This window comes from Ensifer sp. GW101-20A05 (assembly GCF_059424735.1).
In genome coordinates this window covers 54,498-98,751 of record NZ_JBWKZT010000022.1, presented here as the reverse complement: position 1 = coordinate 98,751, position 44,254 = coordinate 54,498, and the positions used below count along the sequence as shown (strand labels likewise).

41 protein-coding genes and 4 pseudogenes (1 of these 45 running past the window's edge) are annotated in these 44,254 nt (G+C 61.0%); 19 read left to right on the top strand and 26 right to left on the bottom strand.

The genetic code is table 11. The features are described from left to right. The 6 genes and pseudogenes from AC070A_RS31890 to AC070A_RS31865 all read right to left on the bottom strand — a co-directional run. A pseudogene (locus AC070A_RS31890) lies at positions 1-267 on the bottom strand (GGDEF domain-containing protein); the annotation flags it as partial. Between the two features lie 102 nt (positions 268-369). Continuing rightward, the gene (locus AC070A_RS31885; RefSeq protein WP_057251586.1) at positions 370-1,239 is read right to left on the bottom strand and encodes a glycerophosphodiester phosphodiesterase; all 870 of its coding nucleotides are present in this window, start codon (positions 1,237-1,239) and stop codon (positions 370-372) included. Positions 1,240-1,295: 56 nt separating this feature from the next. Then, the gene (locus AC070A_RS31880) at positions 1,296-2,360 is read right to left on the bottom strand and encodes an ABC transporter ATP-binding protein (protein WP_057251587.1); all 1,065 of its coding nucleotides are present in this window, start codon (positions 2,358-2,360) and stop codon (positions 1,296-1,298) included. Positions 2,361-2,364: 4 nt separating this feature from the next. Next, on the bottom strand, positions 2,365-3,465 hold the full coding sequence (locus AC070A_RS31875) for a carbohydrate ABC transporter permease (protein WP_057251588.1): 1,101 nt from the start codon (positions 3,463-3,465) through the stop codon (positions 2,365-2,367). 1 nt (position 3,466) lies between these two features. Beyond that, entirely contained in the window at positions 3,467-4,420 is a 954-nt protein-coding gene (locus AC070A_RS31870) for a carbohydrate ABC transporter permease (protein ID WP_113736858.1), read from the bottom strand. Between the two features lie 74 nt (positions 4,421-4,494). Continuing rightward, positions 4,495-5,868: an ABC transporter substrate-binding protein gene (locus tag AC070A_RS31865; RefSeq protein ID WP_057251590.1), complete on the bottom strand. Its 1,374-nt coding sequence runs from the start codon at positions 5,866-5,868 to the stop codon at positions 4,495-4,497. Between the two features lie 114 nt (positions 5,869-5,982). Here AC070A_RS31865 and AC070A_RS31860 point away from each other — a divergent pair, with 114 nt between their 5' ends. The 4 genes from AC070A_RS31860 (at position 5,983) to AC070A_RS31845 (ending at position 10,765) form a co-directional block, all read left to right on the top strand. Next, the gene (locus AC070A_RS31860; protein WP_057251591.1) at positions 5,983-7,005 is read left to right on the top strand and encodes a LacI family DNA-binding transcriptional regulator; all 1,023 of its coding nucleotides are present in this window, start codon (positions 5,983-5,985) and stop codon (positions 7,003-7,005) included. Between the two features lie 35 nt (positions 7,006-7,040). Continuing rightward, the gene (locus tag AC070A_RS31855) at positions 7,041-7,865 is read left to right on the top strand and encodes a glycerophosphodiester phosphodiesterase (RefSeq protein ID WP_057251592.1); all 825 of its coding nucleotides are present in this window, start codon (positions 7,041-7,043) and stop codon (positions 7,863-7,865) included. Between the two features lie 253 nt (positions 7,866-8,118). Then, a complete protein-coding gene (locus AC070A_RS31850) occupies positions 8,119-9,636 on the top strand; it encodes a sulfatase family protein (RefSeq protein WP_112997348.1) in 1,518 nt (505 codons plus the stop codon). 331 nt (positions 9,637-9,967) lie between these two features. After that, positions 9,968-10,765 (top strand): inositol monophosphatase family protein, encoded by a 798-nt coding sequence (locus AC070A_RS31845; RefSeq protein ID WP_057251594.1) that lies wholly within the window; start codon positions 9,968-9,970, stop codon positions 10,763-10,765. A gap of 325 nt (positions 10,766-11,090) precedes the next feature. On the opposite strand, the gene AC070A_RS31840 is transcribed toward AC070A_RS31845, so the two are convergent. Continuing rightward, positions 11,091-11,513 (bottom strand): TIM barrel protein, encoded by a 423-nt coding sequence (locus tag AC070A_RS31840; protein ID WP_244495644.1) that lies wholly within the window; start codon positions 11,511-11,513, stop codon positions 11,091-11,093. 627 nt (positions 11,514-12,140) lie between these two features. Between AC070A_RS31840 and AC070A_RS31835 the strand changes: the two genes are divergently transcribed. From AC070A_RS31835 to AC070A_RS31825, 3 genes are all read left to right on the top strand, one after another. Further along, the gene (locus AC070A_RS31835; protein WP_057251595.1) at positions 12,141-13,289 is read left to right on the top strand and encodes a mandelate racemase family protein; all 1,149 of its coding nucleotides are present in this window, start codon (positions 12,141-12,143) and stop codon (positions 13,287-13,289) included. An 18-nt stretch (positions 13,290-13,307) separates the two neighbouring features. Then, on the top strand, positions 13,308-13,937 hold the full coding sequence (locus AC070A_RS31830) for an SGNH/GDSL hydrolase family protein (RefSeq protein ID WP_057251596.1): 630 nt from the start codon (positions 13,308-13,310) through the stop codon (positions 13,935-13,937). 86 nt (positions 13,938-14,023) lie between these two features. Beyond that, on the top strand, positions 14,024-15,622 hold the full coding sequence (locus AC070A_RS31825) for an ABC transporter substrate-binding protein (RefSeq protein WP_057251597.1): 1,599 nt from the start codon (positions 14,024-14,026) through the stop codon (positions 15,620-15,622). 541 nt (positions 15,623-16,163) lie between these two features. Here the strand turns inward: AC070A_RS31825 and AC070A_RS31820 are convergent. The 9 genes from AC070A_RS31820 to AC070A_RS31780 all read right to left on the bottom strand — a co-directional run bounded on the left by AC070A_RS31820 (position 16,164) and on the right by AC070A_RS31780 (position 24,132). Continuing rightward, positions 16,164-16,925 carry an ABC transporter ATP-binding protein gene (locus AC070A_RS31820; protein ID WP_057251598.1) on the bottom strand — a complete coding sequence of 254 codons (762 nt, stop codon included), beginning with the start codon at positions 16,923-16,925 and terminating at the stop codon, positions 16,164-16,166. Continuing rightward, positions 16,925-17,761, bottom strand: coding sequence for an ABC transporter ATP-binding protein (locus AC070A_RS31815; protein WP_057251599.1), 837 nt, complete (start codon positions 17,759-17,761; stop codon positions 16,925-16,927). Before AC070A_RS31815 ends, AC070A_RS31820 begins: the two co-directional genes overlap by 1 nt. A gap of 4 nt (positions 17,762-17,765) precedes the next feature. Beyond that, on the bottom strand, positions 17,766-18,653 hold the full coding sequence (locus AC070A_RS31810) for an ABC transporter permease (RefSeq protein ID WP_057251600.1): 888 nt from the start codon (positions 18,651-18,653) through the stop codon (positions 17,766-17,768). After that, complete coding sequence (locus tag AC070A_RS31805; protein WP_057251601.1) at positions 18,653-19,675, bottom strand: ABC transporter permease; 1,023 nt, start codon at positions 19,673-19,675, stop codon at positions 18,653-18,655. The genes AC070A_RS31810 and AC070A_RS31805 overlap by 1 nt, the downstream gene beginning before the upstream one ends. 109 nt (positions 19,676-19,784) lie before the next feature. Then, entirely contained in the window at positions 19,785-20,099 is a 315-nt protein-coding gene (locus tag AC070A_RS31800; RefSeq protein WP_057251609.1) for a cupin domain-containing protein, read from the bottom strand. A gap of 81 nt (positions 20,100-20,180) precedes the next feature. Next, positions 20,181-20,921, bottom strand: a complete 741-nt coding sequence (locus tag AC070A_RS31795) for a FadR/GntR family transcriptional regulator (RefSeq protein ID WP_057251602.1) — start codon at positions 20,919-20,921, stop codon at positions 20,181-20,183. Between the two features lie 81 nt (positions 20,922-21,002). Further along, positions 21,003-21,740 (bottom strand): FadR/GntR family transcriptional regulator, encoded by a 738-nt coding sequence (locus tag AC070A_RS31790; RefSeq protein WP_113736857.1) that lies wholly within the window; start codon positions 21,738-21,740, stop codon positions 21,003-21,005. Between the two features lie 76 nt (positions 21,741-21,816). Next, positions 21,817-23,334 (bottom strand): aldehyde dehydrogenase (NADP(+)), encoded by a 1,518-nt coding sequence (locus AC070A_RS31785; protein ID WP_113736856.1) that lies wholly within the window; start codon positions 23,332-23,334, stop codon positions 21,817-21,819. 3 nt (positions 23,335-23,337) lie between these two features. Beyond that, a complete protein-coding gene (locus AC070A_RS31780; RefSeq protein ID WP_112997352.1) occupies positions 23,338-24,132 on the bottom strand; it encodes an NAD-dependent epimerase/dehydratase family protein in 795 nt (264 codons plus the stop codon). Positions 24,133-24,265: 133 nt separating this feature from the next. Between AC070A_RS31780 and kduI the strand changes: the two genes are divergently transcribed. The 4 genes from kduI (at position 24,266) to AC070A_RS31760 (ending at position 28,007) form a co-directional block, all read left to right on the top strand. Continuing rightward, a complete protein-coding gene (gene kduI, locus AC070A_RS31775) occupies positions 24,266-25,090 on the top strand; it encodes a 5-dehydro-4-deoxy-D-glucuronate isomerase (protein WP_057251606.1) in 825 nt (274 codons plus the stop codon). Then, a complete protein-coding gene (gene kduD, locus AC070A_RS31770) occupies positions 25,087-25,830 on the top strand; it encodes a 2-dehydro-3-deoxy-D-gluconate 5-dehydrogenase KduD (protein ID WP_058329609.1) in 744 nt (247 codons plus the stop codon). Before kduI ends, kduD begins: the two co-directional genes overlap by 4 nt. 110 nt (positions 25,831-25,940) lie before the next feature. Continuing rightward, entirely contained in the window at positions 25,941-26,852 is a 912-nt protein-coding gene (gene kdgD, locus AC070A_RS31765; RefSeq protein ID WP_492383627.1) for a 5-dehydro-4-deoxyglucarate dehydratase, read from the top strand. 18 nt (positions 26,853-26,870) lie between these two features. Beyond that, on the top strand, positions 26,871-28,007 hold the full coding sequence (locus AC070A_RS31760; RefSeq protein ID WP_492383626.1) for a mandelate racemase/muconate lactonizing enzyme family protein: 1,137 nt from the start codon (positions 26,871-26,873) through the stop codon (positions 28,005-28,007). An 86-nt stretch (positions 28,008-28,093) separates the two neighbouring features. Here AC070A_RS31760 and AC070A_RS31755 read toward each other — a convergent pair whose 3' ends face one another. Further along, positions 28,094-29,017: a helix-turn-helix domain-containing protein gene (locus AC070A_RS31755; RefSeq protein WP_057248454.1), complete on the bottom strand. Its 924-nt coding sequence runs from the start codon at positions 29,015-29,017 to the stop codon at positions 28,094-28,096. Between the two features lie 212 nt (positions 29,018-29,229). Between AC070A_RS31755 and AC070A_RS31750 the strand changes: the two genes are divergently transcribed. The 7 genes and pseudogenes from AC070A_RS31750 to AC070A_RS31720 form a co-directional block, all read left to right on the top strand. After that, on the top strand, positions 29,230-30,111 hold the full coding sequence (locus tag AC070A_RS31750; RefSeq protein WP_057248453.1) for a carbohydrate ABC transporter permease: 882 nt from the start codon (positions 29,230-29,232) through the stop codon (positions 30,109-30,111). A 3-nt stretch (positions 30,112-30,114) separates the two neighbouring features. Then, entirely contained in the window at positions 30,115-30,999 is an 885-nt protein-coding gene (locus AC070A_RS31745; protein ID WP_057248452.1) for a carbohydrate ABC transporter permease, read from the top strand. Between the two features lie 2 nt (positions 31,000-31,001). Continuing rightward, a complete protein-coding gene (locus AC070A_RS31740; protein WP_057248451.1) occupies positions 31,002-32,096 on the top strand; it encodes an ABC transporter ATP-binding protein in 1,095 nt (364 codons plus the stop codon). 40 nt (positions 32,097-32,136) lie between these two features. Further along, positions 32,137-33,402: an ABC transporter substrate-binding protein gene (locus tag AC070A_RS31735; RefSeq protein ID WP_113737999.1), complete on the top strand. Its 1,266-nt coding sequence runs from the start codon at positions 32,137-32,139 to the stop codon at positions 33,400-33,402. A 68-nt stretch (positions 33,403-33,470) separates the two neighbouring features. Then, complete coding sequence (gene pglA, locus AC070A_RS31730) at positions 33,471-35,024, top strand: polygalacturonase PglA (RefSeq protein ID WP_112997105.1); 1,554 nt, start codon at positions 33,471-33,473, stop codon at positions 35,022-35,024. 8 nt (positions 35,025-35,032) lie between these two features. Next, complete coding sequence (locus AC070A_RS31725) at positions 35,033-36,121, top strand: glycoside hydrolase family 88/105 protein (protein WP_057248448.1); 1,089 nt, start codon at positions 35,033-35,035, stop codon at positions 36,119-36,121. Between the two features lie 204 nt (positions 36,122-36,325). Beyond that, positions 36,326-36,676 (top strand): annotated as a pseudogene (locus AC070A_RS31720) (IS110 family transposase); the annotation flags it as partial. A 251-nt stretch (positions 36,677-36,927) separates the two neighbouring features. Here the strand turns inward: AC070A_RS31720 and AC070A_RS31715 are convergent. The 5 genes and pseudogenes from AC070A_RS31715 to AC070A_RS31695 form a co-directional block, all read right to left on the bottom strand. Further along, positions 36,928-37,932: an NADP-dependent oxidoreductase gene (locus AC070A_RS31715; RefSeq protein ID WP_113737997.1), complete on the bottom strand. Its 1,005-nt coding sequence runs from the start codon at positions 37,930-37,932 to the stop codon at positions 36,928-36,930. A 31-nt stretch (positions 37,933-37,963) separates the two neighbouring features. Continuing rightward, a pseudogene (locus tag AC070A_RS31710) lies at positions 37,964-38,826 on the bottom strand (alpha/beta fold hydrolase). 64 nt (positions 38,827-38,890) lie between these two features. Further along, positions 38,891-39,178 (bottom strand): SDR family NAD(P)-dependent oxidoreductase, encoded by a 288-nt coding sequence (locus AC070A_RS31705; RefSeq protein ID WP_057248446.1) that lies wholly within the window; start codon positions 39,176-39,178, stop codon positions 38,891-38,893. Between the two features lie 189 nt (positions 39,179-39,367). Next, positions 39,368-40,462 carry an alkene reductase gene (locus tag AC070A_RS31700; RefSeq protein WP_057248445.1) on the bottom strand — a complete coding sequence of 365 codons (1,095 nt, stop codon included), beginning with the start codon at positions 40,460-40,462 and terminating at the stop codon, positions 39,368-39,370. 55 nt (positions 40,463-40,517) lie between these two features. Then, complete coding sequence (locus AC070A_RS31695) at positions 40,518-41,306, bottom strand: SDR family NAD(P)-dependent oxidoreductase (RefSeq protein WP_112997115.1); 789 nt, start codon at positions 41,304-41,306, stop codon at positions 40,518-40,520. A gap of 111 nt (positions 41,307-41,417) precedes the next feature. On the opposite strand from AC070A_RS31695, the gene AC070A_RS31690 reads away from it, so the two are divergent. Then, the gene (locus tag AC070A_RS31690; RefSeq protein WP_057248443.1) at positions 41,418-41,966 is read left to right on the top strand and encodes a TetR/AcrR family transcriptional regulator; all 549 of its coding nucleotides are present in this window, start codon (positions 41,418-41,420) and stop codon (positions 41,964-41,966) included. Between the two features lie 350 nt (positions 41,967-42,316). On the opposite strand, the pseudogene AC070A_RS31685 reads toward AC070A_RS31690, so the two are convergent. From AC070A_RS31685 to AC070A_RS31670, 4 genes and pseudogenes are all read right to left on the bottom strand, one after another. Next, positions 42,317-42,427 (bottom strand): annotated as a pseudogene (locus AC070A_RS31685) (IS30 family transposase); the annotation flags it as partial. Between the two features lie 58 nt (positions 42,428-42,485). Next, positions 42,486-43,079 (bottom strand): OmpA family protein, encoded by a 594-nt coding sequence (locus AC070A_RS31680; protein WP_492383625.1) that lies wholly within the window; start codon positions 43,077-43,079, stop codon positions 42,486-42,488. Further along, positions 43,076-43,579: a hypothetical protein gene (locus AC070A_RS31675; RefSeq protein ID WP_244495529.1), complete on the bottom strand. Its 504-nt coding sequence runs from the start codon at positions 43,577-43,579 to the stop codon at positions 43,076-43,078. Before AC070A_RS31675 ends, AC070A_RS31680 begins: the two co-directional genes overlap by 4 nt. A 41-nt stretch (positions 43,580-43,620) precedes the next feature. Next, positions 43,621-44,254 carry the 3' portion of a TetR/AcrR family transcriptional regulator gene (locus AC070A_RS31670; protein WP_494773626.1) on the bottom strand. Its footprint extends 29 nt past the window's final position, so 634 of the gene's 663 nt are visible here — the last part of the coding sequence; its start codon lies beyond the right edge, outside the window; the stop codon is at positions 43,621-43,623.

Genomic DNA, 44,254 nt, shown 5'->3' with positions numbered 1-44,254 from the left:
GCCCGATGCTTTGGTCACGCTGCCGGGTGCAGCGAGACCTTTGTTCCAGAACGATACGGAGCGTTCGATTGACGGGGCGGCGTTGACTGCTAGCGTCAGGACGTCGAGGACCACCACCCACACCATCCAGGCACGGAGAATCTTCGACGCCTGTGGCCACGACCGCGCGTGGAAGAGCCGGGCAAGTTCCGCATTAAGGCGAATATCGCGTGTGCGTCCCGCAAGAAGACGATCGACTTCGCTGACGACCGTAAGACATCTGATCATTGGCACGCGGTGACTGAGCCGGCTCTTTTCAGGTTGCTAGAACCTATGGAGCACCCAACCCCGCTCCGGTGGTTCGCACGGAACGCCCGGGATGAGCCGTGCTCAAAGCGAACGGATCAGGCGGAAGATCTCACTCGGAACATCGGTCGTGATCTGGCGCACTTTCGCCCCCACGAGCGTACGCAGGATGGAGTCATTGATGTCCCGGCCGGGATTGACCGTCCAGGCGTCCGTTTCAATGCCGAGGTCGAGCAGGCGCGCAACGAGGGGAAAGCCCTGGTTTTCTGCGGCAACAATGGCGTCGAACCGGAGGTAGGCAAGACTCACGCCGGTGCTGCGCCGCTCGATGTGGCGCAGCAACCGCTCTGGATCGCGCAGGTCTCGCTGGCGGGAAACCGCCAGCATCGGATCGTAGCCGAGCCGGGCTCCGGGAATGGCCGCGGCGAGACGGCGTGCCTCATCCAGATGATGCGAACCGACGACGATGGCGTCCGCTAGCCCGGTGACGGCCGCTGCGGCATCGGCCACCGCCGAATCCGGAAGCGTGTGTCCTTCGAGCAGCTTGAGATCGAGCTGAAGGTTGGCCGATGGCGCTCTCGGTAGTCTTTGAAGCGGGGCCACGAGTTTGGCGAGCGACAGGACCGGCGCATCGGGATCGGGGGCGCCTGCTGCGTCCCGGTGAAAAAGCCCCGCCATCGATGCGATCGGCGTGCGCGGAACGCGGCCGCGGCCGGTCGTCGATGGACCGAGCGTCGCATCGTGGAGAACGGCGAAGCGGCCATCGGCAGTGCCGAGTATGTCTACCTCGAGGCTCGCGCCGAGCTGCCAGCCGAGGGCGAGGTTCGACCGCTTGAAGGGCGCCTCGGCGAGGCGCGTGCGCAGTTTGTGCCACTTGAGCCGGACAGGGCCATATGGGCCCTCGACGGCCACCGGCGCGTTCGACGTCTGGTTGCTCGTCTCAAACGCTGCCACTGGCGCGCCCTTCTCCTCTCCCCACCGAGAAATGGGGCGGCTGTCGCTCGATCGTGTCACGCCGGTGCACGAACATGCGCGCCCCCAATGAGCTTCTGTCGCGCCGTCTCGAACACAAGCGAGTTCTCGGGCAGGAAACCGATCTTTACCTGCTCGCCAGTCGAGTGCACGGCGGACGAGCCCTGTTCAAGCACGCGCACGGCGCCCATGCCGGTTTCGACGACATAGAGGATCTCCCGGCCCATCGGCTCGATCTGCACGATACGGCCGGCGAAGCCGGTATCGCCGATTCTGAGGTGCTCCGCCCTCAGCCCGACTGTCAGCGCCCCGGACGCGCCCTCGACCGGAAATCTGGCGCCATTCACGGTGATCGTTCCGGCCTCGGCTTCGCCGGCAATGAGGTTGATGGGCGGCGAGCCGATGAAGCCGGCAACGAACAGGCTCGATGGCTTGAGATAGAGGTCGTCCGGCGTCCCGACCTGCTCGATCCGGCCGGCGCGCATGCAGATGATACGGTCGGCCATTGTCGTCGCCTCGATCTGATCATGCGTGACGAGGACGGTCGTCACGCCGAGTTGCGCGTGCAGCGACTTGATCTCGGTGCGCATCGAAAGGCGAAGCGAAGCGTCTAGATTGGAGAGCGGCTCGTCGAGGAGCAGCAACTGCGGCTCCTTCACGAGGGCGCGTGCAAGGGCGACGCGCTGCTGCTGGCCACCGGAAAGCTCGCTGGGACGACGGTCCAGCAGTTCCGCAACACGAACAAGGTCCGCGGCGGTCTTCACCTTCGCGAGAGCTTCGTCGCGTGGCGTTTTCTTGAAGCGCAATGGAAACAGGATGTTGTCGCGCACGCTCATGTGCGGGTAGAGCGCGTAGGATTGAAAGACGATGCCGACATTCCGGTCGCGTGCCTCTACTTCGTTGACGATATGGCCGTCAAAGAGGAGCTCGCCGCCGCTCGGAAGATAGATACCGGCGAGCATGAACAGGCTCGTCGACTTGCCGCAGCCGGAGGGGCCGAGAAGTGCGACGAACTCGCCGTCCTCAATGACGAGGTTCATATCGGGGATCACCTCGACGGCGCCGAAGCGCTTCACCACGTTACGGAACTCGATCTTCGCCATCTTCTCAGCCTTTCACGCCGCCGATCGACATCTGCATGAGATACCGCTGCGCGGCCATGTAGAGGATGAGACTCGGGACAAGGTAGAAAACTCCGACCGCAGAGACGACGCCGTAGTCCACTCCCATGACATCATCGCGCACCCAGTACATGTAGAGGCTCATTGTCCAATTGCTGTTCCTGATCAGGAACGTGAACACGAAGATGTATTCTTCCCAGCCGCGGATGAAGGTGAACACTGCGATGGCGAGGATGCCGTTCCTGACCTGAGGCAGCACCACGCTCACGAATGCCTGCCGTCGCGACGCGCCGTCGGTCAGCGCGCTCATCTCGATGTCCCATGGGACTGCGTCGAAGAAGCCCTTCATGATGAAAATCGCAAACGGCAGTTCGAAGGCGACAAGCACAAGTATCACGCCGGAAAGCGTGTCGAGCAGCCCGATCCAGTAGAGCATCAGGAACATGGGCACGATTAGCGTCAGCACCGGGAAAGCATGGAGCACCAGAAGCGAGCGCAGCATCGAGGAGCGGCCGGGGAACTGGAAGCGCGACAGGTAATAGGCTGCCAATGAGGCGACGGTGACGACGATGGCAGTCTGTGTGCCGGCGATCAGGATCGAGTTGCCGAAGGCATGCCAGACGTTGGGAAACTGGACCGCGCCTTTGACTTCGCCGATCCGCGACCTCACCACCGAGGCGAAGTCCGGCTCCCACAGGAAGATGAAATTGCCGAGGTGCAGGTCGGGGCCGACCAGCACGGCAAAGGCGAAGATAGCGATCGCGGCGACTGCGGTGAGGCCGATCCATAACTGGCGCCGGCTTTGCGCGAGCGCGGCAGTGAGCCAGAAAGCGACGACGGCCGGAACGACCACGGCCATCGAGCGCCACAGAACCGCCGTCTCGGCAACGCCGGTCCTGGCCGAGAAGGCGATCGTGACGAGCCAGAAATAGGGGAGGATGATCGGCAGCGACACGGCGATCAGGAACGCGTAGAGGACGACCGCCTTGGCGCGCCGAACGCCACGCGCCCGCGCTGCCACTGCATCCCAATCGACTGGCGGTTCGGATGCCGCCGTGGACAGCTCGGGGATCGCTTGCGCGGCCATCTCAATGCACCTCGATGCGCGGGCGCTGCAGCAGGCGCTCCATATCAAAGAAGCGCCAGCCGATGAGCGCGACGACTACGCCGATGACGATGAGAAAAAGTGCCAGCGCGGCTCCGTAGCCATATTGGCCGCTTTCGAAGGCGCGGCGGTAGACGTAAAGTGCATAGACAGTCGTGTCGTAGAACGGACCGCCCTTGGTGAGGAGCAGGATGTATTCGAAGCTGACCAGCAGCGAAAGTGTCTGGTAGATCGTCACAAAGCTGATCGGCCAGCGCAGCGCCGGCAGGGTGATGAAGCGGATCTTTGCGAAGGTCCCGGCGCCGTCCACTGCCGCGGCGTGGAACAGGTGCTCCGGGATCCCGCGGATCGCGGCGGTGAAGATGATCATGCCCATCGAAGCGCCGATGAACCCGTTCGAGATGATGATGAGCGCGACCGGCGCCGAGGTCAAAAGGTCAAGCGGCGCGTCGAGCCCGAACGCCTGCATCAGGACCTGGTTTACGAGGCCAGCTTCGGTGGGGCTCACCGCCCAGAGCCAGAGCAGGATGTAGAGGACTGACGGGCTCATCCGCGGTAGCAGCCACACGCCCCGGAAGAAGCTGCCGGATACATTCCTAATCGCCGTGGTGGTGATGGCGAGGATCAGGCCAAAGGTCACGTTGAAGATCGCGAGCGTGCCGAAGACGTAGATGAAGGTCAGCCCAATGACCTGCGACAACCGGCGATCAGTTCGAAGGACCTTCTCGTACTGCTCAGTAGTGAACTCGCTGATGCGGAGCGAGCGGCTGAGGTCGGTAAACGACACAGCTATATCGATGATCACGGGGACGACGAAGAAGAGGATCGTCAGGACGATCGCCGGGCCGAGAAAGATCACGAAGTTCGTGCGCCTGCGCGCCGCCGACCCCGCATGGCCGCGCCGCTCGATCGTGAGTTCATCTGCTATCGTCGTCATCGATTAGCTCTTACGGCGGACCTCGCAGCCGCCGACCCGGGCGCGCCGGGTCGACGACTCGAGACCGATCGGACTTATTTGACGATCACGTCCTCGAGGGTGGACGAAGCCTCCTCGATGACGAAATCGGCTGCTTTCTCAGCTGACAACCGCCCCGATTCTATGCCCTGAATTCCGGCATAGATGATGCCGTTGAGTTCGCCGAACTGCGAGTTGTTCGGCAGGAACTTGGTGATCTTGAGCAGGTCGGTTGCCCTGGCGAGCGGCCAGGCCTTGGCATAACGCGGGTCTTCGAGTTGTTCGGGTTTGATGCCGAGATGCGTCGTTGTGACCGCGTGATCGGTGTTGAGGTCGGCCGCCGAAGCGTGGCCAAGCAGGCGGGCGGCGAGTTCAGGCTCCTTCGTGTCGGCAGCGATCGCATAGACGATCGGATGCGTCAGACTGACCGGTGAACCGCCCTTCTGCGGTGCAGGCCCAGCGATCCAGCCCCAATCCGCGAAGAAGGCTTTTTCGTCCTGAGGCAGCCCGTAGGTCGGGAACCCGACGCTGCCGAGATCCCAGATGCCGTACATCCAGAATGCGGCGTTGCCGGTGTAGAATTCCTTGCGCAACGCATCGAATTCCATCGCCGTGTTATTGGCCGGGATGACCCCTTCCTTCACCCCGCGTTCGAACCAGCCGAAGGCGGCAGCGAGCTTGTCGCGCTCCAGGAGCAGTTTGCCGGTTTCGGGATCGACGAAGCCGCTGCCGTAGGCCTGGAAGACCATGATGTAGTCCGGACCCTTGTTCGGCCGGTGAAGCACACCGTATTGCGCTTTTGTCTTGTCGACGACCTGCTTGGCGATCTCCAGTACCTCGTCCATCGTCAGGTCGCCCGACAACGCACGCTCCGGCATGGCGTCGACAAAGGCAGAGTCGTAGCCGGCCTCGCGCAGGAGCTTCTTGTTGTAGAAGAACATTCTCGCCTCGGCGTCCTGCGGAATTGCGTAGGTGCCGTCGGGACACTTCGCTGATGACCAGAGCGACGGAAAGATCGTGCCGAAGTGTTGAGGGTATTTGGAGATATAGTCGTCGAGCTTGAGAACGAAGCCATCTTCCTGGAAAGCGCAGATCCATTCGTGTGCGGCGATGAATATATCGGGGCCTTCACCGATGCCGAATACCTTGAGAAGCTGCAGTGCGTCGTCGTCGAAGCCCTTGGCGGGGCTCTCGCGCACAGCAACCTCAACGCGCTTGGGGGAGCCTTCGGCCGCGAGTTCCTTGTTCAGCCGCTCGGCAGCCTTGACCACATTGCCAGGGCGCAGCGGCCCCGAAGGATCCTGACGCGACCAGAGCTCGAGCTTCACGGTTTCTTGCGCTAAGAGTGGCGTCGCTGAAAGGAACGCCGCACTGCCCCCCGCTAATGCCGCGCAGAGAAGCGCAGCCGTTCCGATTTTCCAGTGAATCATCCTGGTTTCCTCCCGTTCCGCGGCACGCTTTTCATCGTGTCGTCATTGTTGTTGCAATGCTGTGCAACACGATTATGAATGCGCTTCGGAGAATGTCCAGCGGGGTCAAAGCAAGTGTCGGATACCAGACACAGCAACCAGGGCCGCTTCGTGAGCGCCCAGGCAGTCGCCGAGCTTGCGGGTGTGTCCCGATCGGCGGTCTCGCGGGCATTCACCCCTGGCGCAAGCATCGCACCTGCAACGCGGGCGCGGGTGCGAGAGGCAGCTGCGGCGCTCGGATACCAGGTCAACGATCTCGCCCGCGGGCTTCTCGCCAATCGGAGCCGGCTGGTGGGACTCGTGACCTCCGACGCCGATACTCCGTTCCGGGCCCAGATGATTTCGGCCCTCTCGTACGCCTTGATCGAGCGCTCCAACGTGCCGGCGATCATCAACATCGGGCCAACAGCGGAGGATGTTGCGAATGCCAGCCGCCAGTTGCTGCGCTATCGGGCGGAGGCGACCATCTTCCTCTCTGGCTCGCCGCCGGCAAGCCTTGTCGAGCTCACGCGACGAAACGGACAGCCGCTGATATTGGTGAACAGGGCCGAGACTGGCCTCGACAGCGTCCATTGCGATGACAGGGAAGGCGCGCAGCAGGCCTTTGAGGCCCTGCGCATGGCTGGAGCCTCCCGTTTCGCCGTGATCAACAGGGCGAATCCGAGCCCGAGCCTCTCCGCCCGCGAGCACGCCTTTGTTGAATTTGCCGCCGCTTCCAGATTCGAGACGAAGATCGTTCGCGTCGGCCGCGCCGACTATGGTGGCGGAAAAGAGGCGGCGCGACAGCTGCTGGCGAGCGGACCGGCGCCCGACGCGATTTTCTGCGTTAATGATCTCATGGCGTTCGGAACACTCGATCACATTCGCGGCGCGGGCCTGCGTGTACCCGACGACGTTTCCGTTATCGGCTTCGACGATGTGCCGGTCGCCGCGTGGTCCTCCTACCGTCTGACCACCCTGCGGCAAGATCCCCGGCGGATTGCCCGGGAGGTCGTATCAATTCTCGACCGGCGCCGAGCCGATCCCGATTTGCCGCCGATTTCCGTCTACTTCCCGGTCGAACTCGTCGTTCGCGAAACAGTCAGAGCGCGCTTGTAGAGAAGTCGCGCTCTTACGATGGAGGAGCATATCGAATGGCCTTCAGCTTCCTTGCCCGCGACGCGGGACGTACTCATGTCTGCGGCCACCGCGGCTACAGCCTTCATTATCCGGAGAACACACTGCCAGCATTCGAAGCAGCAAAGGCTGCAGGGGCGACCACGGTCGAGATCGACGTCGTGCTGACCGCAGACGGTGAGCCGATCATTCTGCACGACCTGACCGTCGACAGGACGACAGATGGACACGGCTTTGCGGCAGACCTCCGCCTCGAGCAGATCCGCAAATTGGATGCGGGGGTTCGGTTTCATCCCGCTTTCGCCGGAACGAAGATACCGACCTTGGCGGAGGCGCTCGATTGGGCGAAGGCGGACGACATGGGGCTTGTGCTCGAGATCAAGGAGGCAGAGCGGCCGGACATCGCTGTTGATTGCGTGGCAGCCTTGCTGAGATCGACGGGAACTGTCGACCGGGTCATTGTCATCAGCTTCGACCATGTGGTGCTGAAGCGCGGGGTCGAGCGCCATCCGGGCCTGCGGACCGAAGCCATTACGCATGCTCGCCACGCCGACCTAGTCGGGGTGTTGAAGGCGTGCAGCGCGAGTTCGGTCTCGATCGAGCTCGACATGTTCCGCCCCGACGGTGCGAAGGCGCTGCATGCAGAAGGCTTCAGCAACCGCGTACACGTGCCTCGCCCAGATGTTCTCGCCGAGTATTGGCGCGGCGGACGCGATCGGTTGCCGGAGCTCGTGCAATGGATCGCCGACGGGCTCATAGACACGATCTCGGGTGATGACGTGCCCTTCATCGCCATGCTCGTCAGCCGCGCCGGTCGCGCCGGCTCAGCCTCCCCGAGGTGAGACGACACAGCAGCTCTCGGCGATGGTCGAAGGCGTGCATGGGATATAGTGAGCGAGGCAGACCACAGATTAGAAGTCTCGTGGGGGCGGGCAGGCTGGTGTTCGGAACTGGGTACAATCCAGTTGCGGCCGCGCTCTTTTCGGCGAAAATAGGCGCCGGTGCCCTTCTGAACGGCCAGCCGATGAATGCGGGGACCATTCGAAACGCACACAAGAAGCTGCGTGGGTAGCTCTGAATGAGGGCCGAGAGTCGATGAAGGCCGTCTTCGTTCTGTTTGACTCGCTCAACCGACACGTGCTCGCCCCGTACGGCGGAAAGCGGGTCCCGACGCCCAATTTCACCCGCTTGGCCGAGCGCACCGCGATGTTCGACCGCCATTATGTCGGCAGCCTGCCCTGCATGCCGGCGCGCCGCGACCTGCAGACCGGACGGCTCGGCTTTCTCCACAGGAGTTGGGGGCCGCTCGAGCCGTTCGACAATTCCTTTCCCGAACTGCTGCACCGGGCCGGCTCCTACAGCCACCTCGTCACCGACCACTTCCATTATTTCGAGGACGGCGGTGCCACCTATCACACCCGATATGACAGCTACGACTTCATCCGCGGTCAGGAGGGCGACCCGTGGAAGGCAATGGTGCAGCCACCATGGGAGCGCTTGCGCCAGATGTATCATGAGCGCCAATTCAGCCCGTCGGCCCGCGACAAGTTTCGGCGCAACATCGTGAACCGCGAGTTCATCAAGGACGAGAACGAGTTCCCATCGGTGCGCTGCTTCGCCGCCGGGTTGGAGTTCCTCGAGCAGAACCGAACCGCCGACCACTGGCTCCTGCAGATCGAGACGTTCGACCCGCATGAACCCTTTACCGCGCCCGAGCGGTTTCGCGAGGCATTCAGGACGGGCTGGAACGGTCCGGTTCGCGACTGGCCGCGCTACGGCCGGGTCGACGAGCTGCCGGAGGAATGCGAAGAACTCCGCGCCAACTACTACGCTGTCATCGCGCTTTGCGATTTCCTCATCGGACAGCTTCTCGACTATTTCGATGCGCACGATCTTTGGCGCGAAACCGCGCTCGTTGTCACCACCGATCACGGCTTTCTTCTAGGCGAGCACGATTTCTGGGCGAAGAACCGGATGAATATGTATGAGGAGATCGTGCACATCCCGCTCTTCCTGCACGATCCGCGCCGGCCGGGAAGAGCCGGCACCCGCCGGTCCGCTCTGACTCAGACCATCGATCTCGCTCCGACATTCCTCGATCTGTTCGGCGTGGAGACCGTTGCCGAGATGCAGGGGCACTCCCTCCTGCCGCTGCTCGGCGCCGATCGTTCGCTGCGGCGCGGCGCACTGTTCGGCTATTTCGGCGGTGCGATCAACGTGACGGATGGACGCTATACCTATCATCGCTTCCCGCCCGATCCTCGCTCTCAGGAGCTTTATCAATACACGCTGATGCCGACTCACATCTGGGAGCCGTTCACGCCGGAGGAACTCGCGGGAGCCTCGCTGGCACGGCCGATGTCCTTCACGAAGGGAGCGCCGGTCCTCAAGATCCCGGTGATCGAGAGATCGCCCATGTTCGACAACTACGGTCCCGGCGCGCTCCTTGAGAATGAAACCCGACTCTACGACCTCGCTGATGATCCAGGGCAGAATACGCCTCTTTGTTCCCCGGAGATCGAAGAAGCAATGACGCGTCTCATGCGGGATCTCATGCGCACCAGTGATGCTCCGCGCGAAGCTTTCGCACGTATTGGGATCGAAGCTCAGTAACGTAAGACGCTTGTCAGAGCTGCCGTTCGCCCACCGACTTGGTCATCCGATTCAACTTGGAACGCGTTTTGCTACTCATGGTCACGGTCTGTTTCGGCCAACTGCCCGGATCAGGGCCAGCACCCCGCGCATAAAGCAGGTCGAGCGCGCGCCTCGTCGGAAGGGCCGATCTCGGCGACCATGTCGAATATGGGGTGGAGACCGAAGTCGGTACGCTTTCATTATCGACCGACGTTTTTTGGCCAACGCTGATGTCATACCGGGCTTGAAGAATCGTGGGCAGTGCATTGATCACGAAGTACACTTCTCTCATTACGAAAAGGAAAGAACTATGAGCATGCATGAAGCAGGTCTCGACCGGCGATTTGCACTAGCGAAATCAATTGCCGAGGAGGCGGGGGCGCTCGCGCTCGACTACTTTAACAAGCGCGATACCCTGGTGATCGAGACCAAGCGCGACCCGCAGGATGTCGTCTCGATTGCCGACCGAAACGTCGAGATGCTGATCCGAGCGCGCGTCGCCGCGGAGCTTCCGGAGGATGGGTTCCTCGGCGAGGAATTCGGCCACATGGAGGGTGCTTCAGGCTATATCTGGGTCGTGGACCCGATTGACGGTACCGCGCCATTCGTCAACGGTATGTCGACGTGGTGTGTCTCGATCGCGGTTCTGCATGGCGGCGTGCCGGTGATCGGCATGATCCATGCGCCGTGCGACGGCGAACTCTATGCTTCGGCCGCTGGCAAAGGCGCGAGTCTCAACGGAAAGAAATTGAACCTCGATCCGTCTCGTACCATCCAGAACGCCATCACCGGCATTGGCTGCAATACCTATGTAGAACCGGAGCGGGTTGGCCAGATCATCGCCGCGCTGCTCCGCATGGGCGGCAACTTCATCCGCAACGGCTCCGGCGCACTGATGCTCGCCTATGTCGCGGCGGGTCGTCTGGTCGGTTATTACGAGCCACATATGCACGCCTGGGACTGCATGGCAGGTTACTGCCTGGTGAAGGAAGCCGGCGGCGACTACCTGTCCTTCCCGGGCGAGGGCGAAGCCTTGTTGAAGGGCCACCCAGTACTGGCCAGCAATCCGACGGCCTATGCCGATCTGTTGGCAATCCATGGCCGTTGAGCCTGTCGCAATTATTTGCCTGACACTCAAGTTGTTGGTGAAGAGGGGCTTCGGTCAGTTTGAGGAGCATTAGCCCGTAAAGTCTTTTCAGTTCGCTTTGCGCTCAAAAGGAGCGTGCCGCGAAGGGGGCAAGCGCTCGCCATTACACGACCGCGTCGTCTAAATTTAGGCTATTCGCAGCAGCCGCAATAAACGAAATAAACGAAAGAGACCGAAGTTCCCTGGGGCTCAACACTGGCCCTATTGATATTCCTGGTCTGCGGTTCGAACCCCTTCAAGGCGACAGAATTTATGGCGCTGTCTTGGCTGAAATCAGCCTCATGGGTTAGTCGGCAAATACTTTGCCGATGTGATCGAACGCGCGGGCGACGGTTGCACGTGGTGGTGCGTGTGCAGGATCCTGTTCGGCTTCGACGACCAGCCATCCTCGATAGACACTGTTCCGAACGAAGCGAGCGATCGGAGTGAAGTCGACGATACCGTCGCCTGGCACCGTGAACATTCCGCTGCGCACGCCGGCATTCAAGCTCAGGTCGCCGGTCCGAACCTCCCGCATCACCGATTTGCGGACGTCCTTTAGGTGGACGTGCACGATGCGATCGGAGAAACGCTCGATGAGCTCGAAACCAGCTGCGACCGCGTGGCCCGTGTCGAGCAGCAAGCCAACTTCCGTGCCGGTCTTGTCGAAGATGTTGGAAATTTCATCGAAAGTCTCTGCGACCATCATCAGGGTGGTGGTGATAGGCAAGCGCAAGCCCGTACTCGCCCGCAAGACGGCTGGAGAACTCCGTCAATCGCGCTGCATAAGCTGCGACGTCCGCCGTAGGCATGATCAACCTCTGCGACATCGGTGCGTCCAGTGGGGATCCTGGCGTCATCATTGCAACCTCGCCATAGACCATGACTTTGCAGCCCACCGCCCGCAGGAGTTCAGCATGATCGGCATATTATGAGTGACATCTAAAAGCAAGATAGATGACAATCAAAATCTATCAAAATTATGCTGCCGCCGCGTCAGCCTGCCTGCCACCGCCTGTCGGGCCGCTGAAAGGTGCTCTGGCTGCGATCCCGACGGCCACCCAACCTCCGTCTTTCCAATTATTCAGCGGGCGGCTCCGCGCCGAATACTGTGGGCGGGATATCCGTGGCCGGCATTCCACCATGCCGTAGGTGCTGGCAATCGTGGCGCTTCGATCGAGCGACGAACGGGACATGCCGACATCAAACTGCCTCGGGCAATCCCGGCAATGCGAGTGTTTGTCAGTCATATAAACAAACCTGTAATACAAGTTTGACATATGTTCGATAATCTGTCTAAGTATGTGTTATACAGGATGGCTCAGTAAGCCGGCCCAATTCGCATACCGGAGGAACAATGATCATCACCGACGTCGAGGTGCGGGTTTTCCGCACGACCACACGCCGCCACTCGGACAGTGCTGGTCACGCGCATCCCGGCCCGCCGCATCAGGTCGAGCAGGCAATGCTGACAATTCGCACGGAAGACGGTCACGAGGGGCATTCCTTTACGGCGCCGGAGATCGTCCGGCCGCATGTCATCGACAAGTTCGTCAAGAAGGTGTTGATCGGGGAAGATCATCGCGACCGCGAACGGCTGTGGCAGGATCTCGCCCATTGGCAACGCGGTTCTGCAGCACAGCTCACGGACCGCACCCTGGCGGTAGTGGATTGCGCGCTGTGGGATCTGGCAGGGCGTACCTTGAAGCAACCTGTATACAAGTTGATCGGGGGTTATCGCGACAAGGTGCTCGCCTATGGTTCGATCATGTGTGGTGATGAGCTTGAGGGCGGCCTTTCAACCCCCGAGGACTATGGGCGCTTCGCCGAGACCCTCGTCAAGCGCGGCTACAAAGGCATCAAGCTGCACACCTGGATGCCGCCGGTCAGCTGGGCTCCGGACGTGAAGATGGACATCAAGGCCTGCGCCGCTGTGCGCGAAGCCGTGGGGCCGGATATTCGCCTGATGATCGATGCCTTCCACTGGTATTCCCGCACCGATGCGCTTGAACTCGGGCGGGGGCTCGAAAAGCTGGACTTCGACTGGATCGAGGAGCCAATGGATGAGCAGTCGCTTTCTTCCTACAAGTGGCTCGCCGACAATCTCGACATTCCCGTCGTTGGCCCGGAAAGTGCTGCCGGCAAGCATTGGCACCGTGCGGAGTGGATCAAGGCGGGTGCGTGCGACATCCTTCGCACAGGCGTCAACGACGTCGGCGGCATTACGCCGGCGCTGAAGACGATGCACCTTGCCGAAGCATTCGGCATGGAGTGCGAGGTGCACGGCAACACCGCGATGAACCTGCATGTCGTGGCCGCCACCAAGAACTGCCGCTGGTACGAGCGCGGCCTGCTGCATCCGTTCCTCGAATATGACGACGGGCATGACTACCTGAAGTCGCTGTCCGATCCAATGGATCGCGATGGCTATGTGCACGTGCCGGATCGTCCGGGGCTCGGCGAGGAAATCGACTTCAGCTTCATTGAAAACAACCGCGTGCGGTGACGAGCGGGGGACCTTGCGATGAAAACCGTTCTCGCTTTCGGAGACAGCCTGACCTGGGGCGCCGACCCGGCAACGGGCCTGCGACATCCGCCGGAAGGGCGATGGCCTGAGGTTCTGGGCGAAACACTCGGTGGCCTGGCAAGGATCATCCCTGAAGGCCTCGGCGGCCGCACCACCTGCTACGACGACCATGCGGGCCCCGCATGCCGCAACGGCGCCAAGGCGCTGGAAGTGACGCTCGCCAGCCACATGCCGCTCGACCTCGTCATTGTCATGCTCGGGACCAATGACATCAAGCCTGTCCATGGGGGGCGGGCAGAGGGGGCCGTTTCCGGCATGCGCCGGCTCGCGCAGATCGTCGAAACCTTTCCCTACAAACCGAAGGGGGCGAAACCGAAGCTTTTGATCGTTGCGCCGCCTCCCTGCTCACCCGGGCCTGGCGGACATCCGGCGGCGGGCCGCAGCGTGGCCGAATCCGAGCGGCTGTCTCCGCTCTACCGCAAGCTCGCAGAAGAGCTCGGCCACCCGTTCTTTGATGCTGGCTCGGTCACGCGGGCGTCGGAGATCGATGGGGTGCATCTCGAGGCCGCGAACACGGCAGCAATCGGACGGGCGCTCGCCGTGCCTGTCGGCGAAATTCTTGGCTGATCCGGTCTTTGCCTGTGGAGGAACAGGCCGGCGGATCTTGTAATCGGAAGGCCGCTTCCCGAGTGGACGGCCGCAAAGGAGGAAGCATGAAACACTTTCTAGCAACGGTCGCATTCAGTGCGCTTCTCGCCACGACGATGCCCCATGTCGTCCTGGCCGAAACACCGGAAGATCAACTCGTCGTCGCCACGACCATGAGCAATATTTTGACCCTCGACCCGGCCGCCATCACCGGTCGCGAGACGGTCCAGGTGCTGAACAACATCTATGACACGCTGGTCGTGCTCTCGCCGCAGGACCGCAGCGTTCAGCCGCGGCTGGCAGAACGCTGGGAAGTGGCCGACGACCGCATGTCGATCCGGTTCCACCTGCGCAGCGACGCCAAGTTTGCTTCCGGCAATCCCGTCACCGCCGAGGACGTCGCCTGGAGCCTGAAGCGTCTGCTTGCGCGCAATCTGGCGCAATCGTCCTTCCTCAAGACCCGCGGCTTTACGCTGGAAGCGGCCGACAAGCTGTTCGTCGTCGAAGACGATCGCACCTTCGTCTTGCATCTGGCGAAGGCTGACGACCCGAACCTGATCCTGATGATCCTCGCGCAAAACGGACCCGGCTCGATCATCGACAGCAAGGCGGCGCTCGAAAACGAGAAGGACGGCGATCTTGGGGCCGCATGGCTGACCTTGAATTCGGCCGGCTCCGGTCCGTTCACGCTGACGCAGTGGAAGTCGAACGAATTCATCATTCTCACCCGCAATGGCGAGTACTGGGGCGAGGCGCCGGGAATGAAGCGTGTATTGCTGCGCCACCTGCCGGAATCGCAGTCGCAACGCCTGCTACTGGAAAAGGGTGATATTGACGTTGCCTATTCGCTTCAGGCGCCGGATCTGAAGTCGCTGGAAGCGGACGAGGCGATCACGATCGAATCGACCCCGGGCTCGGGCTTTTACTACCTCAGCGTTTCGATGAAGGACGAACGGTTCGCCAACAGGAAGGTCCGTGAGGCGCTTCGTTATCTCATCGACTACGAAGGTCTCGACAAAGCGGTGATGCCCTACTACGGCAAGCTGCACCAGCGGCCGCTGTCGACGGGGGTCCTCGGCGCTTTGCCGGATGAAGGCTACAAGCTGGATGTCGCGAAGGCCAAGGCCCTGCTTGCCGAGGCGGGCTATCCGGACGGCTTCAAGACCACCTTGCGCGTCCTTTCCGAAGACCCCTTCATGAAGGCGGCGACCGCCATCCAGAACACCCTTGGCCAGGCGGGTATTCAGGCCGAACTCATTAGCGGCTCGGGAGACCAGATCTACGGCGCGATGCGTGAGCGCAATTTCGAACTGCTGCTTGGCCGTGGTGGCGGCGGCCAGCAGCCGCACCCGGACAACAACCTCAGGTCCGTTGCCTATAACCCGAACAATTCTGATGACGCGAAGCTCACCAACTACCAGAGCTGGCGTACCAGCTTCTTTGACGAAAAGCTGAACAAGATGATCGAGGAGGCGCTGGTCGAGCGCGACACCGCCAAGCAGATCAAACTTTATGAAGGCGTACAGACCTACATGGACGAGATCGTCATGTCGATCCAGCCGTTCTCGGAAGTCGTCGACACAGCAGCCTTCCGAAGCGACGTGAAGGGCATGATCGTCAGCCCCTGGCTTTCGCGTTTCGAAGGGGTGAAGAAGGAACGGTAATCCCGGCCCTTGGCCTGTATCGAATCTAAAAAGGCGCGTCGCGAGACGCGCCTTTTTCCGTTTTTTGCGAGCGCAAATGAAACCGCCTGTCGCTTTAAGGAACGCCGCCCCTTACTCTCTTGAAATGATCGGGAACGGCGCCGGATCGACCGCCGTAAGTCCGGCCACGGCTTGACGCGGCGACCGGCGCGAGGTCGGACATGTGCTTCACCTGACCCCCATCTCGATCGATGCGGTGTTGTCCGCAGTGAATCCCGCTGCGCCTCATGTCGGTGAACGAGCGCCGTGCGCGGGAGCACGAAAATGCTCGAGGGCGCGCGGCGGTTCTTGGGGCAGCTGCAGGCCGCAACCGCGTTTGGGCCGACATTGCCGACGTCGGGCATGGTGAATTGCCGATAAACTCCAGTGCTCGTCCCCCGCAGCAAGAAAGGCCCGGCAAAGAAAAAGCCCGGCACTGGGCCGGGCAAGTCGGGGGAGAATTTTGTTCACGCATCGCAGGCCGAGGAGGGTAGCCTTGCAATGGAGTTGGCTTGCGGGAGCTTCAGTGCGCGCCCTCATATTCCAGCGAGGCGCCGATCAGTTCGCGGGCATAGGGATGGGTCGCGCGATTTCCGGGGATCGCCTCGCGCGGCAGAACTTCGGTGATTTCGCCATGGAGCATGACGGCAAAGCGGTCGCACATATGGTCGACCACGGCGAGATCGTGCGTCACCATGATGTAGGTGAAGCCACGTTCTTCGCGCAGGCGCTGAAGCAGGTTGAGGATCTCCGCCTGCACCGAAACATCGAGCGCCGACGTCGGCTCGTCGAGCAGCAACAGCGATGGCTCGAGGATCAACGCGCGAGCGATCGCCACCCGCTGCCTTTGGCCGCCGGAGAGTTGGTGAGGGAACCGGTCGAGGAACGAGATCGGGAGGCCGACATCGGTGATGGCCTTGCGCATGCGCTCTTCGCGGTCACCAAGTTTGTGGATGACGAGCGGCTCGTTGAGGACGGTGCGCACCGACTGGCGCGGATGCAGCGAGCCGTAAGGGTCCTGGAACACCATCTGCAGCATGCGGCAACGCTTGATGAGCGGCATGTCGCGCACCGGCTTTCCGCCGATGAGAATGTCACCGGTCCAAATGTCTGTCAGCATCGAAACGCAGCGCAGGACTGTGGATTTGCCCGAGCCGCTTTCGCCAACGAGCCCGAAGCACTCGCCGGGTTGCACCGAGAAGGTGACGCCTGGAAGAACCTTGGCGGCCGTTGGACCCGTGCCGAAGGTGATAGCGAGATCGCGGCATTCGACTGAAACGGACATCAGGCAATTTCCTCCAGCCATTCAGGACGGCGATCAAGCACGGCAAGCGGTGCGCGCCCGCCGCCGATCCGCGGCTGCGCCGCGAGCAAGCCGCGCGTATAGGGATGCTTGGCCTTGTCGAGGTCCGCAGCCGCCAAGGTTTCAACGATTCGACCGGCATACATGATCAGGACGCGGTCGCAGAAGTTACGCACCAGGTTCAAGTCATGGCTGATCATGATGAGGCCGATGCCGCGATCCCGGACAAGACCATCAAGGATGTTCAGCACCTGCAGCCGCACCGTCACATCGAGCGCCGAAGTCGGCTCGTCAGCGATGACGAGGTCCGGGTCGGCAAGCAGCATCATGGCGATCATGACACGCTGGCCCATGCCACCGGATATCTCGTGCGGATATTGGTCGTAGACGCGCTTCGAGTCGCGGATCTTCACCGCTTCAAGCATGGCAAGGGCCTTGTCGCGCGCTTCGGCCTTCGAGCACCTGAAGTGCCGCAGATAGGTTTCCGCCACCTGGTCGCCGACGCGGCGAATGGGGTTCAGCGAAAACTTCGGATCCTGCAGGATCATCGACATGCGCCGGCCGCGGACCTTGAGCATTTCCTTTTCGGAGAGCGACGGCAGATCGAGCTCGGCAAAGCGAAGCCGGTCGGCGGTGATGGTTGCGCCGGGCAGAAGGCGCAAAAGCGCGCGTCCGACCGTCGATTTGCCGGAGCCGCTTTCACCGACGATACCGAGACGCTCGCGTCCCAGAGTGAAGGAGACGCCGCGCACTGCGTCCGTCGGAGCGCCGCCATAGCGGATGCGCAGGTTCTCGACTTCGAGAATGGTCTTTTCCATGGGGCTATCTCCGGTTCATCTGCTTCGGATCGAGCGCGTCACGCAAACCGTCGCCAAGCAGGTTGAATGCGAGACTGACGGAAAGGATGGAGATGCCCGGGAAGGTGACGAGCCACCAGCTGTCCAGCATGTACTTGCGGCCGGTCGCAATCATCGCGCCCCATTCCGGAAGCGGAGGTTGCGCACCGAGCCCGAGGAAGCCGAGGCCGGCGGCGGTCAGGATGACTGTCGCCATGTTCAACGTCAGTCGGATGAGGACCGAAGGCAGGCACATCGGCATGATCGACTTGAAGATGATGCGCGTCGAGGAGGCCCCTTGCAGTCGCGCAGCCGAAATGTAATCCGCCTTGCGGAAGGTCATCGCCTCGGCGCGCGCCAGCCGTGCGATGGGCGGCCAGGAGGTGAGCGCGATCGCGATGATGGCGTTGTTCAGGCTTGGACCGAGCGCTGCGACGAAGGCGAGCGAGAGAATGAGGCTCGGGAAGGACAGGAAAATGTCGGTGATCCGCATCATCACCGTATCGACCTTGCCACCGAGGTAACCGGCCGTCGTGCCGATGATGAGACCGATCGGACCGACGACGATCGAGACGAGGAAGATGATCGTGAGCGTGATGCGCGCGCCAAAGACCAGCCGGCTGAAGATGTCTCGGCCAAGCTCGTCGGTGCCGAACAGGTGACCGTTGCCGGGCGCCTGCAAGGTGTTGGCGAGATCCTGCGCATAGGGGTCATGGGTGGCGATCAGCGGCGCGAAGGCGGCGACAAGGACAAGCAACGCCAGCACGAAAAGACCGAAGGTCGAAGTCGGGCTCTTCAGCAGGAAAAGAACGATGTTCTTCAGCGCTTGAACGGGTGCCGGCAGACGGAAGGTGGGTTGAACGCGTGCGTCCATCAGCGTGTCCTCGGGTCGAAGATGCGGTAGAGAACATCGGACAGGAGGTTGAGCCCGATGAAGATGATGCCGACGATCAGCACGCAGGTCATGACAGCATTCATGTCGCCGGTAATGAGATTGCTGGTGAGATATTGGCCAAAGCCCGGCCAGGCAAAAACCGTCTCGATCAGCACGGCCCCTTCGAGCAGCGAGCCGTAGGCAAGCGCAATGATGGTGACCAGCTGGACGCGGATGTTGATAAAGGCGTGTTGCCAGATCGTCTGGCTGCGCGAAAGACCCTTCACCCGCGCTGTCGTCACATATTCCTGGCCGAGCTGGTCGAGCATGAAGCTGCGCGTCATGCGCGTGATATAGGCGGATGAGGAATAGCCAAGGAGAGCAGCCGGCAGGATGATGTGGTTGACGGCGGACCAGAAGACATCCATCTCGCCAGCCACCAGGCTGTCGATCAAGAGGAAGCCGGTTCGTTCCTCGACAAGGCCGATATAGAACTGGTCCATCCGCCCGCTGCCACCAACGAGGCCGAGATGGGCGTAGAAAACGATCAGCGCGATCATGCCAGTCCAGAAGATCGGCATAGAATGACCGAAGAGGCTGAAGACGCGCACGACATGATCCGGCCAGCGATCCTTGTTGACGGCGGCTAGGACGCCGAGCGGAACGCCAAGCCCCGCGCCGATGAGGATCGCGAAGGTGGCAAGCTCGATCGTCGCCGGCATCACATGCAGGATATCCTGGATGACAGGCTGGCCGGTGCGAATGGAGGTACCGAAATTGCCGGTGAAGACGTCTCCCAGGTAATAGAAGAACTGTTCCCAGAGCGGTCGGTCGAGACCCAGCGAGCGGTAGACCTGCTCGTACGTCTCCCGGGTCGCATCTTCTCCGACGATGGCGCGAACGGGGTCGGCGGGCATCAGCCGGCCGATGAAAAAGGTCAGGAGAAGCAGGCCGAGCAGCGTGACCGCGATGGTCCCGATCTGTCCGGCCGCGCCATAGAAGCGGATGCGGCGTAGTGACATAGTTCCTCCGTGTGTCAGTCGCCTGAAGGTAAGGCGGTACAGGCTCCTATCCTGTATGACAACTTTGGCAAACCTGTCACAGGTTTGTCATGCTGTCAAGCCAAACCGGTCACAGGAAATCGTCGCGCCGGGGCGTGAAGCAGTCGATAAGCTCGCCCGCCTCAAGGCATTGGCACCCGTGCTCGGTGTCTCCGGGGATAACGAGACTATCGCCTGCCTGCAATTCATAGGCCTCGCCGTTGCGGAAGAACCGGAAACGGCCGCGCGCCACATAGGTGGATTGCACGTGCGAATGTCTGTGCAACTTGCCTTTGGCGCCGGATTCGAAGCGAAACGACACGACCATGAGTTCGGGGGAATCGGAAAGAACCTGACGGGTGACGCCAGCGTCCGGCGACACTGCGGGGAAAGTGGGAAGAGTCATGTGAACCTCGGTGATGTTGTATAACATCATCACCGTACATGTTCTCATACTTGTATGACAACTATGTTGTCGGCTTCCCGATCAATTTTCTTCGATTGCCATGGTGCGCGAACGCAGAAGCACCTTGTAGCGCTCCAGGCTTCCACGAAGGTGGGCGCGCATCCGTTCACGCGCGGCTTCCGCATTTCCCTCGATGATGGCATCGACGATCTGGCCGTGCTCCTCCTGCAGGTGGAGGTTATAGTCCTTCGGGCGCGATCCGGGCGCCGACCCCTGCAATTCGCCGCGCGGGATGATGCCGGAGCGGATCAACTGAAGAAACTCCGGGAAGCGTCGGTTCTGAGTGGCCTCCGCAATCGCCAGGTGAAGCTCGAAATCAGCGTCACGCGTGGGCGCGCCCGATTGCAGGCATTCGCCGACACGGTGATGGGCCTCGAGGATTGCCTCTATCTGTGCCGCCGAGCGACGAGATGCAGCAAGCCCTGCTGATTCCACCTCGAAAACCGTCCTCAATTCAAGGAGTTCGATCACCGAGGAAATCCGTTGCGTTGCAAGGTCCTTGAAGGGCTGGTTCTTGTCCTGCTGGGTTTCAAGGGCAAAGATGCCGGCGCCCTTGCGTGCCTCGACAAGACCGTCTGCGCGCAGGATCGCGATCGCCTCCCGAACGACAGTCCGGCTGACGGAATATTCCTTTGTGAGGGCGCTTTCGCTCGGAAGCCTGTCGCCGGGGCGAAATACACCCTCCGTCAGTTCGCGGCGCAGTGCAGCGCTGATCTTCGCCGCCAGCGAGGTGCCGCGAACGTGATTGTTTTCGGCTTCCATTTTCACTCCGCCTGTGTCGAACCTGTCTGGCATGTTAGCCGTTATCTGTTCGAATGCAAGGGCGGCCGCAGACGCGCATACTCAGCGTGCGGCGCGCAACATGGAGCGGTAGCGGATCTGGCTGTTCTTGAGGTGGTTGCGCATCGCCGCGCGTGCTGCATCCTCGTCGCCGTTCTGTATCGCTAAGAGAATTGCTTCGTGTTCGTCCACAAGGCGGCTGAGCTCGTCAGCGGAAAGAACAGCCTCCTCGCCGCTGTCCACGATGGCGCGGCGGGGGATGAGGGCCGGTCCGAGCGCCTTAAGAAACTCGCTAAAGCGCGGATTGTTGGTTGCCTCGGCGATCGCGACGTGAAAGGCGAAATCAGCCTCGGCGGTCGGTTTGCCCGCAACCGCACAGGCCCTGAAGGCATCAAAGGCTTCGATGAGCTTGCCTTCCTGACCGGGCGAGCGGCGAAGGGCTGCAAGTGCGGACGCGTCGCCCTCGACTGCGGTTCGAAGCTCCAGCATCTCGATCAGCGACGACACCCGCGTGAGGTCGACTTGTTGAAACGGCGGCCGCGCGGACGCGGCCTGCTCCAGCAGGAACACGCCCGCTCCCTGCCGAGGTTCGACCAGGCCATCGGAGCGCAAGGCCGCAATCGCCTCGCGCACGACGGTGCGGCTAACGCCGAATTCCTGGGTGAGCCGCGCTTCGGACGGCAGGCGGTCGCCGGGATGGTAGCGCCCCTTGGCTATCTGGGAACGAAGAGCATCCGTAACCTGCGCCACAAGCGTCTTGCCCTGGAAGGCGGAGGGATCGGATGTCGTCGCTGTCATCATGTAAGGGGCCGCTCCCCAAGATCTTCGTCGGTCCGTTTGTGGATACGCCATCGATGGGTGATGGCGCAATCCGTCGCTACACCGACTTCAGATCCTGAGGCATCAGGCGCTCAGGAATGTTCTGATAGGAGATGGGCCTTAGGAACCGGCGGATGGCCATGGTACCGACCGAGCTTGCGCCGAAATTGGTGGACGCGGGATAGGGACCGCCGTGAACCATCGCATCGCAGACCTCGACTCCGGTCGGATAACCGTTGGTCAGGATACGGCCCGCCTTGCGCTCAAGGATCACCATGAGCTTGCGCGCGAAATCGACATCGCCGTCGTCGAGATGCAGGGTTGCCGTCAACTGTCCCTTGAAACGCTTTGCCACCACGATCATCTCTTCGAAGCTCTCGACCGTGACGATCAGTCCAAGTGGACCGAAGACTTCCTCTGCAAGGACATGATTGCCGAGCCATTCACGCGCCGGGACGAGAAAGAGATTGGGCGTGACATCCCGCTGACCACAGCTTGTGCTGAGAATCTCGCGAACGCCGCCCCCCTTCGATACGCGGTCGCGTCCTTCGCGATAGGCCCTGGCGATGCCTTCGGTGAGCATGACCTGCGGCTCGACGCCTGAAAGTGCTGCGCGGGCAGCTTTCGCGAAGGCGGGCGCCTGCTCGGCAAGGATCACCGCGATGCCCGGATTGGTGCAGAATTGCCCGGCCCCCATGGTGAGTGAACCTGCCCATCCCTTGGCGATCTCCGCGCCGCGCGCCTTGATCGCCTCCGGCAGGAGAAACATGGGGTTCACCGAGCCGAGTTCGCCGAAGAAGGGAATGGGCTCCGGCCGCCCTGCGCAAAGATCGAAGAGCGCCCGCCCGCCGGCAAGTGAACCGGTGAAGCCGACCGCCTTGATCAGCGGGTGCGTCACGAGGCCCGTACCGACGTCGCGGCGGCCACCCTGGATCAGTGAAAACACACCTGGATGCAATCCGTGCGCCCTGATGGCAGCCAGGGCAGCCTCGGCGACGATCTCGCCGGTCCCCGGGTGGGCCGAATGACCCTTGACGACAACAGGGCAGCCTGCCGCGAGCGCCGAGGCCGTATCGCCGCCCATGGTCGAGAAGGCCAGCGGAAAATTGGAAGCGCCGAAGACGGCAACAGGACCGATCGGTCGTTGGATCAGACGGATGTCGGGACGGGGCAGGGGCTTGCGGTCCGGTAGGGCCTCATCATGTCGCCTGTCGAGGTACTCGCCCTTGCGAATATGGGAGGCAAACAGCCGAAGCTGGCCGGTCGTGCGTGCGCGCTCGCCTTCAAGGCGGGCGCCCGGCAATCCGGTTTCCGCGCTTCCGATCTCGGTGATCGCCGCCCCGCGCGCCTCTATCTCGTCGGCGATGGCGTCGAGGAATGCTGAGCGCTCGTCGCGGGTCGAGTAGCCGAAGGACCAGAAGGCTTCCTCCGCGGCCTCGGCCGCTTTGTTCGCCAGTTCGGTCGTTCCGACGGAGAAATCAAAGGCCGGGCCAGACGCCGGCTCGCTCTTGAATGTCTGCCCGGTTGCGATCCATTCGCCTGCGACCAGATGTTTTCCATGCGGCTTGAAGATCATTCATCACTCCCTAATGATCGGATTGTCGACATAGGCACCGCCCTGAAAGCGAGCCGTGGATTCGTCGGGGCCGGGCTGCGGCGGGGCCTCCGCGAGGCGCGTCCGGAAGGTTTCGGCATTGTCCCTGGGTTTCCAGCCCAGCCAGCCGAGGTGTGCGTTGTCCCACCAACCGGCGTCGTTTGCCGATGCACCCCAGATCACGGGACAGCCCAAAACCGGGACGCGGAAGATCGCCTCGATCAGCGACGCGAAGTCTCCATGAGAAAGCCAGGTCGACAACGTCCGGTAATTCGTTGGCTCTGGCGTACAGGAGCCGATCCGCACCAGCGCCGTCTCCTGCCCGAACTTCTCGAAATACAGGCGCGCAAGCGCCTCGCCGAAGCATTTGGAGACCCCGTAGAGTCCATCCGGGCGAAATGGGGCAAGGGGATCGAGCCGTTCGGCTTGCGGATAGTAGCCGATCGTATGATTGGAGCTCGCAAAGACGATGCGCGGCCGGCCATTTGCGCGGGCAGCCTCAAAGAGATTGTAGAGACCGGCGATGTTTCCGCGCAGGATCCCCTCAAACGGGCCTTCGACCGAAGCTCCGCCAAGATGGACGATACCGTCGCAGCCGGCGACCATGTTGTTCACGGCTTGAGCGTCGGCCAGATCGCATTGAATGAGCTCCTCGCGGTCAGCTGGCGCTCCAAGACCTGTGCGATCAGCAAGGCGGATCGTGTCGGCCAGGCCAGAGAGCCGTGTGCGCATCACGCGGCCAAGCTGACCCGCCGCGCCAGTGATGAGAAGGCGTTTCAATCCAGGTCTTCCCCTTGAGGAGTTGCAATCGAAAATCGAGGTTGGCATTTGCCTCTTGACGTTGTCAGACATATCATACAACTATGCCTAACACATATTACATGTTGGTCGCAATCACTGAAGGAGGACATTCATGCTGACCGTCGAAACGCGGCAGGCCGTCAATCCGGACTACGCAAGGACACTCGACACCGAGGGCCTCCGCAGGCATTTTCTCGCTGAGGACATGTTTCGATCGGGCGAGATCCGGTTGATCTACACCCACTACGATCGCTTCGTGATGGGCGGGGCCGTGCCTGCAGGCAAGCCGCTGACGCTCGACAAAGTGGAGGAAACCAAGACGCCGTCGTTTCTCGACCGGCGCGAGATGGGCATCGTCAATGTGGGCAAAACCGGCACGGTCACGACCGAACAGGGGACCTACAGCCTCAACCGCGGCGACGTTCTCTATCTTGGAATGGGTACGGGGCCTGTAACCTTCTCCGGGGAAGGGCGCTTTTACATCACCTCCTGCCCTGCCCATCGCAGCCTGCCTGCGAAGCTCGTGACCATTGCGGGCAGCAAGGAGGTTAAACTCGGCACGACCGAAACCTCCAACAAGCGCACGATCAACCAGTTCATCCACCCGCTGGTCATGGAGAGCTGCCAGCTTGTCCTCGGCTACACGACGCTTGAAGATGGCTCTGTCTGGAACACGATGCCGGCGCATGTCCATGATCGCCGCATGGAGGCCTATCTCTACTTCGGCATGGACGAAAAATCGCGAGTGCTGCACCTGATGGGCGAGCCGCAGGAAACCCGCCATCTCTTCATTTCCAACGAGGAAGGCGCGATTTCTCCCCCCTGGTCCATTCATTCGGGCGCTGGCATCGGCTCCTACACGTTCATCTGGGCCATGGCTGGCGACAATGTCGACTATACCGACATGGAGTTCATCCAGCCGGGGGAACTGAAGTGACAAATCCCTTTTCCCTTCAAGGTCATAAGGCCCTTGTCACCGGCGCGAACACCGGGCTTGGACAGGCCATCGCCGTAGGCCTTGCTGCGGCTGGCGCCGAGGTGACTTGCGCGGCGCGGCGCGCGCCTGAGGAAACGCTTGAAATCATCGCAAGAGCCGGCGGGGAAGCCGCTTCGCTTGCTCTGGATTTCGCCGATCCCATGGCCGCACGCGACGTTTTTGCCGGAAAGGGCTACGATATCCTCGTCAACAATGCCGGCATCATTCGCCGCGCCGATGCGGTGGAATTCAGCGAGGCCGACTGGGACGACGTCATGGACGTCAACGTCAAAGCGCTGTTCTTCACCTGCCAGGCATTCGCCAAGGAACTGCTGGCAAAGGGCCGGCCCGGAAAGATCGTCAACATCGCATCGCTGCTTTCCTTCCAGGGGGGCATCCGCGTGCCCTCCTATACGGCGTCCAAGCACGGCGTCTCGGGGCTCACCAAGCTGCTTGCCAACGAGTGGGGCGCGAAGAGCATCAATGTGAACGCGATCGCGCCCGGCTACATCGAAACCAACAACACCGAAGCGCTGCGCGACGACCCGGATCGCAACAAAGCGATCCTTGATCGCATCCCAGCCAATCGCTGGGGCAGGCCCAAAGACATCGCCGGCGCTGCCGTCTTCCTGTCGTCGGCTGCGGCCGATTACATTCACGGCGCCATTCTCAATGTGGACGGTGGTTGGCTGGCCCGCTGATGGTGATGCCGACCACGAACTCATCATACATGTTATATGATGAGTTCGTGCCAAACCGGCTCATCTCATTCGAAATTTCCATTCTGAAAACACGCAGAGGACTAAAAGAAATGACCCCAAAACAGATCAAGGCCGCGCTTGGATCGGGCCTCCTTTCCTTCCCGGTGACGCACTTCGACAAGGACGGTCGCTTTGCGCCGGAAAGCTACAAGGCGCATGTCGAGTGGCTGGCGGGCTACAAGGCGCCGGTGCTGTTTGCTGCCGGCGGAACCGGCGAGTTCTTCTCGCTGAAACCCGATGAAATCCCCGGCATCGTTGCCGCCGCCAAGGAGGTTGCTGGCGAAACGGCGATCGTTTCCGGCTGCGGCTATGGCACGGAGATGGCGGTCAATATCGCCCGCTCGGTCGAGCGGGTCGGTGCCGATGGCATCCTGCTCCTGCCGCACTACCTGATCGATGCGCCGCAGGAAGGGCTTTACGCCCATGTGAAGCAGATCTGCCAGTCGGTCGGCATCGGTGTCATGGTCTATAACCGTGACAACTCCGTGCTGCAGCCCGACACGCTGGCGCGGCTCTGTGACGAATGCCCGAACCTGATCGGCTTCAAGGATGGCACCGGTGATATCGGCCTCGTGCGCCAGGTCACCGCCAAGATGGGCGACCGGCTGATGTATCTCGGCGGCATGCCGACGGCGGAACTGTTCGCCGAAGCCTATCTCGGTGCTGGCTTCACCACCTATTCGTCCGCCGTCTTCAACTTCGTTCCGGGTCTTGCCAACGAGTTCTATGCGGCGCTGCGCAGCGGCGACCGCGCCACCTGCGAGCGCATCCTCAACGATTTCTTCTATCCGTTCATGGCCATCCGCAACCGCGCCAAGGGCTATGCCGTTTCGGCGGTCAAGGCGGGCGTGCGCCTGCAGGGGTTCGATGCGGGTCCGGTGCGCAGCCCGCTCAAGGACCTGACGGGGGCCGAAGTCGAGATGCTCGACGCCCTCATCGGCAGTCACAAGCGCAAAGCGTGACGGGCAGGGAGGAGTGGCATGAAGATCACCGCCGTCCGCACGCATCTCCTCGAGCATCGGCTGGCGGTGCCGTTCGAAAGTGCGTCGATGCGCTTTGATCGGCGCGCGCATGTGCTAGTCGAGATCGAATGCGATGACGGGACCGTCGGCTGGGGCGAATGCCTTGGGCCGGCGAGACCCAATGCGGCCGTGGTCGCGGCCTATTCCCCCTGGCTGATCGGCCAGGACCCGCGCCAGACCGAAAAACTCTGGGCGATTCTCTACAATGCGCTGCGTGATCAGGGGCAGCGCGGTCTGGCGATCACGGCGCTGTCCGGCATCGACATCGCGCTCTGGGATATCAAGGGCAAACATTACGGTGCCTCGGTCTCGATGCTGCTTGGTGGCCGCTGGCGCGAGAGCGTGCGCGCCTATGCGACCGGCAGCTTCAAGCGCGACGGCGTCGATCGCGTCTCCGACAATGCCATGGAGATGGCGGAACGCCGGGCGCAGGGGTTTCACGCCTGCAAGATCAAGATCGGCTTTAGCATCGACGAAGACCTGCGCGTCATCCGTGCCGTGCGCGAAGCGATCGGCGATGAAATGCGGCTGATGATCGATGCCAATCACGGCTACACCGTCACCGAGGCGATCCGCCTCGGCAAGGCGGCGGCGGACTACGATATCGACTGGTTCGAGGAGCCAGTGGTGCCGGAACAGCTTTCGGCCTATCGCGAGGTGAGAGCCGGGCAGCCCATCCCGGTTGCCGGCGGCGAGACCTGGCACACCCGTTACGGCATGTGGCCAGCGATCGAGAGCCGCGCCGTCGACATCCTGCAGCCGGATCTCTGCGGCTGCGGTGGGTTCTCCGAGATGGCGAAGATTGCAAGTCTTGCGACGTTGCATGGCGTTCGCATCGTGCCGCATGTCTGGGGTACCGGCGTGCATCTTGCCGCTGCACTACAGTTCATGGCGGCGATGACGCCAGATCCGGTGCGGGTAAACCCGATAGAGCCGATCATGGAGTTCGACCGGACGGAGAATCCCTTCCGCCAGGCGGTGCTGAAGACGCCGATCGAAACCGTGAATGGTGTCGTTGCCATCCCGGACGCGCCCGGTCTCGGCATCGAGATCGATCGCGGTGCGCTCTCGGAATTCAAAGTATCTCAAGGGTGAGAACAGCGCGGGAGGCCAACGCGCCAACCACGCGCTCCCCCAGCAGGCGGGACGTGCGTTGATCTCAACGGTGCCGACCGCGTCTCCTACTGGTTGGCCGCAAGTCCGTCCGCGAGCGCAAGTGCTTGCTCGGGTTCGTCAAGCTGCATCAAGCCACCATCTCGACTCTGGCGCACCTTGTTCAGGTGATCGCGCGGACTGAGGCCCAAGGTCCGCTTGAACATGCGGGAGAAGTAATAGGGATCGGAATAGCCGACTTCGGTTGCGGCAGCCGCCACGGAAAGACCAGCCTCAAGGAAATGCATGGCGCGCTCCATGCGTTTCAGTTCCTGGTACTTTCGCGGCGTGCGGGTCACTCGCTTCTGGAATTCGCGCAGGAAGTAGTCGCGATTATAGGGCGATGCATCGACCGCTCGTGTCGCAATCTCCGGATCGAGCGGGTTGGCGGAGATCATCGTGGCAGCTTTCATGACAGCAAGGTCGATCGCATCGGCGCCCTCGGGCTGATAAGTGGCGTGGTCCCGCCATCCGATGAATGCGTCCTCGATAAAAGCAATGAGCAGCACCATGAAGAGATGATGCTGACCGAGCGTGACGGAGGAGGGAGGCACACTCTGGCGATAGTGCCGGACCAGCGGTTCGAGAAGCGCCCAGCGCGTGAGGCGCAATTTCGGTTGTAGGTCCATCTGCGCGATAAGGTTATGGCGCCCGTAGATATCGAGCGTAAAGTGCTGCGCAACGCCGAGGTAGGTCTCCCGCCCCTCATTCCATCCGACGAAACGCTGGCCACGCAAAATCAGCATCGCGTCACCCGGCTCCATGATCCGAGGTTCGCCGTCTATCAGGTAATGCCCGCGCCCTTCGAGGCAGATCACAAGGTCATCGACCTCATTGGACTTGTCGATCCGCCAGGTGTGCGAGTGCTCCATGCGGATAGCGGCTCGCGTCAGATTGAGGCTCAGCGCCGTCGGTGGAATCGCAGAGAGAATGCCACCTTCAATTTCGTCCATCTTTTTCCTCGCCTTTGTGAATTCATTCTGCAGGAGAGATGGGTGATTGTCACCGCATAAGCCGCTTGTGCGCACCGTATCGTCTGGGAGGAGGGATCGGTTCGTGGCGAAAAAGGGAGAGTCCTGCTTTCGTCCGTGCCGATCCGGGAGCGTAATTTGTACGAAACTGTATCTATAAAGGCAGCATTTCGGTGCCCTCCGGGAGGAGCGGCATGAAAGGACACCGCCTTCTCGGGCTCGGCTATCTGGCGCCCTACGTCATCGGCCTTCTGATTTTCACGGCCATCCCGTTCATCAGCTCGTTCTACCTGAGCTTCACCAGCTACGACCTGATGAGCGAGCCGCGCTGGACGGGGCTCGCCAACTACGAGCGGCTGTTTACCCGTGACCGCACCTTCATCAAGTCGTTGAACGTCACGCTGCTCTACGTGTTCCTGACCGTGCCGTTGAAGCTCGCCTTTGCACTCTTCATCGCCGCGATCCTGAATTACCGGTTGAAATTTATCGGCCTCTTCCGAACGGCGTTCTACGTGCCATCGATCCTTGGAGGGTCGATCGCCATCGCCGTCCTGTGGCGCTACGTATTTGCTTCGGAGGGACTTGCGAACATGATGCTGGCCACGCTGGGGCTTGCCCCGGTCGACTGGTTCGGCGATCCGACCAATGCGCTTTTCACCATCACGCTTCTGCGCTGCTGGCAGTTTGGTTCGGCGATGGTGATCTTCCTGGCAGCACTGCAATCGATCGACAAGTCGCTCTACGAGGCAGCGGCGATCGATGGCGCGGGCAAGGTGCGGACCTTTTTCTGGATCACCCTGCCGCTGCTGACTCCCGTGATTTTTTTCAACCTCATCATGCAGATGGTGCAGGCGTTCCAGGAGTTCAACGGCCCCTACATCATCACTCAGGGCGGTCCTCTGAAGGCCACATACCTGCTGCCGCTCTACATCTATGACGAGGCGTTCAAGAAGTTCAACATGGGTTATGCCTCGTCCATAGCCTGGGTGCTCTTTGCCATCATTACCGTGCTGACCCTCGTCGCCTTCTGGTCTTCGAAGAAGTGGGTCTTCTACGCCGGCGACAAGAGGAACTGAGCCATGGTCGATCTTCAAACGTTCAACGGCCACCAGGCCGTACGCAGGGCAAGGCTTCGCCTGCTGTCGGCGACAGTTCGCTACGTGCTGCTCTTTTCAGTCGGTTTCGTCATGCTTTATCCGCTGATCTGGCTGGTCGGCGCGAGTTTCAAGACCAACTCGGAGATTTTCGCCGGCGCTGGCTTCCTGCCAGACAACCCGACCGCCGACGGCTACATCAAAGGCTGGCAGACTTCGACGCCCTATACCTTCGGCCGGTTCTTCTGGAATTCGTTCCTGATCATCCTGCCGAAGGTGATCGGTACGGCGATCTCCTGCACCATGGCGGCCTACGCTTTCGCGCGGTTCGATTTCCCGTTCAAGAAGATCCTCTTCGCTTCGGTGATCGCGATCCTGCTCTTGCCGAATGTCGTGACGCGCATCCCGCAATACATCCTGTTCCGCGATCTCGGCTGGCTCGACAGTTTCCTGCCGCTATGGGTGCCCTCAGCCTTTGCCGGCGATGCCTTCTTCGTCTTCATGCTGGTGCAGTTCCTGCGCTCTTTGCCGGCAGACATGGAAGAGGCGGCGCGCGTCGATGGCGCAAACAGTCTCCAGACGCTCGTCTACATCGTCGTTCCGATGCTGGCGCCGGCGCTGATCTCCGTCTGCCTGTTCCAGTTCATGTGGACGATGAACGATTTCCTCGGGCCGCTGATCTATCTGTCCTCGGTCGACAAATATCCCGTGAGCCTCGCGCTCAAACTCTCCATCGACACCACAGAAGCCTTCGAATGGAACCGCATTCTCGCAATGTCGGTGCTGACGATCACACCGGCTTTGGTCGTGTTCTTCGCTGCGCAACGGTATTTCATTGAAGGGATCTCCTCCGGGGGAGTCAAAGGCTGACCATGGCAAAGGTTCAACTGAAAAACCTCGAAAAGATCTATGGCGGCGCGTTCAAGGCCGTCCACGGCATCAATCTCGACATCGAGGATGGCGAGTTCATGGTCTTCGTTGGCCCCTCCGGCTGCGCCAAGTCGACCACCTTGCGCATGGTCGCGGGGCTCGAGGAGATCTCGGGCGGCGAGATCGTGATCGGCGACCAGCGCGTCAACGATCTGCCGCCCGGCAAGCGCTCGATCGCCATGGTGTTCCAGAACTACGCGCTCTATCCGCACATGAAGGTGCGCGGCAACCTCGCATTCGGGCTGAAGATTGCCGGCAAGCCGAAGGCAGAGATCGACGCAGCTATCAAGCACGTCGCCAGGATCCTCGAGATTGAGCCGCTGCTCGACCGGTTGCCGAAGCAGCTCTCCGGCGGTCAGGCGCAGCGCGTGGCGCTCGGGCGCGCGCTCATCAAGAAGCCGGGCGTCTTCCTTTTCGATGAACCGCTCTCCAATCTCGATGCCAAGCTGCGGGCCTCGATGCGGGTGCGCATCACCGATCTGCACAGACAGCTGAAGGCCGAAGGCCTGTCTTCGACGGTGATCTACGTGACCCACGACCAGACGGAAGCCATGACCATGGGAGACCGGATCTGCGTCATGCAGGCTGGCCGAATCATGCAGGTGGCAACACCCAAGGAGCTCTACAATCGACCGGCAAACCTGTTTGTCGCCGGTTTCATCGGAAGCCCCGAGATGAACCTTGTCGATGCGACGCTTCAAGGTGGCGAACTCCAGATCGGAGGCCAGCGGCTGGCGCTTGGCGCCCATCTCGAGCGCAGGCTTTCGGCGAGACCTGCTGAGGCCGTGCTCGGCATGCGCCCGCAACATCTTTCGCTCGTCGCCGATGGGCCGGGTCTGTCTGCAAGGCTCAGCAATGCAGAGTTCATGGGGCACGAAGTCTACCTGCATGCCGACCTTGATGGCCGCAAGCTGGTGAGCGTCGTGGGCGCCGCCGAGTTCGAGGCACTTGGCCAATCGGACGTGATCCGCCTGCGCCCGGATCCTGATCACCTGCATGTTTTCGACAAGACCGATGGCCGCAACGTCTCGCTGTGAGGAGGCAGCGTTCGGCCCCATTCCAAGGAGGAGAAATTCGATGAGAACGAAAAGAATGATCGCAGCACTGGCCACTGTCGCCTATGGCGCTCTGGCCTTTGGCACGACGGCGCACGCCGCCGAACTGCGTATGGCCTGGTGGGGCGGCGAGAGCCGCCACGTCGCCACCCAGAAGGCGATCGCCGCCTGTGGCGAAAAATACGGCCACACGGTCAAAGGCGAGTTCACCGGCTTTGACGGTTACCTTGAAAAGCTGACGACCCAGATGGCCGGCAAGACCGAAGCCGATATCATTCAGGTCAACTGGCCGTGGTTGCCGTTGTTCTCGAAGAATGGCGACGGTTTTGCCAATCTGCGCAAGCTCAAAGCGATCGATCTTTCCAACTGGAGTGAGGCGGATCTGTCGGCCGGTTCGATGAACGGCGTGCTGCAGGGGCTTTCGGTTTCGACGACGGGCCGCGTCTTCTTTTTCAACGCCACGACCTTCGAAAAGGCAGGCGTCGCCATTCCGAAAAGCTGGGACGAATTCTTTGCGGCAACGGCGACCATCAAGGAGAAGCTCGGCAAGGACTACTACACCTTCAATGCCGTCAAGGAGACGGCGCAACTCCTGACGACCCTGGCTGTCGTCCAGAAGACCGGGAAGGATCTGGTCGATCCCGCGACCAATCGCGTTGCCTGGACACCGGAGGAGCTTACGGAGGGCATATCGTTCCTGGGTAAGCTGGTCGAGACCGGGGCGATCAGGTCGCAGAAGGAAGAAGCAGCCGATGGCAACGTCAATCTGTTCGAAAAGCCCGCCTGGGCCGACGGCAAGATTGCCGGCTCCTACGAATGGGATTCGACCTATTCGAAATATTCAGACCCGTTGAAGGACGGTCAGGTCTTGAAGCCCGTGGCAATGCTGAAGCTTCCGAATGCGGTGACGGAAGGCGTCTATCGCAAGCCCTCCATGGTCTTCTCGATCTCAAAGAACTCCAAAGCCCCCGATGCGGCAGCGCAGATCGTCAATTGCCTGCTGAACGAACCGGAGGGCATCGATGCTCTAGGCACCTCGCGCGGCTTGCCGGCGTCGAAGGCCGCCGCTGCCCGCCTCGGTGACAAGGGCGAGCCGGAAGTGCGCGCAGCAAACGCTATCGTCGTTGCCGCAAGCGGTCCGGCCGTCTCGCCTTTCAACGAGCATCCGGAGGTGCGCGCAGCCTTCATCGATACGCTGGAGGAGTACGCCTATGGCCAGCTGAAGGCGGATGAGGCAGCCGCACAGATCATCGATACGGTGAACGACGTGCTTGCCGAGTTCGATTGATCGTCAGATGTCCCGCCACGGTTTCCGCGGCGGGTCCACTCTACCGGAAAAGCCAAGAGAACGAGACCATGATCCGACCGTCCATCATCGCGCTGTCAGCGCGAACGGCAGCGCTTTGCCTGCCTAAAGCCGGAGCGCTTTATCGCCTGCCTGAGCCGGCGTCCTGGCGGCTTTCGGCGCTGACTGGCGACGACGACGTGCGGGACGGCGCGGCGACGACGGTCGTGAGGCTTTTTCATGACCTTCGCCCCCTTTGTCGTTATCGGCTCGAAGTCGACGGGTTCCAGCCGCTCGAGTTCGAAACGGCAGCCTGCGCCGGTCTGATCGATCCAACCGCGTTCGGTCTTGTCCCCGGCATCCGTCACGACGATCTCGAGGGTGCCCGCACCAACGCTGCCGCTCTGGCGGATGCTGTCGTCGCCGTGCCGGCCGGCGGCACGCTGCGCCTGCCCGAGGGAGACTGGACGGCCTTTCCTGTCCGGCTCAAGGGCGGCATGACCCTCAACCTTTCCAAGGGAGCGATCCTTAGGGCACCTTCAGGTCGCACGGGTTGGCCCATCCTCGACGCACGCGACGCGGAAGGCAAAATGCTTGGAAGTTGGGAGGGACTACCCTCCGCCTGTTTTTCCGCTCCAATACATGCCATCGCCGCTGAAAGCCTGGTGATCGAGGGCGAGGGCACGCTCGACGGATCCGGAGACCTGGGTGATTGGTGGAGCTGGCCGAAGGAAACCCGTAACGGCGCTCGCCGCCCGCGCGGCCTTCACCTCGTTTCCTGTGCCGATGTGAAGCTGCTCGGTTTTACCATCCGCAACGCGCCATCCTGGACGATCCATCCGCAGGGCTGCAGCCGGCTGATTGCCGCAGGCCTCACTGTGGCCGCCCCACCCGACAGCCCGAACACCGATGGATTCAATCCCGAAAGCTGCCGCGACGTCACGATCGCCGGCGTGCGATTTTCCGTGGGGGACGACTGCATCGCAGTCAAGGCGGGAAAGCGCGGGCCAAATGGCGAAGACGATCACCTTACCGAAACTCGCGGCATCCGTGTCACCCATTGCCTGATGGAGCGCGGCCACGGCGGCCTCGTTATTGGCTCGGAAATGTCCGGCGGCGTGCACGATGTCGCCATCGAGGATTGCGAGATGATCGGCACCGATCGCGGCTTGCGTCTGAAGACAAGGCGCGGTCGCGGCGGCTCGATCACGAACATTGCCATGCGGCGAGTTCTCATGGATGGCGTCGAGACGGCGCTATCGGCCAACGCCCATTATCATTGCGACGCGGACGGCCACGACGAGTGGGTGCAATCGCGCCGGCCGGCTGCTACCGGCCCGGGAACCCCAATCATCGATGGCGTCACCGTTGAGGACGTCGAAATCCGCAAGCTCGCGCACGCGGCAGGGGCATTTCTCGGGCTGCCGGAAGCACCGATCCGCAACATCAGAGTTCGCCGGTTGAAGATCGCGTCCTATCGCGGCGACGCGACCGCTACGCCTCCGATCATGGCTGACCGGGTGCGACCGATGCGGCACGAGACGATCGTCGCCGAGTGCGCCGACGTCGACTGCGATGAACCTGCGCTCTTGAGCAAAGCCTCGATTTCCGTTTCCCTTGAATGAGATATCCGATGGACCCGACCACCTATTTCGACCAGTTCGCGCAACGCTACATCCCGTACAAGGGCGGGAGCTGGTGCTACGAGGACGGCTGCATCTATCGCGGTCTTCGGCTGCTTTTCGAGGCGACAGGCGAGGGGCGCTGGAGCGAGCACCTGCACCGGCTCGTCGATCGCCAGGTCGGTTCTGACGGCACACTCCTCGGGTACGATCCTGCCGAGTACAATATCGACCACATTCTCGCTGGACGCGTCCTGTTCCCATTGGCCGCAGAAACAGGCGATCGTCGCTACAGGACAGCGGCGGACCAACTTGCAGGCCAACTTGAAACCCATCCGCGCATACTTGCGGGCAACTATTGGCACAAGCAGCGCTACCCTAACCAGGTTTGGCTCGACGGGCTCTATATGGGTCTCCCGTTTCAGATCGAATACGCACTTGCGACCGACAATCCGGCTCTGATTGCCGATGCGCTTCAGCAGTTCGCGACAGCACTTGCGCTCACCGCGACCGCCAAGGGCCTCTACGTGCACGGCTATGATGACAGCCGGAAGCAAAGTTGGGCCGACCCGATTACAGGCAGGTCGCCGGCGGTCTGGGCCCGGGCCGTCGGCTGGCTGGCAATGGCACTGGTTGATGCGCTGGCGCTTCTACCCAACGACAGGGCGACCGCAGCGCTACGTTTGAGGACCAGCCTGCTGCTTGACGAATTGATGGCACGCCAGACGCCGTCCGGCCTCTGGACGCAAGTCCTCGATGAGGCCGATCTGGCGGGCAATTATGAGGAAAGCTCTGCCTCTGCCATGTTTGCCTACGCATTGCTGCGGTCCGCCCGTTTAGGTCTTTCTCAGGCTGATCGAGCCATCTTGGCCGGCCAGCGCGCCCTCAATGCACTGATTTCGAGGCGCCTTGTCGTTGATAGCGAGGGTGTCACTCGACTAACAACAATTGTCGGTGTCGCTGGCCTCGGCGGCTTCGAAGGCAACTATCGTGACGGCTCGCCCGGCTACTACCTCTCGGAGCAAGTGGTGGCCGATGACGCCAAGGGCGTCGGACCTCTGATGATGGCCTTTGCCGAGAGTGCGAGGCGCTGTGGTTAAGCCGCACGCCAGGCGGCGAACTGCCCATGTCATCGGTTGCTCCGCCGGGGCCGCGCAGACGGCAATGTTCTTATTTTATCCTACCAGATGGTGTAACGGGCGAAACCTGGTCCGCCAGGTTTGAAGGACGGGTGGTCGTCCCTCACGATGATGGTGTCGCAGAGTCGGGAGTGGCCTGCTCCATAGCATCACGGAGAGACGACCATGAAAGAGTATGCCGGCATCGACGTATCCCTGGAATTCTCGAGCGTGTGCGTGGTGGATGCGGATGGCCGCATCGTGCGGGAAGCAAAGATCCTCAGCGAACCGGATGCGCTGATCGCCTGGTTTGGCACGCATGGCGTGGCGATGGAGCGCATTGGTCTGGAGGCCGGCCCGTTGTCGCAGTGGCTGCATGCCGGGATGGTGAAAGCAGGTCTTTCCGTCGAGCTGATCGAGACGCGTCACGTGCGTGCAGCCTTTAAGACGATGCCGGTCAAGACCGACAAGAAGGACGCCCGCGGCATTGCGCAGTTGATGCGGCTTGGCTGGTTCAGACCGGTCCATTGCAAATCTCGTAGGACTCTTTGAAATCAGGTACCTCCTGCCAAATCGCCTCGATAACCTCCATGGGATTCAGAAGGTGGTCATCCCAGACCAGTATGTTCACCTTTTGCCCATGTTCGTCGTATTTGATGAACTGAACCACTGGGGCAGTTGTCAACTGCGCTCGTAGAAACTTGTTGTCTCACACAAATATGCCGAGATTGGTGAGAAGAGGCCCCTGCGCCACAGCGAAATCCCATAACCGGCAGCAGGCCATAGACCTACCTCTTGAAGGTGACCACGACCTTTCCCTTGGCGCGTCCGAACTCGACATAGGCCAAGGCCTGCGCCGTTTGGGCAAAGGGAACCACCTTGTCCACGACCGAACGGATCACACCGGAGTCGATCAGCTTGGCGATCTGGGCCAACTGCTGTCCTTCTGCGCGCATGAACAGGAAGGAATACTCGACGCCTCGGCTTTTCGCCTTCTTCAGAACGCCCCGGCTCAGCATCCGCACTACAAAGCGCAGGAACAGGCTCAGCCCCAGAGATCTAGCAAAGGGAACATCCGGAGGGCCGGAGATTGAGATCATCTTTCCACCCGGTTTCAGCACGTTCAGCGACTTTGCCAGCGTCTTGGCATCCTGGCTGTTCAGCACCAGATCATAGCCGGACAGCACCTGTTCGAAATCCTGCGTCTTGTAGTCGATCACCACATCAGCGCCGAGGCTTTTGACCAGGTCAATATTCGCCGCACTGGTCGTGGTGGCCACAGTGGCGCCAAGATGCTTGGCAAGCTGGATGGCAAAGGTCCCAACCCCGCCGGAACCGGCCTGAATGAACACTTTCTGGCCGGGCTTGACCTTGCCCACCTCGACCAACGCCTGCCAGGCGGTCAGTCCGACCAGCGGGATCGATGCGGCTTGCTCCATGGAAAGGCTCGCAGGTTTCAGCGCCACGTCGGCGGCATCAACCGCAATGAACTCTGCAAATGTGCCAGCCCGGTGATCGCGCGGACGGGCGTAAACCTCATCCCCCGCTTTGAATTGCCGCACATTCACGCCGACGCTTACAACCGTTCCCGCCAGATCGTGGCCTAGAATGAAGGGCGGACGATACGGCAGGAACAGCTTGAATTCGCCGTCCCGCACCTTAGAATCCAGAAGGTTGACCGCGGTGGCCTGAATACGCACCAGAACATCGTCCGCGCCCATCCGGGGATCGGGCATGTCGGCCAGCCGCAACTCGCCCTTCTTCTTGTATTTGTCGACGACGAAGGCTTTCACGGGCTTTCTCCAGTGTGAAACTTTTGTCAGGTCAGGCAGCCAAAAAAGCCAAGGCTTTCGGTGCAAACTTAGCGTGGTATTGGAAGATCCCGCCGTGGCCAGCGTCTTCGTAGATCACCAGTTCAGCATCTGGAATGCGCCGGGCCATGTCGCGACGGTTGAATGTGGGCACCATGATGTCATTATCGCCATTGGCCACAAGAACAGGAATACGGGTCCGGCCCAGATCCTGCGGCGCCTGGCGGCCCCAGGCCTGAATAGCGGAAAGCTGGCGCAGGAAGGCACGGGGTGTCGGACCTTTGTCGCGATCCAGCTTGCGCTCTTTCAGACGCGCCAAAAAGTCATTGGCTGCGCGGCGACCATTGGGGGTCGAGGTGAAGAACAGATAGGTTTTCGGGTCGCGCAGCGTTAGCATGCCCTTGATGATCAGTGGCCAAGGCACTGCCCCCACCCTTGCAATTCCGGTTCCACCGGCCGGGCCAGTGCCGGTCAAGATCAGCTTGCGTACCAGACCGGGGCTTTCAGTGCGATATCCTGTGCGACGAAGCCGCCCAGCGAAAAGCCCATCAGATCAACCGTGCCAAATCCCAGCTTGCCGATCATGTCCATCGCGTCGCGGGCCATTTCATCTATGGTCACCGGAGCCGATCCGCTGGAAAGGCCGATCCCCCGATAGTCTACCGCGATCACGTGATGTGCGGCTGCCAGCGCGTCGACAATTCGCGGGTCGAAATTGTCCAGCACCGCTCCCCAGTGATTTAGCAACACCAGTGGGACCCCGCCGCGCGGACCAAGCTCCCGATAGGCAAATCGGATTTTCCCGACGGTGATGAAGCGGTTGGGGGCGTCGCTGTAGCGCTGTGCTGATGTCGTCGCTTTGGATGCGTTTATCATGGTGGTCCTGCCTTGCCCGCGAGCGAGCCGATGATTGGAGCTTGCGATCTTGCGGCTACGATTCTTACGGCGGCGCAGGCCAAGGTGCCGCGGCTCCGCTACCCCTCAGGCTGTCGATACGGCCAAGTTCTTGATGTGCCAGCGCCACAGCAGCCGAGACGGACGTCTCAGACGTCACATCACAAGCGATCATCCGGATGCCTTCGCGTATCTCGTCCGGCGCCGCCTTCCGGCTAGTGCCAATCATTCGGTAGCCTGCCCGGGCCAGCAATAAAGCGGCCGCCCTGCCAATGCCACTGGACGCCCCGGTCACAAACGCGGTCTTATGTCCTTTTGATTCAAACGTAGCCATAGCTTTTTCTCTATCTGGCTCGCGAAATCTTGCCGCAAGCCTTAAGGTTGTCGGAGCTTAATCATGATGGCCATCATGATATATTTTAGATGACGTACATCATCATTAAATCTCAAGCAGGATATCCGGGAGATGAAGCCAAAACCCCTGGTACGCTCGGGGTCGCACCGAAGTACGGCCCCAAGCCTTTCACTTTCCTGATGCCTCGGCGAAGCTGGGATAATCGGTATAGCCCGCCGCGCCACCGCCATAGAGCGTGGCCGGAATCATCTGCGCCAGCGGCGCGCCGCTTTGCAGACGTTCCACGAGATCCGGATTGGCGATGAACGGGCGTCCGAAGGCGAACAGATCCGCCTTGTCATTGGCAAGATGCGACGTCGCGAGTTCGAGGTCATATCCATTGTTGGCGATGTAAGTCTTGCTGAAGCGGCGGCGTAGCGAGCCAAAATCAAATGGTGCGACGTCGCGTGGTCCGCCGGTGGCGCCTTCGACGACGTGGATGTAAGCGATGTTAAGCGCGTCGAGTTGATCGACGATGTAGTCGAACTGAGCCTGGGGATCACTGCACGAAATGCCATTGGCGGGCGAGACCGGCGAGATCCGGATTCCTGTGCGCGCAGCGCCGATTTCCTCGACGACTGCAGCCGTGACTTCCAGCATGAGGCGGGCGCGGTTTTCTACGGAGCCGCCATATTTGTCTGTCCGAACATTCGAGCCGTCTTTGGCGAACTGGTCGAGTAGATAGCCATTAGCGCCGTGAACCTCGACACCATCGAAACCGGCCTTGATGGCGTTGGCTGCTGCCTGACGGAAATCGGTCACGATTCCAGCGAGTTCATCGAGCTCAAGGGCACGGGGTTGCGAAACGTCGACGAAGGCATTGTTGACGAAGGTCTTGGTGTCTGCCCGAAGTGCCGAGGGCGCGACCGGTTGAGCACCGTTGGGCTGAAGGTCGACGTGGCTGATGCGGCCGACATGCCAGAGCTGAAGAAGGATGTGCCCACCCTCCTCGTGTACGGCAGCAGTGACTTTGCGCCAACCGTCGATCTGCGCCTGGGTATAGACGCCGGGTGTGTCCTGGTAGCCCTGCCCCTGCTGCGAGATCTGGGTAGCCTCGGAAATGATCAGCCCGGCAGAAGCGCGCTGGCGGTAATACTCTGCGGTAATGTCCCCCGGCACAAAGCCCGGACCGGCGCGGTTGCGTGTCAGGGGCGCCATGACGATCCGATTGGAAAGGGTCATGGAGCCGAGAGCGTAGGGCTCGAAAAGCGTGTTGTTGGTCATGATCTACCTATGGTGTCACCGCTGCAGCGGTATTGATCAGTTGAATGCGTAGGATTCAGGTGCGCGTACGGTAACGTTCGGCAGGAAGTGCGTTGCCGAAATTGGCGAACATGGTCTTGCGCGCGGCTTCAAAGGCCTCCCACTGACCGGCTTCGTGAAGCGGCGGGATGGTCACCGGCTCGCGACGGTCGAAACCGACCAGCGCCGCATCGACCAGGTCGCCCACCTCCATGACATTGTTCATGGCGTTGACGTCGGCGCCGACGTGCTCCCAAATCTCGGTTCGGGTCGTGGCGGGAAGCACCGCCTGGACGTAAACGCCCTTCGGTCCAAGTTCGAGGCCGAGCCCCTGAGACAGGAATAGGGCGAAGGCCTTGGTCGCGCCGTAAACCGTCATCCCGAACTCCGGCGCCAAACCCACCACTGAACCGATATTGACGATCGCCCCCTCACCGGCATTGGCAAGCCGCGGGGCAATGGCGCCGGCAAGGCGAACAAGTGCCGTCGTATTGAGCGCAACGAGTCTGGTCGTGTCGTCGGTGCTCTGCTCGACGAAGGTTCCACCGATGGCCGTTCCGGCATTGTTGACGAGGATGCCGATGCGAGCATCGTCGCGCAGCCGTGTCTCGACCTTGGCCAGATCAGTGGTTTGCGTCAGGTCAGCCTGGAGGATGTCGACCGTCACACCGGTTTCCTGACGCAGACGGCTTGCCACCGCCTCCATTCGCGCTGCGTCGCGGGCGACCAGCACGAGGTCGTGCCCTCGCCGCGCAAACCGATCGGCATAGATTGCGCCAATGCCGGTCGAGGCGCCGGTAATGAGAACTGCAGGAATTTGGCTCATCGGATTGCTCTTTTCTGTAATCGAACCTATATTCATGATCACCATCATGATTGCCAATAAATATGATGGCCATCATGTAAATGTCAACGACGGCTTCGGAGAATTTTGAAAATGAAGGTCAGCCGAGAACAGATGGCGGAGAACCGACGCCGGATCCTGGACGTCGCCAGCCGGTTGTTTAAGGACAAGGGGTTCGATGCCGTGAGCGTAGCGGAAGTCATGAAGGCAGCCGGCCTGACCCATGGCGGCTTCTATGGCCATTTCAACTCGAAGGACGACCTTGTCGCGCAGACGCTTGCGCATTCCCTTGCTGCGGATAGCGCAGGAGACGGCGACTTCAGCGCCTTCGTCCGCTCCTATCTGGCACCTCGTCACCGTGACAATCCGGCCAATGGCTGCCCCACCGCAGGTCTGGCCGCAGCCATTCGCCACCAGACACCTGCAGCGCAGGCCGCCATGACAGAGGGTCTTCGCACGCAGATCGCCCGTATCGAGAAGGCACTGCCGGAGCGGGGTTCGGACGACAAGCGCCGCGCAGCGATCGGAAGCTGGGCAGCAATGGTGGGGGCAGTCATCCTCGCGCGGGCAATCGATGATCACGAGCTTTCCGACGAGATCCTGGAGCAGACGCGCGCCTGGATCGATACCCGTGTCAGCTAGATCGCGAGGAACAGAGTGTGCGGACCAAGAGCACCTAGCTCCGCCCAGTCAACGATTGGCTCTCTAGAGCCTTGAAAGAATCTGGACCGACGACCCGTCAAATCAATGTTTCGCTCTCTGACAGACCATCCTAGGCAAAGTGGGAACTTAACCTAGTGGAAACGATGGATTTTGGAGTAGCAGACCGTCTCCTTTCAGGAAGTGTGAGAACTCGACCCAACGGCGGAAATGGGGGCGCAATGCTGTTCACAGACTTAAGCGTGGACGTCGCCTTAGGGGCTTGTTGCTGTGATGTTCACGTATGGGAGATCCTAACTGAAGTGCAACATGCCGGTTTTCAGGGTAGGGGTTCAGCCTCCCTCTTGCAAATGTGCCCGAAACACTTCGGCCGGCGTTCTGTAGTTGAGGCACTTTCTCGGCTGGTCGTTGAGATGGCGAGCAAGCTGGATGAGGTTGCGTTGATCGCGGCGGATCCTACAAGTTTTCACCGCGACGTGGCCAGTGATGGTCGTCATGACATCATTTGATGTCCTGAAACACGAACTCGACGCGTCGGTTCAATGCGCGTCCTTCCGGATTGTCCAGCCCATCTCCATCCTCGTTGGGTGCAACGGGATGGTCGGCTCCCACGCCGGCGACCGCCAGCCTTGTCTTGCCGACACCGTGGGCCTCCAGCCACGCTGCTACCGCTTTGGCCCTACGCTCGGAGAGAACCTGGTTGTAGGCGACTGTCCCTTTGGAATCCGTATGCCCCTCGACTAAGGTTCTGCCGCCCGGCATGGAAGCGATGAGGCGCGCGATCTCCTGCAATGTCGGCTCGGCGGCGGGTCTTATATCTGTCGCGTCAAAATCGAATAGCACGTCACCCAACATCGAAACCCTGATGGCCTTGCCTTCCCGTCGTGCCGTCAGGCCGTTGCGGTTGGAGACGAGGCTATCGACTCTGGCCAACAGTGCTGAAACCGAGCCCTTTGTTTCGGACCCGAGGCCCTTCAAGCTCAGGACGGTCGCCTTGAGGCCTCTGACTTCACGCTGGTAATTCGACGCATGAGCGTTCACGTGTCCGACCGACACAATGATCGCAAGGCCGACTATTGTCACAAACCTGCTCATTGCTGTTTGTCCGCAATAGGAATTGCATCGATCGTCTCTACACCGCGAATAGTCAAAGATACTTCCGTAATGTCTTTCGGCGGCGCAGGAAACCGTCCGTACCAGGTCCCGGACACCGGGGAATCCTTTGTGTTTCGAATGGAAAGCTGCGGGCTTGCCAGCGGTGTATCCTGGCTATCTCTCAGTAGGAGATATTTCTTGTCACCCGCAAGGACATAGAAGTTGTTCTCATAGTCTTGATCGGAAATTTGGGCGTAGATAGATTCCATCTTATCCGGCACGATCGGGGCAAAACGAATCTTGATCGTAAGGATATCACCGTCGCGAATAGCGTCGGTGACTTGCGCTTCCGCAGCACCGCTATCGGTTATCCCGGTTGCCAATGGCGGTTTGGATGTAGCTAATGCCTGCGATTGAGCTGTGTTGACGGCGCCAACCCCACCGATCGCCAAAGCGAAGCAAGTGACGGCGATACGCAAACCGGATTTATTTAAACGCATGCGCAATTCCCTCCTTTCAGAAATCATGGGTGTGAATGAGGCTATGGATGGATCATGATCGGGCTTACGGAGACGGTTCCTTCCCGGTCACACATCTCTGCTTCCAGAACGGAAAAAAGCATTTCTTTTTGCCGTTCTAGGAACTGAGCATCTGGCGCGATTACGTTGTAAAATACACTTCCGCGCAGGGTGGAAAGCGTGAAATGCATGAGGTCGGAGCGCCTGCGTTTATCTGGAATCAGAGCCTTGAAGACCGTGCTCCAAAGCCTCTCGAGGGTCGCCTGCGACTGGATCCTGTGCTGCATGAGTAATGCATGGAGATGCACGTCCGCGCGCGTTCCCATCACAATTTCCCATATCGCCATATAGCGACGACCGGCATAAATGTCGCGCAGCAACTCAATGAAAGTCTTCCAATCAGACTCGGCGTTGTTGTCATTCGCGAATATCTCGAGCTGCGCGCGGACTGCCTCGAACTGATAATCGACGAGTGCAAGAATGAGGTCTTCCCGAGACGGAAAATGATGTTGTAGTGCACCAGAAGTCAGACCGGCTCTGCGTGCGATCTCGCCGGTTGTCGTGCGTGCATAGCCAAGCTCGATCAGCGCCGACATCATCCCCTCGAGCAGATCCGCCCTGGTTTTCTCGCGCCGCTCTTGCTGTGTTCTGCCTTGG

Coding starts and splice junctions, on each gene's coding strand:
- AC070A_RS31785 (WP_113736856.1), bottom strand. CDS start 23,334: ATGATCTTCAAGCCGCATGGAAAACATCTGGTCGCAGGCGAATGGATC.
- AC070A_RS31800 (WP_057251609.1), bottom strand. CDS start 20,099: ATGACTCTTCCCACTTTCCCCGCAGTGTCGCCGGACGCTGGCGTCACC.
- AC070A_RS31825 (WP_057251597.1), top strand. CDS start 14,024: ATGAAACACTTTCTAGCAACGGTCGCATTCAGTGCGCTTCTCGCCACG.
- AC070A_RS31795 (WP_057251602.1), bottom strand. CDS start 20,921: ATGGAAGCCGAAAACAATCACGTTCGCGGCACCTCGCTGGCGGCGAAG.
- AC070A_RS31850 (WP_112997348.1), top strand. CDS start 8,119: ATGAAGGCCGTCTTCGTTCTGTTTGACTCGCTCAACCGACACGTGCTC.
- AC070A_RS31865 (WP_057251590.1), bottom strand. CDS start 5,868: ATGATTCACTGGAAAATCGGAACGGCTGCGCTTCTCTGCGCGGCATTA.
- AC070A_RS31790 (WP_113736857.1), bottom strand. CDS start 21,740: ATGATGACAGCGACGACATCCGATCCCTCCGCCTTCCAGGGCAAGACG.
- AC070A_RS31830 (WP_057251596.1), top strand. CDS start 13,308: ATGAAAACCGTTCTCGCTTTCGGAGACAGCCTGACCTGGGGCGCCGAC.
- AC070A_RS31745 (WP_057248452.1), top strand. CDS start 30,115: ATGGTCGATCTTCAAACGTTCAACGGCCACCAGGCCGTACGCAGGGCA.
- AC070A_RS31875 (WP_057251588.1), bottom strand. CDS start 3,465: ATGGCCGCGCAAGCGATCCCCGAGCTGTCCACGGCGGCATCCGAACCG.
- AC070A_RS31870 (WP_113736858.1), bottom strand. CDS start 4,420: ATGACGACGATAGCAGATGAACTCACGATCGAGCGGCGCGGCCATGCG.
- AC070A_RS31755 (WP_057248454.1), bottom strand. CDS start 29,017: ATGGACGAAATTGAAGGTGGCATTCTCTCTGCGATTCCACCGACGGCG.
- AC070A_RS31820 (WP_057251598.1), bottom strand. CDS start 16,925: ATGTCCGTTTCAGTCGAATGCCGCGATCTCGCTATCACCTTCGGCACG.
- AC070A_RS31805 (WP_057251601.1), bottom strand. CDS start 19,675: ATGTCACTACGCCGCATCCGCTTCTATGGCGCGGCCGGACAGATCGGG.
- AC070A_RS31680 (WP_492383625.1), bottom strand. CDS start 43,079: ATGAGCAGGTTTGTGACAATAGTCGGCCTTGCGATCATTGTGTCGGTC.
- AC070A_RS31815 (WP_057251599.1), bottom strand. CDS start 17,761: ATGGAAAAGACCATTCTCGAAGTCGAGAACCTGCGCATCCGCTATGGC.
- AC070A_RS31835 (WP_057251595.1), top strand. CDS start 12,141: ATGATCATCACCGACGTCGAGGTGCGGGTTTTCCGCACGACCACACGC.
- AC070A_RS31760 (WP_492383626.1), top strand. CDS start 26,871: ATGAAGATCACCGCCGTCCGCACGCATCTCCTCGAGCATCGGCTGGCG.
- AC070A_RS31690 (WP_057248443.1), top strand. CDS start 41,418: ATGAAGGTCAGCCGAGAACAGATGGCGGAGAACCGACGCCGGATCCTG.
- kduI (WP_057251606.1), top strand. CDS start 24,266: ATGCTGACCGTCGAAACGCGGCAGGCCGTCAATCCGGACTACGCAAGG.
- AC070A_RS31725 (WP_057248448.1), top strand. CDS start 35,033: ATGGACCCGACCACCTATTTCGACCAGTTCGCGCAACGCTACATCCCG.
- kdgD (WP_492383627.1), top strand. CDS start 25,941: ATGACCCCAAAACAGATCAAGGCCGCGCTTGGATCGGGCCTCCTTTCC.
- AC070A_RS31845 (WP_057251594.1), top strand. CDS start 9,968: ATGAGCATGCATGAAGCAGGTCTCGACCGGCGATTTGCACTAGCGAAA.
- pglA (WP_112997105.1), top strand. CDS start 33,471: ATGATCCGACCGTCCATCATCGCGCTGTCAGCGCGAACGGCAGCGCTT.
- AC070A_RS31880 (WP_057251587.1), bottom strand. CDS start 2,360: ATGGCGAAGATCGAGTTCCGTAACGTGGTGAAGCGCTTCGGCGCCGTC.
- AC070A_RS31695 (WP_112997115.1), bottom strand. CDS start 41,306: ATGAGCCAAATTCCTGCAGTTCTCATTACCGGCGCCTCGACCGGCATT.
- AC070A_RS31750 (WP_057248453.1), top strand. CDS start 29,230: ATGAAAGGACACCGCCTTCTCGGGCTCGGCTATCTGGCGCCCTACGTC.
- AC070A_RS31700 (WP_057248445.1), bottom strand. CDS start 40,462: ATGACCAACAACACGCTTTTCGAGCCCTACGCTCTCGGCTCCATGACC.
- AC070A_RS31705 (WP_057248446.1), bottom strand. CDS start 39,178: ATGGCTACGTTTGAATCAAAAGGACATAAGACCGCGTTTGTGACCGGG.
- AC070A_RS31675 (WP_244495529.1), bottom strand. CDS start 43,579: ATGCGTTTAAATAAATCCGGTTTGCGTATCGCCGTCACTTGCTTCGCT.
- AC070A_RS31810 (WP_057251600.1), bottom strand. CDS start 18,653: ATGGACGCACGCGTTCAACCCACCTTCCGTCTGCCGGCACCCGTTCAA.
- AC070A_RS31855 (WP_057251592.1), top strand. CDS start 7,041: ATGGCCTTCAGCTTCCTTGCCCGCGACGCGGGACGTACTCATGTCTGC.
- AC070A_RS31740 (WP_057248451.1), top strand. CDS start 31,002: ATGGCAAAGGTTCAACTGAAAAACCTCGAAAAGATCTATGGCGGCGCG.
- AC070A_RS31735 (WP_113737999.1), top strand. CDS start 32,137: ATGAGAACGAAAAGAATGATCGCAGCACTGGCCACTGTCGCCTATGGC.